The organism is Jiella pacifica (assembly GCF_010500815.1).
In the GTDB taxonomy this organism is placed as follows: Bacteria; Pseudomonadota; Alphaproteobacteria; order Rhizobiales; family Rhizobiaceae; genus Jiella; species Jiella pacifica.
The window spans coordinates 55,706-110,949 of sequence record NZ_JAAAMG010000014.1 but is presented as its reverse complement, the minus strand read 5'-3'; the positions used below and the strand labels follow the sequence as shown (position 1 = coordinate 110,949).

The 55,244-nt window shown below is 66.8% G+C and carries 56 protein-coding genes (2 of these 56 running past the window's edge); 27 read left to right on the top strand and 29 right to left on the bottom strand.

The features are described 5' to 3' along the window. Both GTK09_RS17025 and GTK09_RS17020 read left to right on the top strand, forming a co-directional pair. Positions 1-403, top strand: partial view of an ATP-binding protein gene (locus tag GTK09_RS17025; RefSeq protein WP_312869910.1) — the end only. 1,082 nt of this gene lie to the left of the window's left edge; the window shows 403 of its 1,485 coding nt (coding positions 1,083-1,485); the start codon falls outside the window, past its left edge; it ends in the stop codon at positions 401-403. Positions 404-491: 88 nt separating this feature from the next. Continuing rightward, positions 492-1,310: a sulfite exporter TauE/SafE family protein gene (locus tag GTK09_RS17020; protein ID WP_376768010.1), complete on the top strand. Its 819-nt coding sequence runs from the start codon at positions 492-494 to the stop codon at positions 1,308-1,310. Between the two features lie 18 nt (positions 1,311-1,328). Here GTK09_RS17020 and GTK09_RS17015 read toward each other — a convergent pair whose 3' ends face one another. The 3 genes from GTK09_RS17015 to GTK09_RS17005 form a co-directional block, all read right to left on the bottom strand. Continuing rightward, entirely contained in the window at positions 1,329-2,039 is a 711-nt protein-coding gene (locus GTK09_RS17015; protein WP_163464656.1) for a retropepsin-like aspartic protease family protein, read from the bottom strand. Then, positions 2,029-2,274 (bottom strand): DUF1289 domain-containing protein, encoded by a 246-nt coding sequence (locus GTK09_RS17010; RefSeq protein WP_163464655.1) that lies wholly within the window; start codon positions 2,272-2,274, stop codon positions 2,029-2,031. The genes GTK09_RS17015 and GTK09_RS17010 overlap by 11 nt, the downstream gene beginning before the upstream one ends. A 96-nt stretch (positions 2,275-2,370) precedes the next feature. Next, positions 2,371-3,885 (bottom strand): sensor histidine kinase, encoded by a 1,515-nt coding sequence (locus tag GTK09_RS17005; protein WP_163464654.1) that lies wholly within the window; start codon positions 3,883-3,885, stop codon positions 2,371-2,373. 180 nt (positions 3,886-4,065) lie between these two features. Here GTK09_RS17005 and GTK09_RS17000 point away from each other — a divergent pair, with 180 nt between their 5' ends. From GTK09_RS17000 to GTK09_RS16990, 3 genes are all read left to right on the top strand, one after another. After that, positions 4,066-4,677, top strand: a complete 612-nt coding sequence (locus tag GTK09_RS17000; protein ID WP_163464700.1) for a glutathione S-transferase — start codon at positions 4,066-4,068, stop codon at positions 4,675-4,677. A gap of 9 nt (positions 4,678-4,686) precedes the next feature. Beyond that, positions 4,687-5,328 (top strand): uracil-DNA glycosylase family protein, encoded by a 642-nt coding sequence (locus tag GTK09_RS16995; RefSeq protein WP_163464653.1) that lies wholly within the window; start codon positions 4,687-4,689, stop codon positions 5,326-5,328. A 112-nt stretch (positions 5,329-5,440) separates the two neighbouring features. Next, positions 5,441-5,683: an Lrp/AsnC family transcriptional regulator gene (locus GTK09_RS16990; protein WP_163464652.1), complete on the top strand. Its 243-nt coding sequence runs from the start codon at positions 5,441-5,443 to the stop codon at positions 5,681-5,683. Here GTK09_RS16990 and GTK09_RS16985 read toward each other — a convergent pair. The 3 genes from GTK09_RS16985 to GTK09_RS16975 form a co-directional block, all read right to left on the bottom strand. Then, a complete protein-coding gene (locus tag GTK09_RS16985; RefSeq protein WP_163464651.1) occupies positions 5,582-6,844 on the bottom strand; it encodes a GGDEF domain-containing protein in 1,263 nt (420 codons plus the stop codon). The genes GTK09_RS16990 and GTK09_RS16985 overlap by 102 nt on opposite strands. Before the next feature lie 273 nt (positions 6,845-7,117). After that, positions 7,118-7,918 carry an outer membrane protein gene (locus GTK09_RS16980; protein WP_163464650.1) on the bottom strand — a complete coding sequence of 267 codons (801 nt, stop codon included), beginning with the start codon at positions 7,916-7,918 and terminating at the stop codon, positions 7,118-7,120. 134 nt (positions 7,919-8,052) lie between these two features. Then, on the bottom strand, positions 8,053-9,693 hold the full coding sequence (locus tag GTK09_RS16975; protein ID WP_246217961.1) for an AMP-binding protein: 1,641 nt from the start codon (positions 9,691-9,693) through the stop codon (positions 8,053-8,055). Between the two features lie 196 nt (positions 9,694-9,889). Between GTK09_RS16975 and GTK09_RS16970 the strand changes: the two genes are divergently transcribed. Both GTK09_RS16970 and GTK09_RS16965 read left to right on the top strand, forming a co-directional pair. Next, positions 9,890-11,302 (top strand): YARHG domain-containing protein, encoded by a 1,413-nt coding sequence (locus GTK09_RS16970; protein WP_163464648.1) that lies wholly within the window; start codon positions 9,890-9,892, stop codon positions 11,300-11,302. Further along, positions 11,292-12,146, top strand: a complete 855-nt coding sequence (locus tag GTK09_RS16965; protein WP_163464647.1) for a M15 family metallopeptidase — start codon at positions 11,292-11,294, stop codon at positions 12,144-12,146. Before GTK09_RS16970 ends, GTK09_RS16965 begins: the two co-directional genes overlap by 11 nt. Positions 12,147-12,295: 149 nt before the next feature. Here GTK09_RS16965 and GTK09_RS16960 read toward each other — a convergent pair whose 3' ends face one another. The 9 genes from GTK09_RS16960 to rpsU form a co-directional block, all read right to left on the bottom strand. Next, positions 12,296-12,928, bottom strand: coding sequence for a nucleoside/nucleotide kinase family protein (locus tag GTK09_RS16960; RefSeq protein WP_203561081.1), 633 nt, complete (start codon positions 12,926-12,928; stop codon positions 12,296-12,298). 348 nt (positions 12,929-13,276) lie between these two features. Then, positions 13,277-13,405 (bottom strand): hypothetical protein, encoded by a 129-nt coding sequence (locus GTK09_RS27845; protein ID WP_281353437.1) that lies wholly within the window; start codon positions 13,403-13,405, stop codon positions 13,277-13,279. Positions 13,406-14,093: 688 nt separating this feature from the next. Further along, positions 14,094-15,572 carry an alkaline phosphatase D family protein gene (locus tag GTK09_RS16955; protein ID WP_163464646.1) on the bottom strand — a complete coding sequence of 493 codons (1,479 nt, stop codon included), beginning with the start codon at positions 15,570-15,572 and terminating at the stop codon, positions 14,094-14,096. A gap of 143 nt (positions 15,573-15,715) precedes the next feature. Then, entirely contained in the window at positions 15,716-16,648 is a 933-nt protein-coding gene (locus GTK09_RS16950) for a cell wall hydrolase (protein ID WP_163464645.1), read from the bottom strand. Between the two features lie 143 nt (positions 16,649-16,791). Further along, a complete protein-coding gene (locus tag GTK09_RS16945; RefSeq protein WP_163464644.1) occupies positions 16,792-17,706 on the bottom strand; it encodes an SDR family oxidoreductase in 915 nt (304 codons plus the stop codon). Positions 17,707-17,711: 5 nt separating this feature from the next. Then, a complete protein-coding gene (locus GTK09_RS16940) occupies positions 17,712-18,092 on the bottom strand; it encodes a hypothetical protein (protein ID WP_203561080.1) in 381 nt (126 codons plus the stop codon). Beyond that, the gene (gene queG / locus GTK09_RS16935) at positions 18,067-19,224 is read right to left on the bottom strand and encodes a tRNA epoxyqueuosine(34) reductase QueG (protein WP_163464643.1); all 1,158 of its coding nucleotides are present in this window, start codon (positions 19,222-19,224) and stop codon (positions 18,067-18,069) included. Before queG ends, GTK09_RS16940 begins: the two co-directional genes overlap by 26 nt. A 104-nt stretch (positions 19,225-19,328) precedes the next feature. After that, positions 19,329-20,135, bottom strand: coding sequence for a tetratricopeptide repeat protein (locus GTK09_RS16930; RefSeq protein WP_163464697.1), 807 nt, complete (start codon positions 20,133-20,135; stop codon positions 19,329-19,331). A 319-nt stretch (positions 20,136-20,454) separates the two neighbouring features. Then, entirely contained in the window at positions 20,455-20,682 is a 228-nt protein-coding gene (gene rpsU, locus GTK09_RS16925) for a 30S ribosomal protein S21 (protein WP_163464642.1), read from the bottom strand. A 251-nt stretch (positions 20,683-20,933) separates the two neighbouring features. On the opposite strand from rpsU, the gene GTK09_RS16920 reads away from it, so the two are divergent. Next, positions 20,934-21,782: a hypothetical protein gene (locus GTK09_RS16920; RefSeq protein WP_163464641.1), complete on the top strand. Its 849-nt coding sequence runs from the start codon at positions 20,934-20,936 to the stop codon at positions 21,780-21,782. A gap of 93 nt (positions 21,783-21,875) precedes the next feature. Beyond that, positions 21,876-22,889 carry a hypothetical protein gene (locus tag GTK09_RS16915; RefSeq protein ID WP_163464640.1) on the top strand — a complete coding sequence of 338 codons (1,014 nt, stop codon included), beginning with the start codon at positions 21,876-21,878 and terminating at the stop codon, positions 22,887-22,889. Between the two features lie 45 nt (positions 22,890-22,934). Here GTK09_RS16915 and GTK09_RS16910 read toward each other — a convergent pair whose 3' ends face one another. After that, a complete protein-coding gene (locus GTK09_RS16910) occupies positions 22,935-24,215 on the bottom strand; it encodes a hypothetical protein (RefSeq protein ID WP_163464639.1) in 1,281 nt (426 codons plus the stop codon). A 799-nt stretch (positions 24,216-25,014) separates the two neighbouring features. Here GTK09_RS16910 and GTK09_RS16905 point away from each other — a divergent pair. Continuing rightward, a complete protein-coding gene (locus tag GTK09_RS16905; RefSeq protein WP_163464638.1) occupies positions 25,015-25,326 on the top strand; it encodes a hypothetical protein in 312 nt (103 codons plus the stop codon). A 472-nt stretch (positions 25,327-25,798) separates the two neighbouring features. Here the strand turns inward: GTK09_RS16905 and GTK09_RS16900 are convergent, their stop codons facing one another. The 4 genes from GTK09_RS16900 to GTK09_RS16885 are packed head-to-tail and all read right to left on the bottom strand — an operon-like array spanning position 25,799 to position 27,945. Beyond that, the gene (locus tag GTK09_RS16900) at positions 25,799-26,248 is read right to left on the bottom strand and encodes a biopolymer transporter ExbD (RefSeq protein WP_163464637.1); all 450 of its coding nucleotides are present in this window, start codon (positions 26,246-26,248) and stop codon (positions 25,799-25,801) included. Beyond that, positions 26,245-26,697, bottom strand: a complete 453-nt coding sequence (locus GTK09_RS16895; RefSeq protein WP_246217960.1) for an ExbD/TolR family protein — start codon at positions 26,695-26,697, stop codon at positions 26,245-26,247. The genes GTK09_RS16900 and GTK09_RS16895 overlap by 4 nt, the downstream gene beginning before the upstream one ends. 3 nt (positions 26,698-26,700) lie before the next feature. Then, entirely contained in the window at positions 26,701-27,396 is a 696-nt protein-coding gene (locus GTK09_RS16890; protein ID WP_163464635.1) for a MotA/TolQ/ExbB proton channel family protein, read from the bottom strand. Between the two features lie 18 nt (positions 27,397-27,414). Next, positions 27,415-27,945 (bottom strand): hypothetical protein, encoded by a 531-nt coding sequence (locus tag GTK09_RS16885; RefSeq protein ID WP_163464634.1) that lies wholly within the window; start codon positions 27,943-27,945, stop codon positions 27,415-27,417. Between GTK09_RS16885 and GTK09_RS16880 the strand changes: the two genes are divergently transcribed. Together GTK09_RS16880 and GTK09_RS16875 are read left to right on the top strand one after the other, a co-directional pair. Beyond that, positions 27,938-28,585, top strand: a complete 648-nt coding sequence (locus GTK09_RS16880) for a DUF1036 domain-containing protein (RefSeq protein WP_246217959.1) — start codon at positions 27,938-27,940, stop codon at positions 28,583-28,585. The genes GTK09_RS16885 and GTK09_RS16880 overlap by 8 nt on opposite strands. A gap of 243 nt (positions 28,586-28,828) precedes the next feature. Further along, on the top strand, positions 28,829-31,288 hold the full coding sequence (locus GTK09_RS16875) for a peptidoglycan DD-metalloendopeptidase family protein (RefSeq protein ID WP_163464633.1): 2,460 nt from the start codon (positions 28,829-28,831) through the stop codon (positions 31,286-31,288). Positions 31,289-31,300: 12 nt separating this feature from the next. Here the strand turns inward: GTK09_RS16875 and moaB are convergent, their stop codons facing one another. The 4 genes from moaB to GTK09_RS16855 form a co-directional block, all read right to left on the bottom strand. Beyond that, the gene (moaB, locus tag GTK09_RS16870) at positions 31,301-31,849 is read right to left on the bottom strand and encodes a molybdenum cofactor biosynthesis protein B (protein WP_163464632.1); all 549 of its coding nucleotides are present in this window, start codon (positions 31,847-31,849) and stop codon (positions 31,301-31,303) included. After that, on the bottom strand, positions 31,846-32,796 hold the full coding sequence (locus GTK09_RS16865) for a 4-(cytidine 5'-diphospho)-2-C-methyl-D-erythritol kinase (RefSeq protein WP_163464631.1): 951 nt from the start codon (positions 32,794-32,796) through the stop codon (positions 31,846-31,848). The genes moaB and GTK09_RS16865 overlap by 4 nt, the downstream gene beginning before the upstream one ends. A 34-nt stretch (positions 32,797-32,830) precedes the next feature. Further along, entirely contained in the window at positions 32,831-34,732 is a 1,902-nt protein-coding gene (locus tag GTK09_RS16860) for a tetratricopeptide repeat protein (protein WP_312869909.1), read from the bottom strand. 211 nt (positions 34,733-34,943) lie between these two features. Then, a complete protein-coding gene (locus GTK09_RS16855; RefSeq protein ID WP_163464630.1) occupies positions 34,944-35,960 on the bottom strand; it encodes a polyprenyl synthetase family protein in 1,017 nt (338 codons plus the stop codon). 337 nt (positions 35,961-36,297) lie between these two features. Between GTK09_RS16855 and GTK09_RS16850 the strand changes: the two genes are divergently transcribed. The 8 genes from GTK09_RS16850 (at position 36,298) to GTK09_RS16815 (ending at position 44,182) form a co-directional block, all read left to right on the top strand. Beyond that, on the top strand, positions 36,298-36,525 hold the full coding sequence (locus tag GTK09_RS16850; protein WP_163464629.1) for a putative signal transducing protein: 228 nt from the start codon (positions 36,298-36,300) through the stop codon (positions 36,523-36,525). Positions 36,526-36,582: 57 nt separating this feature from the next. After that, positions 36,583-37,413 carry a tRNA1(Val) (adenine(37)-N6)-methyltransferase gene (locus GTK09_RS16845; protein ID WP_163464628.1) on the top strand — a complete coding sequence of 277 codons (831 nt, stop codon included), beginning with the start codon at positions 36,583-36,585 and terminating at the stop codon, positions 37,411-37,413. Between the two features lie 114 nt (positions 37,414-37,527). After that, entirely contained in the window at positions 37,528-38,397 is an 870-nt protein-coding gene (locus GTK09_RS16840; RefSeq protein ID WP_163464627.1) for a S49 family peptidase, read from the top strand. A 116-nt stretch (positions 38,398-38,513) separates the two neighbouring features. Next, positions 38,514-38,708: a hypothetical protein gene (locus GTK09_RS16835; protein ID WP_246217958.1), complete on the top strand. Its 195-nt coding sequence runs from the start codon at positions 38,514-38,516 to the stop codon at positions 38,706-38,708. Between the two features lie 136 nt (positions 38,709-38,844). Next, positions 38,845-40,014, top strand: coding sequence for a zinc-dependent alcohol dehydrogenase (locus GTK09_RS16830; protein WP_163464626.1), 1,170 nt, complete (start codon positions 38,845-38,847; stop codon positions 40,012-40,014). A 196-nt stretch (positions 40,015-40,210) separates the two neighbouring features. Continuing rightward, positions 40,211-40,888, top strand: coding sequence for a DUF998 domain-containing protein (locus tag GTK09_RS16825; protein WP_163464625.1), 678 nt, complete (start codon positions 40,211-40,213; stop codon positions 40,886-40,888). A gap of 255 nt (positions 40,889-41,143) precedes the next feature. After that, complete coding sequence (locus tag GTK09_RS16820; protein WP_203561079.1) at positions 41,144-43,084, top strand: putative bifunctional diguanylate cyclase/phosphodiesterase; 1,941 nt, start codon at positions 41,144-41,146, stop codon at positions 43,082-43,084. Positions 43,085-43,246: 162 nt separating this feature from the next. Beyond that, on the top strand, positions 43,247-44,182 hold the full coding sequence (locus GTK09_RS16815; protein WP_163464624.1) for a glycine--tRNA ligase subunit alpha: 936 nt from the start codon (positions 43,247-43,249) through the stop codon (positions 44,180-44,182). Between the two features lie 65 nt (positions 44,183-44,247). On the opposite strand, the gene GTK09_RS16810 is transcribed toward GTK09_RS16815, so the two are convergent. Genes GTK09_RS16810 through GTK09_RS16800 form a run of 3 tightly spaced genes read right to left on the bottom strand, consistent with a single transcriptional unit; the run spans position 44,248 to position 45,137 of the window. Further along, positions 44,248-44,676: a type II toxin-antitoxin system VapC family toxin gene (locus GTK09_RS16810; RefSeq protein ID WP_163464623.1), complete on the bottom strand. Its 429-nt coding sequence runs from the start codon at positions 44,674-44,676 to the stop codon at positions 44,248-44,250. After that, positions 44,673-44,924: a type II toxin-antitoxin system prevent-host-death family antitoxin gene (locus tag GTK09_RS16805; protein WP_163464622.1), complete on the bottom strand. Its 252-nt coding sequence runs from the start codon at positions 44,922-44,924 to the stop codon at positions 44,673-44,675. The genes GTK09_RS16810 and GTK09_RS16805 overlap by 4 nt, the downstream gene beginning before the upstream one ends. 57 nt (positions 44,925-44,981) lie before the next feature. Further along, positions 44,982-45,137 (bottom strand): hypothetical protein, encoded by a 156-nt coding sequence (locus tag GTK09_RS16800; protein WP_163464621.1) that lies wholly within the window; start codon positions 45,135-45,137, stop codon positions 44,982-44,984. 337 nt (positions 45,138-45,474) lie between these two features. Here GTK09_RS16800 and GTK09_RS16795 point away from each other — a divergent pair, with 337 nt between their 5' ends. From GTK09_RS16795 to GTK09_RS16765, 7 genes are all read left to right on the top strand, one after another. Next, on the top strand, positions 45,475-48,924 hold the full coding sequence (locus tag GTK09_RS16795) for a helicase-related protein (RefSeq protein WP_163464620.1): 3,450 nt from the start codon (positions 45,475-45,477) through the stop codon (positions 48,922-48,924). Then, positions 48,914-49,360, top strand: coding sequence for an RNA-binding S4 domain-containing protein (locus tag GTK09_RS16790; protein ID WP_163464618.1), 447 nt, complete (start codon positions 48,914-48,916; stop codon positions 49,358-49,360). The genes GTK09_RS16795 and GTK09_RS16790 overlap by 11 nt, the downstream gene beginning before the upstream one ends. A 204-nt stretch (positions 49,361-49,564) precedes the next feature. Then, positions 49,565-49,903 carry a ferredoxin FdxA gene (gene fdxA, locus GTK09_RS16785; RefSeq protein WP_163464616.1) on the top strand — a complete coding sequence of 113 codons (339 nt, stop codon included), beginning with the start codon at positions 49,565-49,567 and terminating at the stop codon, positions 49,901-49,903. A 519-nt stretch (positions 49,904-50,422) separates the two neighbouring features. Then, positions 50,423-51,034, top strand: coding sequence for a CarD family transcriptional regulator (locus GTK09_RS16780; protein ID WP_163464614.1), 612 nt, complete (start codon positions 50,423-50,425; stop codon positions 51,032-51,034). A 434-nt stretch (positions 51,035-51,468) separates the two neighbouring features. After that, positions 51,469-52,335, top strand: a complete 867-nt coding sequence (locus tag GTK09_RS16775) for an RNA polymerase factor sigma-32 (RefSeq protein ID WP_163464692.1) — start codon at positions 51,469-51,471, stop codon at positions 52,333-52,335. Between the two features lie 598 nt (positions 52,336-52,933). Next, positions 52,934-53,617: a hypothetical protein gene (locus GTK09_RS16770; RefSeq protein WP_163464612.1), complete on the top strand. Its 684-nt coding sequence runs from the start codon at positions 52,934-52,936 to the stop codon at positions 53,615-53,617. Continuing rightward, positions 53,505-54,197, top strand: coding sequence for an SPASM domain-containing protein (locus GTK09_RS16765; RefSeq protein ID WP_163464610.1), 693 nt, complete (start codon positions 53,505-53,507; stop codon positions 54,195-54,197). The genes GTK09_RS16770 and GTK09_RS16765 overlap by 113 nt, the downstream gene beginning before the upstream one ends. A gap of 128 nt (positions 54,198-54,325) precedes the next feature. On the opposite strand, the gene GTK09_RS16760 is transcribed toward GTK09_RS16765, so the two are convergent. Together GTK09_RS16760 and GTK09_RS16755 are read right to left on the bottom strand one after the other, a co-directional pair. Further along, entirely contained in the window at positions 54,326-54,775 is a 450-nt protein-coding gene (locus tag GTK09_RS16760; protein ID WP_246217957.1) for a helix-turn-helix domain-containing protein, read from the bottom strand. 118 nt (positions 54,776-54,893) lie between these two features. Further along, positions 54,894-55,244, bottom strand: the 3' portion of a protein-coding gene (locus GTK09_RS16755) for a LysR family transcriptional regulator (RefSeq protein ID WP_163464606.1). The gene runs 669 nt beyond the window's last position; only the last 351 of its 1,020 coding nucleotides appear in the window; its start codon lies beyond the right edge, outside the window; the stop codon is at positions 54,894-54,896.

Genomic DNA, 55,244 nt, shown 5'->3' with positions numbered 1-55,244 from the left:
CATGGTCGATCCGGACCAGTTCCACCGGGTCATGCTCAATCTGTGCCGCAATGCGGTCGAAGCCCTGACGAGCCTTGCCGAGGATCCCTCCGTGGTGGTTCGGCAGATCCGGATCGGCGCTGAGCTTCAGGCGGCCGGGCCGGGCGGCTGGGGCGAGTTGCAGATGTTCGTCGAGGACACCGGCCCAGGGCTTCCCGAAGTCGCCCGCGAAAATCTCTTCAAGGCCTTTCGCGGTTCCGCCCGCTCGGGCGGAACCGGTCTCGGCCTGCCGATCGCCGCGGAGATCGTCGAGGCCCACGGCGGAGAGATCAAGCTTGCGGCCCGCGATCGCCCCGGTACGCGCTTCGAGATCAGGCTCTCCGGCAAGGCGGCTCGGCGGGAGCCGGCGGCGGCGCAGACGTGATTCGGCGCCATCGGTGGAGAACGCGACGGTCGCCTTACGAAAGTTGGTGCATCGGGCCGCCTGCATCGGCTAGGCCGTTGCAATGACCATCCCCGACGGCGTCAGCCTCATTCCTATCATCGCGACCCTTCTTGTCGCCGCCGCGGCAGCCGGCTTCCTGGCCGGCCTGTTCGGCATCGGCGGCGGGGCGATCTTCGTCCCGGTGCTCTACCAGACCTTCGAGACGCTCGGCGTCAGTCATCTCGTCTCGATGCATCTCGCCGTCGGCTCGTCGATCGCCATCATCGTGCCGACGTCGATCCGGTCGCTGACGTCGCATCTGAGGCGCGGCGCCGTGGATACGACCCTGTTGAAGCAATGGCTGTTGGCGATTCCTCTCGGTGCCGTCGTCGGCGCGCTCACCGCCTCGGTGGCGAGTTCGGCGGAACTCCGGGCGATCTTCGCCACGCTCGCCTTTCTCCTGGGTTTGAAGATGCTGGTCGGCCGGCTGTCCTTCCGGCTCGGCGACGATCTGCCGGGCGGGTTCGGCCGCTTCGTCGCCGGCTTGATCATCGGCATCTTGTCGGCGCTGATGGGGATTGGCGGCGGCGTTCTCAACAACACCTTCATGACGCTCTACGGCCGGTCGATCCACCAGGCGGTGGCGACGAGCGCCGGCGTCGGCGCGTTGATCGCCGTACCGGGGCTCCTGACCTACATCGCCGGCGGCTGGGGCGAGGCGGCTTTGCCGGCCTTCAGCCTTGGCTACGTCAACGTCTTCGCCGTTGCGCTGGTCGCGCCCGCTTCCATCCTCGCTGTGCCGCTCGGCGCGGCGCTGGCGCACCGGCTGTCTCGCAGGCAGTTGGAACTCGGCTTCGGCTGCTTCCTGTTGATCGTCGCGGCGCGGTTTGCCTGGAGCCTGATCTGACGTCGGCCCCGATTCCGTTCAGTCCGTCATCACCAGCCGGTCGCCGCGAAAGTCGTAGGACGTCAATGTCCCGAGGAAGCTCATGCCGAGGAGCACCGTGTCGAGGCCCGGCCCTTCGGTGACGGCGGCCGCGACATTGGTTCGAGTGATCCCGCCGATGGTGACCGATTGGAGCCGGATCGGCGCCGCCTTGGCGATGCCGTTGGCGGTCATGACCTCATTGGAGAAGCTCAGCCGCGAGAGATCGACGCCGACCGATCGTGCCGTCTCGGCATCCATCGCAACCACCGAGGCGCCGGTGTCGACGATGAAGGTCGTCGGTTCGCCGTCGATCGCGCCATCGAGATAGAAATGTCCATCGGCGGCCCGCGTCGCCATGAAACGGCGATGCCCGCCCTCCTCGCCGAGGGACACCACGCTGCCGGGCATCAACACGGCGAAGACACGGTTCTTCAAGGCCAGGAATTCCGGCTGGAAGGCATAGACGCCGATCACCGCCCCGAAGACGGCGGTCCAGATCAGGACATTGCGCAGCATCTGCCCGAAGCGGAACCGCGCGGACATCACCACGACGGCGCCGATGGCGAGACCGAAAATGGCGAGCCGGGCCAGATGCGCGAAACTGTCCTCGCCGAGACCGAGGATCGTGCCGTCCCCGTTGGTCACGAGCAGCACCAGCGTCAGCGCCAGCGCACCGAGTACGAAATACAGAATCAGGTCACGACGCATCGGCGCTCGCTGCGGTCCTCTGCCTTCGCACGTCTCGTGCCGAACAGGGCCGGTCTCTCGAAGGTGCGGGCGGACTGGTTGCCGGCTCGCTGAGCCTTGCCATGATGGTCCGACGCGTCTCGGGCGAAAACGATGCCCAGCCGGCGATCTCCGCGATCGTGCGCCCACAGCCGCGACACAGCTCGGTCGCGGGGTCGATGCTGCAGGTCCGAATGCAGGGGCTTTCGATCGCCATCGAAATTCGGCTCGAAGTTGGGCGTGTCAATTCCCGCCCATATGGCGACGTTAAGCCCGGGACGCAACCGAGAGCGGGCGTTCCCGCCATGCCGGATCACTCGGCGGCCCATCGCGGGTCGTCGAGCGCCGGCATCACTTCGAGGACGCGCGATTGCGGGAAGACCGCAATGGTTTCGGTCCCCTCGCGCAGTTTGGAACGAAGCTGAAACCCGCCATTGTGCAGCTTGACGAGCGCCTGGACGATCGGCAGGCCGAGGCCGGTTCCCTGTTCGGCGCTCTTCATCGCCACCGAACCCTGGCCGAAGGTGGACAGGACGAGCGGAATTTCCGCCTCGGCGATGCCTGGACCGTCGTCCTTCACCGAGACGTACTGTCCGGCGCCCGCCGTCCAGCCGACGGAGACGACGATCTCGCCGCCCCGGGGGGTGAATTTCACGGCATTGGACAAGAGATTGAGGATGATCTGGCGAACTGCCCGCTCGTCGGCCCACAATGCCGGCAGGTTCTGCTCGAAGGCGCCATGGACCCGCAGTCCCTTGGCCTCCGCCTTGATCCGCACGACGCCGAGGCACTCTCTGGCGATGGCGACCAGTTCGACGGCCTCCTCGTTGAGGCTGAACTGCCCGGCCTCGATCCGCGACAGATCGAGAATCTCGTTGATCAACCCGAGCAGGTGCTGGCCGGAGGAGTGGATGTCGCGGACGTAGGAGCGATAGGTATCGGAGCCGAGCGGGCCGAGCATCTCGCCGCTCATCACCTCCGAAAAGCCGAGAATGGCGTTAAGGGGGGTTCTGAGTTCGTGGCTCATGGTGGCGAGGAATCGCGATTTGGCGAGGTTGGCCTCCTCGGCCCGCCGCCGCGCTTCGTCGGAGATCACCTGAGCAGTCTCGAGCTCGGCGATCAGCTCGTCCTTCTCGGCCTGGTGGACGAAGCCGCGCAGCGCCGAACGCCGCAGGATCTCGCTGACGAGGGAAAAGAAGGCGACGGCTGCAATCAGGATGCCGGTCATCGCGATGTGGGCGGCATTGGGCTCGCCGGCGATGCCTAGGCCGAGGAAGACGGCGGCAAGTGCGAAGGTCACCGGAACCACGGCCTTCAGGGTGAAGGAGATCATGGCCGTCGAGGCGATGACGACGAACAGCACCGTGAACTGAAAGATCCCGAATTCGCGGCCCGGGAAGCCGGCCGGATCGAGCGCGGCAAGATAGGCCCAGCACAGGCCCGTCATCGCATGGCCGGTGAGGAACAGGCCGCGCCAGCGCACCAGCGCCTCGTCCGGCACGGGCTCGCTGCCGAAGCGGCGCGCCGTCGCCACCAGAGCGAGATAGCAGCCGAGGGCGACGAGCGTCCACAGGGCCGCCGGCAGCGGCCCGAGAAACACCGACAGACCGAATCCCGTTGCCATGACCGGCAGCGGCAGGATGAAGGCCGCAGCCTTCAACGCGGCCGCATGGTGGATCAAAAGCTCGCGCGTGAAGCGTGGCCCGATCTCGCCGCGCATCGCCAGGCGCTCGCGAGCGGCCCGCAACGTCTTTGCGAGTTCGCCGTTGCGAACGGCAGGTCGGCGGGCGGAGCCATGGTCGACGGTGGGCGGTGCTGCAAAAGACATGAACTGACGGCAGAAGGCCTTTGATCGCGTTTCGGTCGGACCACCATTCTGTTTCCTCAACCTTAAAAAAATGCCTTAAGGAACCGGAAATTCGTGGCGGGCCAGTCATTGCCGTCAGAACGACGGGAACCAACCGGAGGCGGAGGCTTTCCGCCAACGGAACGACGGGAGAAAATGCCGATGCGCCTGTTCGACGGCGGCCGCGCGCCCAACCCGCGGCGGACTCGGATCTTCATGGCCGAGAAGAAGGTCGAGATCGCGCTCGTGCCGGTCGACATGACCAAGCTCGAGCACCGCTCGGACGAGATCGCCAGCCGCAATCCCTTCAAGCGCCTGCCGGTGCTCGAACTGGACGATGGCACCGTCATCACCGAATCGATCGCCATCTGCCGCTATGTCGAGGCGCTTCACCCCGAGCCGCCGCTGTTCGGAGTGACGCCCCTCGAGATCGCCACCATTGAGATGTGGAACCGCCGGCTCGAACTGGGGCTCTACGCGTCCGTGGCTGCGGCCTTCCGTCACACCCACCCGGCCATGGCCGAGTGGGAGGTACCGCAGATCCCCGCCTGGGGCGAGGCGAACCGCGACAAGGCGGCGGAGTTCCTGCAGCTGTTCGACGCTCATCTCGCGGGCAACCGCTTCGCCGCGGGCGACGGCTTTTCCGTTGCCGACATCACCGGCCTCGTCGCGATCGATTTCATGAAGCCGGCGAAGATCGCCATGCCGGACGGACTTTCGAACGTGGCGCGCTGGTACGAGGAGGTCTCCGCCCGTCCGAGTGCCAAGGCCTGAGCGTTCGTCATGCACGTCGCGAACGAGGTCGGCGACGCGGAAGATCCGCAGGCGCTCTACCGGACGATCCGGACATGCCGGATCTGCCGTGACCAGCCGATCGGTCGGCCGCTGCCGATCGAGCCCAATCCCGTCCTGGCGCTTTCGCCCGCGGCGCGGATCGTCGTCGCCGGGCAGGCGCCGGGCAATCTTGCCGACAAGACGACGAAGCCCTTCAACGACCCCTCCGGCATCCGCCTCAGGGACTGGATGGGGATCGGCCCGGAGGTCTTCTACGATCCCTCCCGCATCGCCATCGTGCCGATGGGATTCTGCTTTCCCGGCTATGACGGCAAGGGCGGCGACCTGCCGCCCCGACGGGAATGCCGCGCCACCTGGCATGCACGGGTGATGGCGGCGATGCCGCAGGTCGAACTGGTTCTGGCGATCGGCCTATATGCCCAGCGCTTTCACGTGAAGGCCGGCCCGAAGCGCTCCTTGACCGAGACGGTCCTGGACTGGCGGGCGGTCCTGGATGACGGCGGCCGCTTCGCGCCCGTCCTGCCGCTGCCGCATCCCTCCTGGCGCAACAACGCCTGGCTGCGACGTCACCCGTGGTTTGCGGACGAACTCCTGCCGGAGCTGAAACGCCGTGTCGCGGCGCTGGTCTGACGACAGGGGCGCCGCCCGGGCGCTTTCGCGGCCTTGACGCTCGGCCTATAAGCCGTGACGATCAAGGCGATTCAGACAAGGCAATCGCGCATGGCGACGGCGGGAAAAGACGATGCAGACGATCTTCGTACAGTTCAAATGCCGGCCGGGCATGGCCTATAAGGTGGCGGATTCTCTGGCGCTGGAAGTCGAGGAGATTTCGGAGGTGTATTCGACCTCCGGGCACTACGATCTCATCGCGAAGTTCTATCTGTCAGACGACCGCGACATCGGCCACTTCGTCACGGAGCGGCTGCAGGTGCTCGAGGGCGTGTCCGACACCTTTACTCTCGTCGCCTTCAAGGCTTTCGGATAGGTCTTCGGCGGGATAGGGCAGCGGCGGCGGCCAGACCCGGTTGCGGCCGGCCTGCTTGGCGGCGTAGAGCGCCGCGTCTGCGCCTGCGATGAGCGTCTTGGGCGAGCCGGCGCTCATGTCGTCGACCATCGCGCCGATGCTGACGGTGACGCCCGTCTTGCCATCCGCATGACGGATGCCGAGAGCCTCGATCTCGGAACGGATGCGTTCGGCAATTCGCAAGGCATCGTCGGCCAAGGTGGCTGGCAGGAGAACCAGAAACTCCTCGCCACCGAAGCGAACAACGAGATCGCGATCCTTCCGGGCCACGCCGACCAAAAGATCGGCGATCGCCCGCAGGCACAGGTCCCCCGCGAGATGGCCGTTCTGATCGTTGAACTGCTTGAAGTGATCGACGTCGATCATCAGCACGGCGACGGGCAGCTCCGGCGACACCGTCGCCAGCTCCGCGAACACCGCTTCCAGGCGGCGGCGGTTGAACAGCCCGGTCAGCGCATCCCGCGATGCCTCGGTCTTTGCTTCTTCGATGCGGAGCTTGTCCTGCATGCGGCGCAGGAAGCCATGGCGCGCATCCCGCTGCATCTGGCGGTTTCCCGACAGCGAGAGATAGCAGGCCGCACCGGACGCCATCACGCCGATCACCAGGACCGGCAGCGGTGCTCCGGCGACGAGCAGCGTTCCGACATACACCGTCACGGCACATGCGCTCGCGACGATGGCATGCCGGTATTCCATCCGGAACAACAGATTCATGTAGATGAGCACGAAGATCGCCAGATATTGATAGTGCTGCGCGGACTCACTGGTGCTCATCGCGTAGATCGCCATCACCTGTCCGATCATCGCCAGGGGGCCCAGCGCCGTGCAGACGTCCTGCGTGAGGAGATCGCAGTCGGTCTGAATGCGGATCGACGACAGGACGATGATCGGCGAGACGACGAGGAAGTGAAGCATCACGCTCAGCCAGAATGTCTCCGGCAACAGCTGGTAATCGACGACGAGGAAGACATTGTAGCAGACGAGCGTCGGCCCCAGCATGGCGGTCGACAAACGGCGCCTGAAGCGCATGCGGTAAGCGTTGTATGCCGCCTCGACGTCCTCCGGGAAGGCGAAGCGATAGCCGCGTTCGAATATCAGGCGATCGACTTGATCCAGTTGCATGGCGTCGCGACGTCCTCCGCAACTGATAATGCCTGATTACAACTTAAAGCCGCCTTTAGCCGATCGTTCAAAAGAGTCAGAAATGATCGTGCTCCCCCGACGAACGCTTGGGAGCCGGGGCGCCACGACTCGTTGTTACCCGAAGGCAACCGCCTGAATCAAAGAGGATTACCGCGACGGTCAGCCGCAGGCGGCCGACCGACATTGCTCTCGAGGAGCGGCCGCAGTGGAAGAAATCGGCCGGTCTCTCAGCCCGAAACGATACCGCCGGGCCTACCAGAGCGAATAGCGAATACCCGCCTGGATGGTATGGCGCTGGAAACCGTCGTCCCGGCTGGTCGCGTTGAAGGTGTTGCCAGTCGAGGTGTCGACCCCCGAGATCGACAGCATTTCGCCACCGTCGACATCGGTGAATCGATAGCCGAGGTCGAACTTCAGATTCTGCGAAACGTCATAGGAAACGCCGGCCATCAACGAATAGGCGAAGCGCCAGTCGGAGCCTTCCTCGATGCCCAAACTGTCGTAGGTCGAGCTGCAATCGATGCCGGCATAGTTGCATTTCAGATCGTAAGACACTTGTACGCCGCCCGCGCCGGCGCCGAGATAGGGCGTGAAGCCGGCATAGGTGCCGAGATCGACATAGGCGTTGGCCATCAGTTCGTAGGCCGTCGCCTCGGTGTCGACGGAAAGAGCGCCGGAGGTGAGGCCAGCCCCGTCGACGTCCCGGCTCCAGTAGCCGAAGGTCGCGTCGGCACGAAGGAACTCGTTGAACTTGTAGCCGATGCCGGCGCTGAAGGAAGCGCTCGCCGGCAGTTCCAGGCCGTCATACGTGCCGCTCGCCACGGTCGCGCCGTTGATGCTGGCATCGAAGCTGGTGTCGAGATCGCTCTTGAACTGGTAGCCGACGTCGCCGCGCAGGTACCAGCCGGTGCCGATCTCGACCGGCTGAACCTCCGGTACGCTCTCATAGGTCGGCATATCGTAGATCGGGGAAAGATCGGCGGCGATCGCCGTCCCGCTCGCCGAGCAGATCGCGACAGACGCGAGTGCGCCGAACCAATTCCACACTTTCATCGACTTCAGATCCTCTGCCCATGGCGGCTTGATTTGCGCCGCAGATTGCCGCCGCCACCTTGAGCGGGACTGTCGCAGGGAAGGGTTAATCGGTCGTTAACCGTGTTTTTTAACCATCCGGGCCGATGACGCCGTCACTTCTCGCCAGCCTCGGCCGCTTCGGCATGGGCGCGCTCGCGAAAAATCCGGCGGACGATCTTGCCGCTGGTCGTCAAGGGCATCTCGTCGACGAAGGCGATCTCGCGCGGGTATTCGTGGGCCGACAGCTTGGTGCGAACGAAGCTCTGGATATCCGCGGCAAGGGCGGCGGAGCCGGGCTGTCCGTCCTTCAAGACGACATAGGCCTTGACGATCTCGGTGCGCAGCGGGTCCGGCTTGCCGACGACGGCGGCGAGTTTCACCGCCTCGTGGGCGAGCAGGCAGTTTTCCACCTCGCCCGGGCCGATCCGGTATCCCGCCGAGGTGATGATGTCGTCGTCGCGGCCGACGAAGGCGACGTAGCCGTCCTCGTCCATCACCGCCTGATCGCCGGTGATCAGCCAGTCGCCGGAAAATTTCGCCGTGGTCGCTTCGGGGTCCTGCCAGTAATTCAGAAACATCACCGGGTCGGGCGCCTTGACCGCGATCGTTCCGGGCGTGCCCCTCGGCACTTCCCGCCCGTCCGCGCCGAGAAGCGCGACGACGTGGCCGGGCACGGATTTGCCGATCGCCCCGGCGCGCGAGACGCCGTGAGCTGCCGAGGAGCCGAGCACCATGTTGCATTCGGTTTGGCCGTAGAACTCGTTGACCGTGATGGCGAGGGACCGGCGCGCCCATTCGTAGGTCGCCGCCGGCAGGCTTTCGCCGGCCGACGCGATGGTGCGAAGGGTGAGATCCTTCACCGCCGGCTCGTCGCCCGCAGCGGCCAGCATGCGCAGCGCCGTCGCCGGCAGGAAGGCGTTCCGGACCCCTTGCCGCGCCATCAGCCGGTAGGCCTCATCCGCCCGAAACCGCTCGGACGAAAACACCACCGGCACGCCGAGCTGCAGCGACGGCAGGAGGACGTTGAGGAGACCGCCGGCCCAAGCCCAGTCGGATGGCGTCCAGATCCGGTCTCCGGCTTGCGGATAATCCTCGTGATGGAAGCGGATGCCCGGCAGATGGCCGAGGACGACCCGGTGCCCGTGCAGCGCGCCCTTGGGCGGTCCGGTCGTGCCGGAGGTGAAGATGATCAGCGCCGGATCGTCCGGCCCCGTCGCGGCGTCCTCGATGGTTCCGTTCGTCTCGGCGATCAGGCGATCGAAGTCGAGTTGGTCGCCGCCTTGGTCGCGTTCGCCTTCGACCACGACGACGCTTTCAAGGGCCGGCAGTTCATCCTGGACGGCGCCGAAGGTCTCGAGCCCGTCGCGGTGCAGCACGGCCATCTTCGCGCCCGCCGCCTTCAGCCGGAAGCCCAGCGCCTCCGGGCCGAAACGCATCGCCAGCGGCACGGCGATGGCGCCGAGCCGGTAGACGGCGAGATGGGCGATCGCCGTCTGAAAACTCTGGGGCAGGACGATCGCCACGCGATCGCCGAGACCAACGCCCTTCGCCGCCATCGCAGCGGCGAGCCTGCGGGAGGAAAGCGCCAGTTCGCCGTAGCCGAGCGTCACCGCCGGGGCTTCGCCGCGATCTTCGATCAGGCAGACGCGCCGGGGCGCCGCCCGCGCCCAATCGTCGGCGCAGGCGGCCGCGATATTGTAGCGGGCGGGCAGGTTCCAGGTGAATGCGGCGGTGAGGGTCTGATAATTTTGCATCGCAACATGCCAAGAAGCATCCGCCGCGTGTCGCGGCAAGTCCCGCCCGCAGAGCCGGAGGCAAAAGAGCATGCACGCACCGCAAGGCGACGCAACGTCAATTCCGTCGACACGGCCGCGACTTCGTGCTTAAACGTCCCGGGGCCGACGAGGCGGAGCGCCGCTTGAACTTTGCGCTTCGATGCGCGGTAGTGTCATGAGACGACGGGTTTTCGCTTTGACCGAACTCATCGCCAGGATCGCTCTCTTCGCCTTCCTCTGCGGCTCGATTGTGCTGCCACGGCCGGTCTCGGCCGCCGCGCAATACGAGCTTTGGGAACTGCAGATCCTGACCAATCTGCAGGGGCTGCAGATCAACCGGCAATGCGTGCCGAACGGCGGGGCGCAGCACATCCACATCCTCGGCGTCAGCACCGACGACACGCTGCTCGGCCCGGTCGAGAAGACGGCGATCCTCTCGGACCTTTCCGAACTGATCTCGACGCGCACCAACGCCCGCACCACCAAGGCCGACAATTTCCAGTCGATCGCCACGAGCTACAGCGGCTTTTCCGAGGGCGCGTCCCGCGAGATCGACCAACTGGTGGCGAGTGCCTCCAGCGCCGACATCACCGTCCTCGTCCGGCCGTTCCGCGACAATGGCGCCAGCGTCGACGCCGAAATCCGGCTCTGGGCGCGCGGCGCAGGAGGGGCCGATCCGGGGCTCAACTGCGTCCAGTCGTTTTCCGTCGAGATCCCGACCGAGAAGGAGGATCCGGCCTGCGCCGCGGCCTTCGCCAAGGCGAAACGCGACAACGACCCGGCGCGGCTCGAAGCGTTTCGGGACTTCTTTCCGCAATGTCCGCAGGCCGGCGAGGCCGACGGCCTCGTCACGGCGCTGCGGGCGAGCGAGGCACAGAAGGCCGATCGCGAGCGCTGCGAACGGAACTTCGCCCGGGCCCGCGCCGAGGGGTCGGTCGCGGCCTATTCGGCCTATCTCGACGAGAACATCGACTGCCCGGGCCGCGACGTCGTCATGGCCCTGCGCGATCAGGCCGCGAAGGGCGCGGCCTGCGAAACCGCCTATCGCGACGCGCGGCGACTCGACACGCTCGATGCCTATGAGCGGTTCATGCTGGATAACCGCGCCTGTCCCCAGGCAGATACCGCTTCGGCGTTCCTCACCATGAAGCGGCAGGAGGCGGATCGGGTGAAGGCCGCGGAGGAAGAGCGCGCCAGGGCCGAGGCGGAGCAGCAGAAGGCCGCTTCGCGGCAAAACACGCAGCCGGAGGGGCAGGACGATACCCGCCAGGCCGTGGTGGTGCCGAACTACGGCGCGCCACCGAGCACCAATCAGCCGCCCGCTTACAATCCACCGGCCTACAATCCGCCGGCCAATACCGGTCCGACCTATCGCGGCTATCCGATTCCCGCAGATCTCGCCGCATCCACCTGCGGGCAGCTCTGGTACGCGCGCAACCTTCTGTTCGATCTCGCCGGCTACTGCTTCAAGACGGCGAAGGCACAGCGATATTTCTCGAATGCCGGCTGCACCGGTGCCAGCCCGCGCGGCTCCGACGCTTCGGAGGTGAGCCGGCTCCAGGCCCTGGAGCGGCAGAATGGCTGCTGAGGGGCGACGTTCGCGTGACTGGATTCGGCGGGCGAAGTTTGCCGCCGACCTCTTCCTGGTCGCAGCGATTGTGGCGGCTCTTGCGCCTCCTGCCGCAAGCGCGGCCTCTACGGTGCCCTTGTTCGACCGGCTCGCGGCGCTGCAGAGCGCCTATCCGGGAGCCGTGGCGGCGATCGAACCCGACGCCCTCGTGCTGGCCGATGGCAGCCGCATTGCCGTCGACGACGGGCGGCAGAAGGATCACGAGGAGAAGCTCGCCGCCGCCGACGTCGAAGACATGCTGTCCCAGATCTATCCGATCGGCGCCTGCGACGACGGCCAGCCGCCGGAGCGCAACTTCGATCCCGGCCGCATCCGCAACGACGCCGTCTTCCGCGCGATCTACGGCGCGACACGGCAGGCGGCGGAGGCCAATCTCGCCCGCGTGGACTGGTTCGGAGCCAAGCTCCCCTTCGCCACGGCCGGCGGCGCAGACGCGGCCCTGAAGTCCGTGGAGAGGGAGCTTTCCGCCGAGCCCGACCTGAAAGCTTATCTCGTGCCGTCCGCCGGCACCTTCAACTGGCGCGTCGTCGCCGGCACCAAGCGGCTTTCCGCCCACAGTTTCGGGGCGGCGATCGACCTCAACACGAAATATGCCGACTATTGGCTGTGGAGCGGCGGCAAGCCCGGCAACGTGCCCCGCTATCGCAACAAGTTTCCCAAGCGCATCGTCGACGTCTTCGAGCGCCACGGCTTCATCTGGGGAGGCAAGTGGTATCACTACGACACGATGCATTTCGAGTATCGGCCGGAACTGATCGCCATCGGCCGGTTGGCCGAAGCGCGCGGTTGCCCGCGGAACTGACGGCGGTCCTTTCTCCGTGCTGTCTGGGGCCGAAACGTCGGGAGCGGGCGGGCTCGCGTTTCGAGTTCCTCGGTCCCGCTCCCAGTATCCCCGCCGCCGCCGGCACGTCTCTGTCGACGTGGCTCGCGACGGCGCTTCGCCGGGAGGGCTTATTCGACGATGGCGAAGTCCGCCGGTACGCTGTTGGCGATCACCGTGCGCATGTTGAGAAAGTCGTTGCCTTCCAGCTTGGCGTGAATGGCAGCCTCGTCGAGCCCATAGCCGACCCAGCGCGCCGCCAGCCGTTCGCGCAAGGTCGCCTCCGGGACGTCGATGAAGGCGGTGACGTCGAAGAATGCCCGCATCGGCGACCATGCCGCGTCGTCGAGCAGCAGGTAGTTGCCTTCGACGAGGATGGTGCGGACGTCCGGCCCGATGATGCGCGCGCCGGCGCGGGCGATCTCGATCGCCCGGTCGAAGACAGGAATGGCGATCTCGCACTCCGGGTTTTCGACGAGGCGCTTCAGCGTCGTGGTGAGGCCGCCGGTGTCGAAGGTGTGGGGCGCACCCTTGCGCGGCCGGTCGCCCCGCGCTTCCAGCACCATGTCGTCGAAGTGGAAACCGTCCATCGGCAACACCGCCGCCCGGCCGGGCGCCGCCCGGTCGAGTTCGCCCAGCAGCCAATCGGAAAGGGTGCTCTTGCCGGCGCCGGGGGGACCCGCGAGGGCGATCAGACGCCTGCCGCCAGGCGGAAGCTCCGGCAATCGCGCGACGAAGTCCTCGCGAGACAGGCGGATCGTCATGGGGTTCGCTCCGGGATTCGACGAGACATGCGAAGATCGTTTGATAGCGCAGCATCGTCGAAGGCGAAACGGTATCTTCTCTGCGCACCGATGCGGGAAGGCCGTGTGGCGGAATGTACCCTGGAGGGGAAAGGCGGGCGGCCTTCGACGCACTTCCCGCGATATGCGGCGGCGCCCTCCGCCGACCGCTTCTTCGACCGTCTTCACCCAATCTTCGCTGATGCCACCGGGATCGACTGGCGGGTCGCGAAGCCGCGGAAGCGCACTTGCAGCCGAAGCCTGATCGGGCCGGCTACAGGCCGAGGGTCGGCCGAAAAGCGCTGACGAGGATGGTGGGCCCGGAAAGTCTCAAGCGGCGCGCTTGAGAATGGTGATCGGGCGGAAACCGCCGGGCAAAGCCCGGACTGCCCGGATTCCGAAGAGTTTGGTCAAGTCCAGCTTGATCTTGCGATCTGCCGATGCCGAATGCTGCTGCATGAGACGCCTCGATTCCGATACTACGATCCATGCCCCAACGCTTGATGCCGAACCGGCGCCTCCGTACGAGGCGCCGCCGCCTGGCTGGTCATTTCCCTCCCCCGAATCGATGGGCGAGTGATGCCTCCACTTTACGGGTGGACCTTGTCTCAACCCGGCGATCACAGGACGCGCGAAGTTTCGACATTCCGTTTCGGAACCTCCGTCGGGAGAATGTCGAGATCGTGGGTCGTGGTATGTATCGTTCGTCGATCCGTGCGATTTAAGCCCTGACTCCTAATGCCGCGGAGTCGTGACCCGATGGCGATGCCATTCTTCAGCCGGGTAATCAGTATCAAGCACAGGCAATTTGACGCTCGACGAAAAGAGAGTCAATGTGGATTCTGCAGTTTAAATTGCGCATATATTCATCAAATTGCCGCTCATTCATGCTGGGATAAACAATTTTCCGGCGAGCAGACCATAAAATACAATCCAGTCGCGGCTTTCCTGGTATCGCTCTAAAAGCAATTTATCTGACGTTGGGTAAAGAGAGGTTGTCGAGAAGGACGCGCCGGCCAGTTCATGGGTGCCTCGCCGTTTCGCTCCGTCGGCCATACCGTTTGGGGCTGCCGCGTGCGACAGGCTCGAAGGATCGCCGCGTGACGTTCTTGCGGGGCAAGTGGGGCGGCTTCCTGGTCTTTCGGCCTCAGATGGAGACTGGCTCCGTCCGTCCGGTGTGTTCCAGTTCCCAGGCAGCCTTCCAGGCGATGCCGTGACGATGGAGGACGAGGAAGTTGCGCTCGCCGGCATAGGTCGTCGCGTAGCCGGGCAGGGGGCGGATCCGGATCTTGCGTCCCTTGAGCGGGCTCTCGCCGAATTTGGCCAGGAGGCCGAGCATTCTCGGATAGCCGGGCGAGGGCGCCGGATGGGAAATGCCCGAGGCGACGAGCTGGTGCATGACGCCGCCGCCCTTCAGCCGCATCTCGCCCCGGGTGGCCAGGTGAATCTCGCCGGACAGGACGGTGAGTTCGCCCCGCCCGCTCTCTCCCCAGTTCGCCAACAGCGACAGGAGCCGCTTCCACTCGGTCCGGTGGGTGCGGCTTTGCCACTGGTCGCGCAGGTCGTCCTCGTATTCGTTGCTGCCGGGGATCACGTCGGCGGCGAATTCCACCCAGCTCAGTCGTGGTCCGAGCGCCGGCACACTCGACATCAAAAGGATGCGGTCGCCCTTCGGAGTTTGCGCGAAGGCGGTTTCCAACATGCGCCAGCCGGCCGGCCCCATCACCTGCTCGAGGCGGCGCTCGCTGCGCAGGTCCGGCGAAATGATCGAAAGGCCGGGATAGCGGATCGCGGTGCCGAGACTGGTCCCGGTTGGGTCGAAGCCGGTCGCCGGCGTTTCGCCCGGCCGCACCGCCAACTGGAAGATCAGGAACATCTCCCGCGCGGCGGCGAAGATCTCGGCCCCGACAGGGCTGTCGAGCATTTCCGCGGGATGACTTCCCCAGCCGTCGATGATGTCGTGATCGTCCCACATCATGATCGAGGGGACGCGTGCGGCGAGGCTGGCGAAGGCCGGGCGCGCGTAGGTGATGAGGTACCGCTCGAAATAGAAGCGGCGCAACGCTTCGGTGATCTCGGGCGTCAGCGGGACGGCGCCGCGCTCGGTTTTCTTCATGCTCGCCCAGCGTTCGACCTCCGGATGGCAGAGAAGGACGTCGTCGGCATAGAGCTGATCGCCACCCTGGAGGAGCAGGGCGAAGGGATTTTGCAGGTTCTCGTCGGCCAGCCGTTGCCACACCGCGTCCCGCTCCTCGATGGGACGGTCGAGATCGCCCTCCTCCTGGCCATTGCAGGAGACATAGGCGACGCGCATGTCGGGCGTCGCCGGCGAGACGACGGGATGGCCGGCGTCAGCGATCTCGTAAGTGCCGCCAGTCCCACTCGGCAGGGAGAAATCATAGGCGTGGACGGTGCGACCGAATTCCTCGGCGAGCGTCACCGGCGCTATCTCCCCCTCGTCTGTGACGAGCTTCGGAGGGCGCTCTCCGGCAGGGAGCACGAGGAGCGCCCGCAGCCTGTCCCGGTCGGCGTCGCCGCCTTGCGCAAAGAGGACCGGGCCGACCCGATCGGGGGCCGCGCGGTTTCCGGTCGGCGCCGGCGGCGCTTCGCCATTCATGCCTGCCATCGATCAACTCTTCGTCCCGCCAGCCCGCATCCGGTTGCTCGACCGGTCCACGGCTCCGTCGCAGATATAGCGGGCGAGCGCGCGTTGCCAGCGGTGGCGGGGCGATGCAGGCATCATCCGTCGCGAAGGGAGACGTCAGCGCCTCACCACCGCCGCAGCCAGGCTTCCGTTTCCTTCGCGGTGGTGGCGCTCACCTCCGCTCCATGATCGTCGGCAAGTCCGAGCTTGGTTTCGACGCCGGGCAGATCCTCGGAGGCTGAACCCTCACGAGCGGGCGCTTCGGCCGCTGCCGCCTCGACCACGCGGCCCTGGCGCTCCTCGCCCTTGGCCGGCGACCTCTGGCGGTCCCGGAACATGTCGAGGAACGGGCTCTTCGTTGCGGTCGCGGCCGCTTCTGCCGGCCGCCCGTGCGGAACCGGCGCGCCGCTCGCCGGTCGCGGCTCGGCATAGCCGATGGCCGTCGACGAACCGACGGACGTTTGCGGGCGAGTGGATGCGGTGCGCATCAGATCGATGGCGCCGCCGGCATTCTGAGCCTGCCGAACCTCCGCCTGGCTGACGATCCGCGCTTCGGGATCGAGGCGACGGGAGACTTTTTCGTAGAAGGCATTGCCGCCGGCGATCAGCCGATAGCTCATGTTGCGATAGGGAAAGTTCATTCCCGCAGTGTGGAAGAATTTCGCCTTGTCGACGCCCTTGTGCCGCTCGCCGTCGAGGACGCGATAGGCGACCTGCATGGCGAGCTCCTTGCCGGCCCGCATCTCGCGCGTCATCACGCCGGGGGCGAACTGGTTCGGCTGGCCGACGACCTGGCAGACGTCGTCGGGATAGTCCGAGGAGCTTACCCTGTTCATCACGACGGTGCCGACGGCCAGCATACCGTCCTCGCTGGACCGGTTCGATTCGAAATACATCGCTCGGGCCAGGCATTCCTGCGCTGGGCCGAAATCCTTCTTGGCGGCAAGGGCGTCGAAGGCCTCGTCGGCGCCTGGCGCCCCGATGCAGCCGGCGAGCGGCAGGACGAGGAGGGCAGCAACGGTGCGGCGAAATGCGGTAACGGCGTGTTTCAAGTTCATGACGAACTCGTGATTGCCGATTGGGGCAATAAATCGACACATTCGGGCCGCGCCGGATGTCGGGTGCCGACTGTTGCCGCCGGGCCGCAGGTCGGCCGGGAGGCAACGAGCCGAAGGTGCCGCGGCGAGACGGGCCGTTCGCCTCATTTTTCCTCGTAATCGCCCTTCACACTCTCCAGTCCCTCGCGATAGGTCGGATAGCGAAAGTCATATCCCGCCTGCCTGATCTTCTTGTTCGAGACACGCTTGTTCTCGCCGTAGAAGCTGCGCGCCATGGGCGAGAGTTCGGCGGTGGCGAAGTCGCTTTCATCCGGCGGCGCGGCGCCCACCATCTCGGCGGCATGAAGCACCACGTCCTGGGGCGGCGCGGGCTCGTCGTCGGTGACGTTGAAGATCCCACCGAGGCGCTTTTCGGCCAAGAGCTTCGTCGCTCCGGCGATGTCTTCGACATGGATACGGTTGAACACCTGCCCCGGCTTGACCAGGCGCTTGGCCGTGCCGTTCTTCAGGCTGACGAAGCTGTTGCGGCCTAGCCCGTAGATCCCCGACAGGCGGATGATCGCGACGGGGATCCGGCGTGTCTCGCCGAGCTTCATCCACGCCTTCTCCGCCTCGACGCGCGCCTTCGAGCGCTCCGAGCGCGGCTTTACCTCGCTCTCCTCGTCGACCCATTCGCCCTCGTGATCGCCATAGACCCCGACGGTCGACAGATAGCCGATCCATTGCAGGTTCCGGCTGCCATGGGCGATCTCGTCGAAATACCAGCGCAGCACCGGGTCGCCGGAGCGGGCATTGGCGCCTCCGACGCTGGCGCCTTTCGGCGCCTTGTGGCCCGGCGGGGCCGAGACGAGGAGATGGGTGGCGCGGAAGAGCGCCCCCGCAACGCCGTCGGCCGGCCGCTCGCCATTGAAGACCAGCGGCTTCAGACCATGGGCGGCGATGGAGGAAGCCTTGTCGCGCGAGCGGACCGTGACGGCCTCGACCGTCACCCGTTGCTTGTCGAGGCTGTCGACGAAATGGGCGGCCGAGTAGCCGTAGCCGAAGACGAAAAGATGCATGGGCTCTATCCGAGCCTTCGGCTGGTTGGAACGAAACTCTCCACCTCGAGCCGGCCGATCCTCAGGCGGCCGATCTCCGCCTCCTCGATCCTTGCCCGGCCGACGGACAGACGCCCGATGGCGAACGCCCCGACGGCGACGGCGCCAAGCGCGCAGGCACCGAGGGCCAGGGCGCCGACGGCTCCGGCGCCGAGCGCGCCTGCGCCGAGCGCCGCCGATCCCGCAGCGACGTCGGGGCGCGGCAGGAAGCCGCCTTCGCGCAACTGCATGAGGGCCCGGCGCACCCGTGCCTCGGGCCCTGCCTCGTGATCGGGCAGCGCGCTTCCCGGCGCGCTCATCGAGCCTGCCGGAACGGGCGGCTCAGTCTTGGCTTTCTGGAAGAGCATGCCATTCACTCCGCACCGTCTCGTCTGTCTCTCTATCAAGCGCGACAACACGAAGTCGCAAGGCCTCGCGACGATCGAGTTGAAAAAGCGCCCAGACGGCCATCGCCCTGACGAGGGGCGCGGCATCGTGCAGCAGCGCCGCGACCTGCGGCGCGAACTCCGGTTCATGCGAATTGCCGGCGGCGATCAGGCAGTTGGAGACGAACTTGTCGCGGCCGATGCGCTTGATCGGCGAGCCGGAGAAGAGCGCGCGGAATGCCGCGTCGTCGAGAGCGAGAAGGGCGTCGAGCCTCGGCGCCTTCAGATCGTCGCGGGCGATCAGCTTGGCCTCGCTGGCATCCTGAGCGAACTTGTTCCACGGGCAGACGGCGAGGCAGTCGTCGCAGCCATAGATGCGGTTGCCCATCGCCGTGCGGAATTCTCGGGGGATGACGGCCTTGGTCTCGATGGTGAGGTAGGAGATGCAGCGCCGGGCATCGAGCTGGTACGGCGCGGGAAAGGCGTGTGTCGGGCAGGCGTCGAGGCAGGCGCGGCAGGAGCCGCAACGGTCGAGGCCGGGCGCGTCCGCTTCGAGGTCGAGCGTCGTGAAGATCGAGCCGAGAAACAGCCAGGAGCCGAAATCGCGCGACAACAGGTTGGTGTGCTTGCCCTGCCAGCCGAGGCCGGCAAGCTCGCCGAGCGGCTTTTCCATCACCGGCGCGGTGTCGACGAAGACCTTGGCGTCATGCTCGCCCAGACCGGCTCCACGGGCTCTGGCGATCAGCCGGCCGGCGAGTTCCTTCAGCCTGCCCTTGATGACGTCGTGATAGTCCCGGTGGCGGGCATAGACCGAGATCGCGCCTCTCTCCGGGCGGTCGAGGATTTCCAGCGGGTCCTCGTCCGGCCCGTAGTTCATCGCCACGACGACGATCGAGCGGACGTTGGGCCAGAGATCCCTGGGCGAGCGTCGGCGATCGATGGTTTCGGGCAGCCAGCCCATGGTGCCGTGGCGGCCCTCGGCGACGAAGTCCGCCAGCCGCTCCCCGGCAAGGAGATTGCCGGACGCGTCCGCGACGCCGGTTCCGCCGAAGCCGAGCCGGCGAGCGTCGGCTTGGAGGAAGTCTTTCAGCGAGGCGAGGGCGGCGCGCGACATGGGGCGGATATGACCGGCGGTTCGCCGGCTCGCAAGGGCGTGGGATGAGAGGTCGGCTTCGGAAACGGGCGAGCCTGGCTTCCCGATGCGATGCGCTTTCCTCGTCACACCCTGGTGCGCGACATGCCGTCCTTGGCCGGACGGTAGTCCGGGTTCAACTGCGCGGCGCGGGCATAGGAGCGGAACGCCTTGCTGCGGTCGCCCTTGCGCTCGTAGGCGAGGGCCTGGTTGGTCCAGTATTCCGCCTTGGTGTCGTCGAGCCGCAGCGCGGTGTTGAAGTCCTCGAAGGCGTTGTCGTCGTCGCCCGTCGCCAGATAGGAGACGCCTCTGGCCGAATAGGGCTCGGCGGCACTCGGCTGCAGCGAGATCGCTCGGGAGAAGTCCTCGATCGCCAGCTTGTGCTGGCCGTCGATCTGATAGAGCAGGCCGCGATTGTGGTAGGCTCGCGGATCCGAAGTGCCGAGGTCGATCGCCTTCTGGAAATAGCCGAGCGCCTCGCGGTTGCGCCCCGCCACCCGGTAGACGTTACCGAGGCCGATATAGGCCGAGCCGTAGCGCGGATTGATCGCGATCGCCTTGTTGTAGTCGGCGGCGGCCTTGGCCGGATCGTTGATCTGGCGATAGATCAGCGCCCGGTTGGCATAGGCCTGGTAGAAATTCGGATCAAGCTGGATGGCGCGGTTGAAGTCGGCAATGGCGTTTTCGTACTCGCCGGCCCGGCCATAGGCCGTGCCGCGAACGTTGTAGCCTTCGGGATCCGACGGGTTGGCGTTCACCGTCGCGGTCAGGGAACCGATGTTCTGCTCGGTGCCCTGGTTCTTGTCGAGGGAGATCGCCTGGATCGCGGCGACGTCCGCCCCGGTCTGGCAACCTGCGATCACCGTCATGCCGCAGAGGAGGGCGGCGAACATGCCTTTGCGGCCATCCGCCAGGGCGTGAGGGGCGTAGCCTCGCCGAAAGGCGGCGGGCGATGGGCGATCGGTGATCCGCATGTCGATGGTGGTTCGTCCAGCTGTTTCGAGTGAGCTTTTCATACTATCTCGCACAAGCGGCCGTATTTTGAAATCGTTCGTGCTGCCAACGCAGAAAAATCGCCGCGGGTGTTGCCCTCGGCGATGTATCCGGTCCGTCAACGGCCAGCAAAACGACCTTTAGAAAGGTCTCGGCGGGCCCATGCAAGGATGGCCGCGCCGCCAGGCCGCGCGACGATTTGTCCGCGAGGCTCAAGCCTCAAGGTGCGGCGCGACCGCCGCCGGCAACCCCTTCGCGCTGCGCGCGCTTGCGGGCGAGTTTGCGAGCCCGACGCACGGCCTCGGCCTTTTCACGCGCCCGCTTCTCCGAAGGCTTTTCGTAGAAGTTGCGCATTTTCATTTCGCGGAAGATGCCTTCGCGTTGCATCTTCTTCTTCAGCGCGCGGAGCGCCTGATCCACATTGTTGTCGCGGACGAGTATCTGCACCGAGTGTTCCGTTTATAGCGCTAGATAATTGGGTTCAGAATGCGGTCTGTTCTGGCGAGGCACCGCGCACCGCAAGATGCGCTCCGTTATCAGATCGTCCGGGTCTTGTCGAGATGCAAAGAAACCGTCAGAAAGACGAACCATCAGCCGGCAAGGCACGAGATGCTGGCGTTTTCCGCAGTGAATGGCTAGGCAACGACGCAGTGACCGGCTGCCGCCGGTCGACCCTTCAGTTGAGGCGAAGACGAAGTTTGCAGCGTCAGAAGCAAGCGCCGACATTTGCATCGACCGACGCCGTCTTTCAGGCGGCCGCGGCCGGTGTTCTCGTTGCCGCGATGGTGCAACTCAGCGCCGCGCTGGCCGGCTTCGGCTTGATCGAGGACTTGTACCAGGCCGGACGGGGAGCGCCCTTCGTCTCGATCGCCGGGGTCTTCTGGGTCGCGGCGAGCGCGCTCGCCTTCGCGATCGGCGGTTTTGCCAGCGCGCGTCTCGCCGATGCCCACCGGTTCCGCGACGCGCTGTTCTGCGGCCTCCTGACCTTTTCGAGTGCGCTGCTCGCCGCGGTGGTCATCCTGACCCTGCGGCCGCCTGCGCTCGTCGACCGCAGTCTCGGTCCGGTCGGTAATGCCGTCGCGGCGATGGCGGTGGCTACCCGTGTGCCGTCGCCGGACGCCTCCGTGGAGCTCTCGGCACTGCGAGGCGAGGTTCAGATGTTTCTCGATCCCGCAAGCGCCGAGGACCGTGTTCCCGATCGCGCGGGGACGAGCCGGAGCGACACCGGGACCGCGCTGACGACTGTCTTCGCCGGTATCGACGAAACGGCGGACGAAGCGGCCGTTGCAGCCGCCGTCGATGCGATCGAGGCTGCGGCCGGCGTGACGAAGCCGGTGGCCGAGCGACGGCTGATCGCTTGGCAGCAGGCGCATGATCGGGCGTTGCGAAGCGCGCGCCGTTCCGCCGCCGCGGCGGCGGGCGCCGTCAGCACGGCCTGCTTCTCCGCTTTCGTTGCGCTCTTGGCCGCCTTGCTCGCCTGTCTGTTCGGCGGTGTTCTGGGTCGGCACCGCAGCCGGGTGGTGGAGCTCGGCGCGCGATGGCACTAAGCGGAGCGGGCGACCGTGGCGCGGACCGCGTTCGTTCTGCGATCATGGCCTGCGGCTGCCTCCCATTCGCGGAGGCCGCAGGGGCCGAAAGAAATGGGGTGGCGCTCGGGGCGCTCGACCCCCTCGAACCAGTGTAGGGAGGCGGAAATCGCTGATTTGTCGGGTGCGGGGCGCGATCGGGCGCGCCACGCGGAAACACGCATCAACGATCTTGGGCGCGAGCGCGCGAGTGCGCCGGCCGCAAACCTCTGGCGCGTCTCCTGGGGCGCCATTCTCGCCGGAGCGATCCTCGCCTTGATGATCCAGTTCATGCTCGGCCTTTTCGGGCTCGGCGTCGGCCTCTCGTCGCCGACCGGCACGGCCTCCGGGATAGTCTCGGTTGGCGGCCTCTGGGCCGTCTTCGTGGTGCTCGTCGGCGTCTTCGCCGGGGCCTTCGCGGCCGGTCGCTTCGCCGGCGTCCCGTCGCGGATCGACGGGGCGCTGCACGGGGTCGTCACCTGGGCGGTCACCGCCCTTCTCGCCCTCTATCTCCTCAGCAGCGGCGCGGCGAGCCTCGTCGGTGGCGCCTTCGGCGTCCTCGGCCAGTCGGTCGGCGAGATGGCGACGGCGGCCGAAGCGCTCGCCCCGGGCTCGTCGTCGCTCGCCGATTCCCTGAAGGGCAGCTCGGAACAACTCTTCGCGCCGGCTCCTCGACCGAGTGGCGGCGCGGCCGAGGCCGAGGCCGGGGCCGCGACGCCCGACCAAAGTGCGCCGGCGTCCGGATCTGCCGCACCGGCCGCCCCAGCCGATCGCGACGTCGTTTATGCCGAGGTCGTCGCGGCACTCTCCGACGGGGACCAGCAGGCGCGCGGCGCCGCTGTCGATGCCATCGCTGGAGTGGCCGGCGTCGCCAGGGCCGAAGCCGAGCGGCGCTTCGACGGCTTCGCGGAGCGTTTCGCCCAGGCCCGCACGGAGATGGAAGCAGCGCGCCGCGCCGCCGCGAGTGCGCTGGCGCGGGCCTCGCTCGCCGCCTTCGTGGCGATGCTGCTCGGCATGGCCGTCGGCGCTGCCGGCGGCGTTCTCGGCCGGCCGGACCGGGTCGCCGAGCCGCGGGCGCCCCGCCACTGATCGGCGAGGCGGTGACGGGCGTGCCGGTGTCGTTGCCCGTCGACGCTATCTCGGCCTGACGAGGAAGTGGTCGACGGCAAACTCGCCCTTCAGGCCCTTTGCCGCCAGCGTTTCGGCCAGCTCCTCGAAGAACGGGCCGGCCGGCTCGCCGCCTGCGCCGTCGGCATGGATCAGCGCTTCGGGCAGGGTCAGGGCGATCAGGATCTGCGCCGTGCGGGTCTCGGGACCCGAGGCGGTGACGGGCACTTCGAACCTTGCCGTGGCGCCCTTCCGGGTGAGGTAGCTCGAGAGCGACTGCACGAGGCCTTCGTCGTCGACGAGGAGAAGGTCGAGCGTGTCCCCCGCCGGCACGCCGGCGATGCCGCCGGCGAGCGTCCTGCCGCTGACGATCCGGCGCTGGTCGAGCTCCAGCGTCAGGCCATAGGCTGGATAGCCCGGCATGTCCGGCAGCGAGGCGAGGGCGCGGCATTGCGCCTCGGCGACTTCGCCGCCGTCGATATAGACGCGGCGGAAGGCCTCTTTCGGCGATTGCTCGATGAGGGTGTCGGCAAAGTCCTCGAGCCGGCCCTGATCGTCCGAGAGCGCGGTGATGCGGAACTCGCCGGCGGCCTTGCCGGCCTCCGTCAAGGCGGCGAAGCAATTGCCCCCGGGATAGGCGGCGACGAGCTCGGCGAGCGTCGCCTGCGGCCCGTCGTCGTCGCTTTGCGCCTGCTCATGCGTGCCTCCCGGCGTTCCGGCGATCGTCTGCGGGCGGCGGGGCGACAGCGCGGCCAGCTCGGCCTCTTCGCGACGGGCCGCTGGGGCGGGCGCGATCCGGCCGGGTCGTGCGGAGGCGACCTGGCTGGGCTCGACCGGTGCGAACCTGCCGGAAACGGAGGCGGAGACCGCGGCGGCGGCCTTGGCCGGTTCCGTTTGGGGCGGCTGGATGACCGGCGCGGTCGACGCCGCCAGGTCGGCGGCAGGTGTCGAAGCGGCCAGTATCGAACCTGCAGGGGCCCGCGGAGCGACGGCGAGACGCCCCGGCGTCGAAGCGGCGGCCGCATCGGCACCGACCCGCGGGACGACAGCCAGCAGCCCCGAAGTCGGAGTGGCGGCAGCGCCGGCCGTCACTTCCGGAGCGATGTCGGGCGCATCCGAAGCGGTGGCGACTTCGGCCGTCACCCGCGGGACGATCGCTCCACCCGAGACGTTACCGGTCAAGGGCGCGGGAGGCACCGCTTCGGCCGCCGCCCCTTTCGCCTCCGCGAGACGGCCGGGGACGGCGGCTGACGCGGCCACCCGCACGGCCGGGTCGGCTCGCCCGTCGAGAATCGTCGGCGCCGGCAAGTCGGGCGGCTCCTTCGGGGCCGCTCTCGGGGCCATCGTTCCCACCGCCGTCTCACCGACCAGCAGGGTTTCGTCCTGACGCCCGGATGATGCCGGCCTCGGACGGGCCGCGGCGACGGGCGAGGGGCGCCGTCTCGCCGGCGGAACGACGGGAGACGCCGCTGCAAGGGCCATCGTCTCGGCGTCCGCCGCTGCGAGGGTGGCCGCCGAAACGGCCAGGCCCGGTTGCGGCCTTCGTGACGCGAGCGGCTCGAAAGACCCACTGGCCTCGACCTCTTGAGGTCGAGGCTGCTCTACCGGGTGGGGCAAAAAGATCGTCGCACTCTCGTCGGCGCGTTTCGCCGTCAGCACCGGACCGGCGCCGGTGGACTGCGCCAAGGCGATCGGTGCGGGCGACGAGGCCTCCGGTGGCGCTGCTCCAACTCGAGCCGCCATGCGCGGCGAGAGGGGAGTCGCCGGCGTCTCCGCGCCGGTTTCCGTCCTCAGGACCCGGGGCAGGACCGGGGACGCCATATCGCCAGCTTCGGCCGCCTGTAGAGCTGGTCCGGGGCCCGTCGGTGAAAGCTCTCGCGCGACCTCCATGACGGTCTCCGCTCGTTCCGGCGACTTCGGCGGGACCAGGATGTTTCCGCTGCCGCCGGCGGCCTCGATTGCGCTTGGCCGCGTCCTCGCGGCAATCATCGGCCTCGGAGGAGATTCAGCCGGCCGAACGGCCGCGGTCGGTTCGGGCGATTGCGGTTCGAGCTTGGCGGATTCGGCGGGGGCAGGACGCACGGTTTCGGCGGCAGAATTTTCGTTCGTGGATGAAGGCGACAACTGTTCCGGCGAGGCTCTCGTGGCCGCCGTGCCTGGCGCCGTCCCGGCAAGTTCTTCCGGGCTGGCGGGCGTTGCCACCTCGGCGAGGCGGGTCGTCGCAGCGACTGCTTCGCTCGGCGACGTCGCGAGTGGCCGAGGCGCGGCAGATTCGACCGGCAAGGGCGCCGCCGGGCGAGCGACGATCCCCCGCAATTCGGCCGCAGCGACCGCCTTCGGCGCGGCGGGGGCGGCTGTCTCGGGCTCCGGGACGGGAGGCGACGGTCTGGCAGTGTTCGTCGTGGCCGTGTCAGGCTGAACGGCGGCGAGTTCGGTCGACTGCGGACGGCTTTCATGGGCGGGGATCGGCTCGTTCGGCACGGGCGCGATCGATGCCGACGGACCGAGCGTGACGGGTTGCTGTCCGGCATCGTCCGGCCGAAGTTGCTTTTGCGGCGCGGCCGCCGACAACGTCTCTGCCGAGGCGTGGCCCAGCGGGTCGATCGACGTCGGTGGCACACGGTCTGCCCGGCTCGCCGGCGCCGTGGCGGACAGGGCCTGCGCCTCGGATCGCACCGGATCCACCCTGCCGGCGGGGGCGGGATGGGCTCTCGTTGCGCGGGCCGGCGTGAGGCTGGTGGTTCTGGTCTCGATCTCTTCGATGGTGATCGCGGTTTCTTTCGCCGGTTGCCGCCCCGTCTCGGGCATGAGCGCGAGGGCCAGCGCTCCGAGCCCGGCATGGATGGCGAGCGACAGGCCGCCGGCCGCCGCCCAGAGCCGAGTCTGCGCCCTCATGGCGAGGCCTGCCCGCCGCCGGCATTGAGGACGACGAGGCTCGTCGCGGCGCCGGCGGCCGAAGCCTCGCCGAGGATCTGGACGAGAACGCTTCCCGCGAGGTCGCGCGCCGCCAGCACGTAGAGGATCGGTGTGTCGCCGCCGTCCGGCGCGGTGAGCCCGGCGATCGCCTCGGCGAGTTCGGCGCGGGCGATCGTCCGCCCGTCGAGGCTGAGCGCCCCGTCCTCGGTGATCGCCAGCAGCGGTCGCGGCAGGCGCTCGCCGGCCTCGGCGCCGACCCTTGCCGGGTCGATCTCGCTCTCGCCCGGCGCGGTGAGCGTGCCGGCGAGGAGGAAGAACAGGAGGAGGAGGAAGACGATGTTGATCGTCGGCATGGCCGGATCGGCTCGGGGGCGGCGGCGGGCGGGCCGCAGAACCCGGCTCGCAGCGGAGCGTCGGAGGCTCATGGCGAAGCCTCCCCACCGCCGGTCTCGGCGCTTGCGGCTGGCGCCGCGATCAGACGGACGTTTTCGACGCCGGCGCGCTGGAGCGCATCGAGAGCCCTGGCGACATCCTCGGTGCGGGCGCTCCGTGCGGTCAGGAGAAGGACCGACCGGGTGCCGGCTTCGCGCATCCGGATGGCCGCCGGTCGAAGCGCGTCGAGCGCAAGGACGCGCGATCCGAGCCGCGCCCTTCCGCGCAGGACGACGAGGGTCTCGTCGGCCGGTGCCACGGAACGGGGCGTCGTCTCGGTGCCGTTGCCGCCGACGGTCGCACGCCCCTGTCCGCTGACGGGGATCAGGCCGAAGGGGGCGATGCGCGAGGACAGGGCGAAGAAGATCACAAGGAGAAAGATCACGTCGACGAGCGGCGTCAGGACGAAGCCTCGTCGTGCTCTTGCCCGCGGCCGGCGCATGGATCAGCGCGGCCGGGCGAGCGCCCGGTCGAGGTCGCCGCTCGCGGTTTCCTCGTCGGACGGGATCGTCGCAAGGCGTCGGCGCGAATAGGCCGCGCTGCGCGGCGCGTCACCGTGGATCGCCCGGAGGATCAGTCCCTCGATCGCCCGCGTCTCGGTTTCGAGCGCGGCGTCGAAATAGGCGGCGGCGAAGAAGAACGGGATGGCGACGACGAGCCCTGCGGCAGTCGTGATCAGGGCCGCAAAGATGCCGGCGGACAGGAGCGCCGGATCGATCGCCCCTTGCGTCCCGGACATGGTGAAGAACACCTCGATCATGCCGAAGACCGTGCCGAGCAGGCCGAGCATCGGCGCGGCCTGGACGATTGCGTCGAGAAACGGCAGATGCCGCGAAAGCCGCGAAAGGCCCTCGATCGCCGCCTCCTCGGCCAGCGCGCCGGCGCGCTCGCGGCTTTCCGGCCCGGGCGGGGCTTCGGATAGGGCGCCTTTGGCTGCAGCGAGGACGTTGGCGCGCAGCAACGGCGCCCGGCCGGCGTTGCCGGCGAAAGACCGGCTCTCGCTGGGCCTGCCGATCCCGGCCCGCCGGAACTCGATCGCCTTGACGATCGACACGGCAAGGCCGGCGATCGACAGGAGCACGAGAACGACGAGGATCGGGCCGGCGCTGGAGCGGAGCTGCGAGGCGATGATCTCCCACATGGCGCTGCCGCCGCTCCCTTACGTGTCGAAGGTGATGGCGGTGCGCGACGTCGGGCGGAGCGCCTCCATGCAGATGCCGGCGCTGCCCTGGCTCGTCTCGCATTCGGCGATGTCGTTGACGAGGATGCGCGAGATCCCGGCGCAGGGCTGATCGGCAAGATCGAACTGCACCACCTTGGTCTTGCCGGCGGGAAGCTGCCCGAACTGCAGGACGAGGAACTGCGAGACCTGGCCGTTCTGGTCGAAGACGACGACGTCGTAGGAGACCTTTGCGAGCGGCTGGCCCGTGTCGTTCACCGCGACGTAGGACAGGCGGCAGAGGCCGGCGTCGTCGACCGCGTTGTTGAGTTCGAGGCCGAGACCGCTCTGCGCTGCCGGCGGCGCGCCGGCCTCGGTGCCGCCGGTCTGAGCCTCACCTGTCTCTGCGCCCTGCGTCGCGGCGCCGCTCTCCTGGGCGAGAGCGCTTCCTGCGCCGAGCGCCAGACCGGCGACGAGAAGCGCGGCCGGTGCGACGGCCGCTGTCGTCCGAACGAACTGCCGGATGACCATCGCGAAATTCCTCCGCCCGGCCGGTTGCCGGTTCGATACGCTGCCTGAATTGACCCTGATCTTCATCCTGCCGCTCACGCCCTCTCTCTGGAACCCGTCATCAACCTTTGATAGAAACCTCTATCACGCTGGCCTTGAAGGATACAGATTTCCCATGGCGCTGTCGCGTAGGGATCGGACGGCAACTGCGCATGTCCTGGAATGTCCAGGCCGCCGCCGACGCAGCGGAAGCTCGCCGGCCCTCGCCGGCGCGGCAGTCCTTGCCGCGGGCCTGTTGCCGGCAGGAGCGGCCGAGGCCCAGTTCGTCGTCTGCAACCAGTCCCTCGACGTCGTCAACGTCGCCATCGGACGCGACGCCGGCGACGGCTTTTCGACCCGAGGCTGGTGGATCGTCGGCGCAAACCGGTGTGCCACCACCATCCGCGACGAACTGTCCGCCCGCTACGTCTATGTCCATGCCGAAGACGTCTTCGGGCGCCCGGTGCTCTATGGTTCGACCGACATGTGCGTCGGCGCGAAGAGCTTCGAGATCGCCGGCACCGAAGCCTGCTTCCAGCGGGGCTACCGCCCGGCAAAGTTCCTGGAGGTCGACACCGAGGCGGTGCCGCGCTGGACGCTGTTCCTGTCGCCGCGCTCGTGATCGGCGTGCCGCACACCCGCCCTCGGCTCCGATCGCAGACCACTCGTCTTATTCAATCATCGGTAGAAATCGATCTCGTGCTGCGCTAGCATCGGCAGCCATTCCGGAGGTCTTGAAGGACGCCGAACTTGCTCCCGAACCCGCCGATCTCGATCGATCCGACGCCGGCGGCCGGCCTCGCGCCGGGAGCCTCTGCCCCGCCGGGCGCGGCCACGAGCCCCTGCGCTTTCGATTGAGGCGGCGATGGCGGTTCGCGAGGAAGCCGAGACCCACCGCATCGATCCGGCGTTTCGCCGCGACCGTGTCGACCAAGGGCGCCAGCGCGCGGCGCGGCGTGTTCGAAAGCGGCTGGGCGCCGGAGTGGTCTGCGCCGTGCTGTGCCTCGGTGCGGCCCTCTACGCCCTTGTGCCGGCAAACGACACGATTCCGATCGACGCGGAACTCAATCTCGCCGTCGAGGACGACGGTGCGGCGCAGATCGCAATCGAGGCCAACCTCGACGAGGCGGGCATCGCCGGGCCGACGATGCTCGACCTGCCCGGCGATCCGCTGATCGTGACGCTCGGCGGCGCGGCCGGGCCCGCGTCCCGGCTGAGGGTCGTCGATCGGCCCGAGAGCCTTTCGGAAACGGTTTCATCGCCGAAACTGATGCTCCTGTCGGACCGGCTGGTCAGCGTCGGCGAGCGGCTGATGGTCCAGATCCCCTCCAGCCAGGCCGACTTCGCCTTCTTTCAAGCCCAGCGCGACGCCCCGCCGGCGGGGCTGGACGAAGGTGATGCCTTGGCGGTCGGGGAGGAGGACGAGGAGGCGGCGGGGAATGATCCGCTGAATGCAGGCGCCGGCATCGAGGATGCCGAGGGCGCCGGTTGGGGCGAGACCGTCGACCAAGGCACAGCGCCCCTGCCGGTCTTCGAGAAGACCCGGATCGAGGACACGACGAGCCTCGCCTGGCTGCGCCCGGAGAGCGAGCGTTTCGCGGAGACCGAGACGTTCGGCGAGCGGATACTCGCGCCGCTGCCGCTCATCCGGTTCCTGAGCGAGCGTGGCTTCGAACCTGAGGACGCCTCGGCTGCCGCTGCGGCTGCCCGCGATCTCCTGAAGATCGAGGAACTCGCGCCCGACATGGTGATCGGCCTCCGCGGGCTGCGGCCAAGCAGCTACGCCAGGCTCCTCGTCGCGCAACTGTCGCTCTATGCCGGCCAGACCTATCTCGGCACGCTGGCCCGCGAAACCGGCGGCAGCTTTTCCCTCGGCGCCGATCCCTTCGCTGCGGTCGATCTGGCGCGAAGGGCCGGAGAGGAGCCGCCCGGCGAGCGCCAGTACCGGCTGCTCGATGCGATCTATTCCACCGGCATCCGCAACGGCGTGCCGATGGAGGTGGTCGGCGAAGCCATCATGCTTCTGTCGCGGGATCACGACCTCGACGCCATCGCGACACCGAACGATCGCTTCGACCTGCTCTACGATGCCAAGCCTGCCGGCGACGGCTTGGCCGGGGCGGCGGGCGTGCGCTACGCCGCCGTCAGCCGGGGCGAAGGGCCGCTCGCCTGCTTCGTGTTCCGGCCCTCCACCGAGGCCCCCGCCTGTCACGACGGCCGGAGCAGGCCCGGCCCGAGCGGCACGTCATCCGGGGCCGCCGCGACGAACGGCATGGTCGTGCCGGTCGAGGGCGTCCTGACTTCCACCTTCGGACCGCGCCGGCACCCGATCCTCAAGACCGTGCGCATCCACAAGGGAGTCGACTGGGCGGCGCCGCGGGGAACGGCGGTCCATGCCGCCTTTGCCGGCACTCTCCTTCATGCCGGGGACGGGAAGGGCTACGGCAATCTCGTGCGAATCGATCACGGCGGCGGGCGCGAGACCCGCTATGCCCATCTCAGCCGCTTCGCGCCCGGGCTGAAACCAGGGCAGAAGCTCGCGGCGGGTGATCTGATCGGCTATGTCGGCACCACCGGCCTGTCGACGGGGCCGCACCTGCATTTCGAGCTCTATGCCGACGGCGAGGCGATCAATCCTCTGGGCACCAACGAGCACGCGGTTTCCGCCGACGTCACGGCTGTTGCCGGCAATGCCGCGCCGGCGGTCTCGGCGGCCGGTGCCGTCGATCAGCTCGTCGCATGGATCGTCAAGGTGGAGAGCGGCGGCAATGCCCGCGCCAAGAACCCCCTGTCGAGCGCCACCGGCCTCGGCCAGTTCATCGCCTCGACCTGGCTGCGGATGATCCGCACCTACCGGCCGGACCTTGCCGGCAGCCTCTCGCCACGGGAAATTCTCGACCTTCGATACGATCCGACGCTGTCGCGCGAGATGATCCGCAATCTTGCCCGGGAGGGCGAGGCTTATCTCGTCAGGCGCGGCCATCGGATCACCGCGGGGCGGCTCTATCTCGCCCATTTCCTCGGCATGGACGGGGCCAACCAGGTGCTCTCGGCCGATCCGGAAGCGGCGGTCGTCGCCGTCGTCGGCGCCGGCGTGATCAAGGCGAACCCGTTCCTCGCCGGCCAGAAGGTGCGCGACGTCATCGTCTGGGCCGAGCGGAAGATGCATTCGGTGCGGGGCGGCACCCGGCGGGCACCCGCGGCGGTGGTCGACTCGTCACCCCCCGTCCCGCAGCCGCCGGCGCCGATCGGGCCGGACCCGGCCTTCGTCGCCTATCGCAAGGCGATCCTCGCCGTCCTCGCCGAGGCCGGCATCGCCTCTTGACGGAAACCTGCCTCAGGCGCTGAGGCCGCCGCGGCGCAGATGTTCGTCGAGGCGCGGCATGATCTCGACGAAGTTGCAGGGACGGTGCCGGTAGTCGAGCTGGTCCTTCAGGATGTGGTCCCAGCCGTCGCGGCAGGCGCCGGGCGAGCCGGGCAAAACGAAGACGAAGGTGGCGCCGAGGACCCCGCCGGTGGCGCGCGACTGGATGGTCGAAACGCCGATCTTCTCGAAGGAGATCCGGTGGAAGATCGCCGAAAAGCCGTCCATCCGCTTCTCGAACAGGGGTTCGAGCGCCTCGGGCGTAACATCGCGGCCGGTGAAGCCGGTGCCGCCGGTGGTGATGACGACGTCGACCTCGGGGTCCTCGCACCAGGCCTTGACCGCCGTGCGGATGGCTTCGACGTCGTCCGTCACGATCCTGCGGTCGGCGAGGCGATGGCCGGCGCCGGTCAGCCGGTCGGCGAGGGTGTCGCCGGAGCGGTCGTCGGCGAGGCTGCGGGTGTCGGAGACGGTGAGGACGGCAATCGACAGGGGCACGAAGGTGCGTTCGGTGTCGCTCATGGCAAATTCCTTCCGTCGTCCGGCGCGTCGGTGCCGGGGCGACGCGACAGCCACCAGCCGGGCTCTTCCCCGGCGATGGTCCGCGCCGCTTCGTCGCGGGCAGCCGCGTCTGCAAAGAGCCCGAAGACCGTCGCCCCGGATCCGGACATGCGGGCGAAGAGAGCACCGGCGGCCAGCAACCGCGCCCGCGCCATCTCGATTCCGGGCGCCAGCGACCCGGCGGCGAGCGCCAGGTCGTTGCGCGTTTCGCCGAGATAGGCGACGAGTTCGGCAAGGGATGAAAAGCCGTATCCCGGCAGCGCCGGCATCGGCGGATTGTCGCGCCGGGCGAGCATGCGGAAGACGACGGCCGTTTCGACGGCAATGCCCGGATTGACCAGCAGGATCGGAAGTTCCGGCATCGCCTCGACCGGCCGGATTGCCTCGCCGATGCCCGACACGAAGGCCGCCCGTCCTTCGAGGCACATGGGAACGTCGGCGCCGAGGCGAATGGCCGCGGCGGCAAGCGCCGTCCGCGCCGCCCCGGGCGCATCGGCCGCAACGAGGGCGAGGAGGGCCGCGGCATCGGCCGAGCCGCCGCCGATGCCGGCGGCGACGGGAAGATGCTTCGTCAGCGCAATGTCGAGGGGAGGCAGCGACAACCCGAACTTTGCGAGTTCTGCGCGGGCGAGGGCGGCCGCCTGCAGGAGTATGTTGCCATCGCCGGTCGGAACGCTCGAGGCGAAGCGGCCGGAAACGCCGAGGCGATCGATTCCCGCTTCCAGATCACGGAGGCTGGTGTCGTCGCCGCGCGGGCGGACGACGACCTCGTCGCTTGCCACCGCGTCGAAGACGACGAGACTTTCCAGGAGATGATAGCCGTCGTCCCGCCGCCCGACGACATGGAGCGCGAGATTGACCTTGGCGGGTGCGAGCCGGCATTCGGCCGAAACGGTCAAGGCATCCATGTGTCCCACCATCCGGCTTCGTGCGGCAGACCCGTCAGTTCGTGGTCGTCGGGGCTGCGCCCGGTGCCGCCTCCGACGGCTGCTGGCTTGCCGGTGCGGCGGCGGGCTTGGCGGGAAGGTCGGTTGCCGGGGACTTGGCTTCGGCCTCGGCCCGCGGGGCGGTCTCGGCGTCGCCGGCTTCGGCCTTTTCGCTGGAAGCTGTGCCCGTCAGGCCGTTCTTCAGCTTCGCCTCGATCGCCCGGCGCTGATCGGGCTCGGGCTCCGGCTTACCGACGAGGGCGCGCTCCCACTGGAACTTCGCCTCGCGCTTGCGGCCAACCTGCCAATAGGCGTCGCCGAGATGATCGTTGACCGTCGGCTCCATCGGCGTGATCAGGACGGCCCGCTCGAGCTGCTCGACGGCATCGTCGTAGCGGCCGAGGCGGTAGTAGGCCCAGCCGAGGCTGTCGATGATGTAGCCGTCATTGGGCCTGAGGTCGACGGCCCGCTTGATCATGTCGAGGCCCTCGTCGAGATGGCGGTTCATGTCGACCCAGGAATAGCCGAGATAGTTCAGGACCTGTGGCTGGTCGGGCGAAAGCTCCAGCGCCTTCTTGAAGTCGGGCTCGGCCTTGTCCCACATCTTCTGGCGCTCGTAGGCGATGCCGCGCTGATAGTAGAGGTTCCAGTTCTCCTCGTCGCCCGCCTTGGCGAGTTCCACCGCCTTGTTCAGCGCCTCGGCCGCTTCGGCATATTCCTTGTTGGCGGACAGGACGTCGGCGAGCGCGGTATGGGCGCGCACGTCGTCCGGATAGTCGCGCACCGCCCGTTCCAGATGCCGTTTCGCCTCGTCCTTCTTCTCGGCATACCAGAGGTCGAGGCCGATCTGCAGGTCGGCGGTCCGGCGGAAGGCGGAATTCTCGGGGATCTCCTTGTAGTAGGAGATGGCCAGTTCCAGCTGGTTCGCCTGCTCGGCGATGCCGGCGAGCGCGGTCAGGAGCGCCGGGCTGCGCGGCGCCAGCGCCCTCGCCAGCTGGAAGTAGAGCAGCGCGACGTCGCGGCCGTCGCCCCGGTTGATTGCCTGACCGAGCACGTAGAGGCTCTCGGCCGCACCCTCCTGAACGGAGGCGGCGGCCGGCTCGATCGTCTCGCCGCGATCGATTCGATCGCGCAGGAAGGTCAGCGGCGTGTAGTTCGGCGCGACGGCAAGCCCGGCATCGACCGCCTTCAGCGCAGCCTGCTTGTTGCCTTCGCGCACCTCGAGCCGGGCGAGGGCGTCGGCGGCGCCGAGATAGGCGTCTGGAGAGGTGCGGGCGAGGGTCTGGTCCCCGACGACCTTCGACAACACCGTGCGCGCCACCTGCGGCCGGTTGGCGAGCGAGGCGATCAGGCCCTTCTGATAGGCGTTGAAGATCGCGTACCAGGGTGCGCCGGTGCTCTGATCGATCCGCGACAGCGCCTCGTCGACCCGGCCGGCGCCGACCTCGGCCCAGGCCATCAGATGGGCGAGGAGAAGCGCGTCGAGATCGGTCGGATTGACGACGTCGAATTCGGAAATCGCGGCCTCGAAGTCGCCTTTCGTCAGGGCGTCGACGCCGAGGGTGATTCGCGCCACCTTCGAGACGTTCGCGTCGTCGCGAAGCTTCGCCGCGAGGTCGACGCCGTCCTTGAACCGTCCGTCCGCCAGATAGGCGAACATCGCGTCCTGCTGCAGGGCCTCCGCAGTCGGGTCGATCGACAGCGCCTGGGTGTAGAAGTCGCTCGCGGCGTCGAGATCGCCCGAGGCCTGGGCGGTCTTGGCCGCCAGATAGGCGCCAGAGAGCGAGCCGGCGATCTCCACCGGCGCCTTCGCCAGGGCGGACAGCCCGTCCTGCCCGGCCGCACGGCCCGCCCCGCTCCCTGCAAGAACGATCACGGCCGACGCCATCAAGGTGGTGAAGAGGCGCGAAAGCGTCACGATGGATCCTTTCCTCCGGCGGGGCCGGTGCGGTTTCCTTGCAAGGTGCCGCGGCCGGGGCAGCCCGGACGGTTCGCGAAGTGACGCGAACTCGCGACAATTTGCAAGTCTCTTCGGCGTGTTGCACAAAGACCTTGACCGCAATGCGACGAGGCCCGCGGCAATGCCGGCGATCACGTCGAAGTGGCCCGGATCGCGTCGGTCGAGCCGATCAATTCAGCCGATCGACGCAGAAGTCGACGACGCCGAGCATCGCCTCTCGGGCCGGCGAGGGCGGCAGGGTCGCGGCGGCGCGATAGGCCTCCTGACCGAAGTCCCGCGCCCGCTCGATCGTCGCTTCGAGGGCGCCGTGGCTCTGCAGCAGTTCCTTGGCGCGGGCAAGCGCCGCGTCGTCGTTCTGGCCGCCCTCCATCGCGCTCTGCCAGAAGGCCTTCTCCTCGGCGTCGCCCTTCGCATAGGCCAGAATGACCGGCAGGGTGATCTTGCCTTCGCGGAAGTCGTCGCCGGTGTTCTTGCCGAGATCGGCCAGGGAGCTGCGATAGTCGAGGACGTCGTCGACGAGCTGGAACGCCAGGCCGAGGGAGCGGCCATAGTCGCGCATCGCCGCGCGCTCGCTCTCGCCCTTGCCGGCGATCACCGGTCCGACCTCCGTGGCGGCGGAGAACAACGCGGCGGTCTTGGCGTCGATGACGGCGAGATAGTCCGCCTCGCTTGTGGTCATCTGCTTGGCGGCCGCGAGCTGCCAGACTTCGCCCTCGGCGATCACCGCCGACGCTGCAGACAGGATCGCCAACGCGTCGAGCGAACCGACCTCGACCATCATCTTGAAGGCCTGGCCCAGCAGGAAGTCGCCGACGAGGACGCTCGCCTGATTGCCCCAGATGGTGCGCGCCGTGCTCTTGCCGCGCCGCATGTCGCTCTCGTCGACGACGTCGTCGTGGAGCAGCGTCGCGGTGTGCATGAACTCGACGCTGGCGGCGAGCTTGACGTGATCGGCGCCGTCATAGCCATGGGCCAGGGCCGAGGCGATGGTCAGCATCGGCCGCAGCCGCTTGCCGCCCGAGGAGATGAGATGTTCGGCGATCTGCGGGATGAGTTCCACGTTCGAGCCAGCCATGGCGAGGATCAGATCGTTGACCCGCGCCATGTCCTCTTTGGTCAGCGCGAGGATCGGATCGATCGACCCGCGGGTCTGCCGCTGTGCGGCGCGGATGGCCAGGCTCACCATGCTTCTCCGTTATTCGAGCTCTCCGCAGAGCGATTTCTGCGCTGCAATAGGCCGAGGGCGCGGCCCCCCGCAAGGGCGGTGGTCGCGCGTTCGTCGCAGCCACCTGCAAGCGGGCGGAGCGCAGCATCCCTGGTCGCCAAGATGGCGTCTTCGCGCCGCGCGTCCATTCGAAGCTCAGATCACGCATGAAATTCGCCGTGACGGGGGGGCGGGCGTCGCCTTCTCAGGCTCGCTGCGGGCGGCACGGCACTTTCGGCCTCGACAAGGCGTTGTGCCATCGGAAAGATGGAGGCCGGCCCGCGGGGCGGCGAAACGCCGTCGGTTGAAAGGATGCATCATGAAGGAACTCATGCGATCGAACGACGCGGTGCTGATCTCGTTCGTCGACGCCTTGCTGAAGGATGCCGAGATCGTGCATTTCGTCGCGGACGCCCATATGAGCATTCTCGACGGCTCGATCGGCGTCCTGCCCCGGCGCGTCCTCGTCGATCCGGAGTGCCTCGACCAGGCACGCCGGCTCCTGCGCGATGCCGATCTCGGCCACGAGATCTCCATGGCCGAATGACGCGTGGGGCCGAATGATGCGTGGGGCCGAATGATGCGCGAGCCGGCCGATGCGGGCTTGACGGAGATCCGACCGGCGATGGTGGCCGATCCCTTCGGCGATGTGACGATCGACGGCCGCCCGGTGCGGCTCGACGCCTTTCATAGCGGTGGCTTCACGGTGTTTCAGCCGAAGGGCTGGGGCTACCGCTCGGGCCTCGACGCCATGCTGCTTTCCGCCTGCGTCGCCTCCGGATTCGCCGGCAGGATCGCCGATCTCGGTGCCGGATCGGGTGTCGTCGGCTTCAGCGCGGCGCTTCGCGCGCCGGCGGCGACGGTGACGCTCGCAGAGGCCCAACCGATCATGGCGGCGCTCTGCCGCCACTCGCTGGCCCTGCCGCAGAACGCTGCCTTTGCGAGCCGCATCGCTGTTACCGAGATCGACATCGGCGCCGGCCGCGTCCCGCGCGGGGCTGCCGGCCTCGGTGATTCGGCCTTCGATCTCGTTCTGACCAATCCCCCATTCCATCCGGCGAACCACCGCCGGCCACCGGATCCGGTGCGCGACAAGGCACTGTTCGCCCAAGACGGGATGTCGCTCGGCCGCTGGTTCGCCGTCGCCGCCGCGCTGCTGGCGCCGAAAGGGCGACTGGTGGCGGTGTTGAGGGCGGATCGTCTCGGCGAGGTCCTGCAAACACTCGAGGCCCGTCTCGGCGGCGTGACCGTCCTGCCGGTCCATACCCGGGCAGGAGCGCCGGCAGAGCGCATCGTCGTCACGGCGAGACGAGGCACGCGCGCGCCGCTGCGGCTGCTCGAAGGGATCGCCCTCGAAGATGCGGGCGGCCACCCGGCGGAGCTGTCCGAAGGCATCGCCCGAGGCACCGCGACGCTTCCCCTCGCCGAGATGTGAACCCGTCGCGGTCGGGCGCAGGCGAACGTCGCCGAACCGCACCGTTTGCGAAGCCGCGGGGAGTGCTTAAATGCGAGGGGATCTTTTAGAAGAACCGCACCCAAAGGCATCCTCTTGGCCAACCCGCTCAAGAAATTCCTCCCGAAGCGCTTTCGTCGGGAGGGCGTCACCATTCCGGTGGTCAAGCTCTCGGGCATGATCGCGGCCTCCAGCTCGCCCTTCCGGCAGGGACTGTCGATCGCGACGGCCGCGCCGCTGCTCGAAAAGGCCTTCGGTGACAAGGCGGCGCCGGCCGTCGCCATCGTCGTCAACTCGCCCGGCGGCTCGCCGGTGCAGTCGCGGCTGATCTTCAAGCGGATCCGCGATCTGGCCGACGAAAAGCAGAAGACCGTCCTCGTCTTCGTCGAGGACGTCGCGGCCTCCGGCGGCTACATGATCGCCTGCGCCGGCGACGAGATCATCGCGGATCCGTCCTCCATCGTCGGCTCGATCGGCGTCGTCTCCGGCTCCTTCGGTTTCGTCGAGGCAATCGCCAAACTCGGCATCGAGCGCCGCGTCCACACCGCCGGTCAGAACAAGGCGACGCTCGACCCGTTCCAGCCGGAAAAGCCGGAGGACGTCGCCCATCTGAAATCGCTGCAACTGGAGATCCACGACACGTTCATCGATCTCGTCAAGTCGCGGCGGGGCGCAAGGCTCGTCGAGGACGACCAGATGTTCTCCGGCCTGTTCTGGTCCGGCAAGCGGGGGCTCGACCTCGGCCTCGTCGACGCCCTCGGCGACATCCGCGAGACGCTGCGGCTGCGCTACGGCGAGACCGTCAAGCTGGAGTTGATCAGCCAGGGCCGCTCGCTTTTCGGCCGCAAGCCGAAGGGCATCAGCACCGGATCGGAAAGCGGCCTCGCCGCGATCGGCGAGGGCGTGGCCGACCGGATCTTCGCCCAGATCGAGGAGCGGGCGGTCTGGGCGAGATTCGGGCTCTGAGGATCGCTGCCTCTGCGCGCGAATGTTCTCCCGACAACGGGCGAGTACGCCGCAGATGGTGAATTGCCGGCATGGCGGCGAAGGCGCATAATGGCGACAGAAGGTGTGTTTTGGAGATGATCGAAGCGATGCCCCAGCTCATACTCCTGGGCCTCGTCGGAGCCGCGGCCTGGCTCGGCTTCAAGCAGATGGCGAAGGATGCCGAGAAGGTCTCCGAGCGAAACCGGCAGGCCGAAGCGGAGGTGCGCACCGGTGCGCAGGGAACGCTCGTGCGCGGCCCGGATGGCGTCTATCGCGTCCGCAAGGACTGACGCGGCACCTCTTGCCGTCGATCTTCTTCGTCGTCGCAACCCGTAGCTGACTGCCAAAGCAGCCAGCCACGGGAATGGAACATGCGGCCCTTCGCCCCGATTCCCCTGTCGATATTCCTATCTGACGGAGGCGACGATGAAGGCCATCACCTGGCACGGCAAGCACGACATGCGATGCGAAAGCGTCCCCGATCCGACGATCGAGGACGGTCGCGACGTGATCATCAAGATGACCGCCTGCGCGATCTGCGGGTCGGATCTCCACTTTTACGACGGCTTCATGCCCGGCATGGAATCGGGCGACATCGTCGGTCATGAGTTCATGGGCGAGGTCATGGAGGTCGGCCGCGACACCAAGAAGCTGAAGGTCGGCGACCGGATCGTCGTGCCATTCACCATCGTGTGCGGCGAATGCGATCAGTGCAAGCGCGGCAACTTCTCCGTCTGCGAGCGCTCCAACCGCAATGCCGACCTCGCCGCCAAGATGTTCGGCCACACCACCGCTGGTCTTTATGGCTACTCGCATTTGACCGGCGGCTATTCCGGCGGCCAGGCCGAATTCGTCCGCGTGCCCTATGCGGATGTCGGGCCGGTGAAGGTTCCCAACGGCATGACCGACGAGGAGGTGCTGTTCCTCGGCGACATCCTGCCGACCGGCTGGCAGGGCGCCAAGAACTGCGACATCAAGCCGACGGACACCGTGGCGATCTGGGGCGCCGGCCCGGTCGGCCTGTTCGCACTGCAGAGCGCCATCATCCAGGGGGCGAAGCAGGTGGTCGTCATCGACGAGGTGCCCGAACGTTTGGCCATTGCCCAGCGGATGGGCGCCATCACCATCGACTTCCAGAACGAGAGCACCGTCGAGCGGCTGAACGAGCTGACCGACAACAAGGGCCCGGACGCCTGCATCGACTGCGTCGGCATGGAGGCCCATTCTGGCTACGGGGTCGAGCACCTCTACGACCGCGCCAAGCAGGCGGTGATGGCCGAGACCGATCGGCCGCATGTCTTGCGCGAGATGATCTATGTCTGCCGTCCGGGCGGCACGATCTCGGTGCCCGGCGTCTATGGCGGCCTCGTCGACAAGATCCCCTTCGGCGCGGCGATGAACAAGTCGCTGAGCTTCAAGATGGGCCAGACCCACGTCAACAAATGGGCCGACGACCTTCTGGTGCGCATCCAGGAAGGCCAGTTCGATACCACCTCCTTCATCTCCCATCGCGGCACGCTGGAAGACGGCCCGGACCTCTACAAGACGTTCCGCGACAAGAAGGATGGCTGCACCAAGGTCGTGCTGACGCCGTAACGGGTGCAGCGCTCCAAAGAGGCTTCGTTGGATGGCCGCGGCATGGGTGCCGCGGCCATTGTGCGTCAGGAACGCGCCGACCCGCTGCGGTTGCGGCGTCATTTCAGTGACGAGCGCCTGGGTCATAGTCGGTGGGACCGGGACGAGGTCCGGCATGCCGCCCTGTTGAACAAACGCCGAGAGGAGAGCGAGACCAATGCTGGACATCGAGGCCGGCCACGGCAAGGAAAGCCATGACGACGCCAGCCATCCGCGCCTCTTCTACTTCTGCGGCGTCGTCGGCATCCTCGGCTGCATCGCCGCGGTGACCGCAAACGTCGTGGGCGTGATCGTCCGGCCGAACGAGGGCATGATCGCTGATACGATCAGCGCGCTCGCCGCCGGCCGTTACGCCGTCATCATGGACATCGGCCTCTATGCCTTCGCCGCCGGAGTTCTCGCCGCCGCCGCCGGCCTGCGCCGGCTGCACTGGGGCAATTGGAGCTGGACGGCCGGCTCCTGGCTCCTGACCCTCATGGCGATCCTCATCGTCGTCATCGGCGCCCATGGCGAATATGGCGACGGCGAGCCGGGCGGCCTCGTCATCCATCTGCCGGTGGTCGGCGTGATGGCGCTGGTTTTCACCGCCTCGGCGCTCCTGACGGCCGCCGGCTTCTACCGCTTCCGCCGCCGCTGGTTCTGGTTCAACATCGCCTGCGCGATCCTCTGGGTGGCGGGCGCTGCGGCCTTCTGGTTCTCGCCAACCTCGATCGACGGGCTGATCGAGCGCTGCGTCGGCATGATCATGATCGTCTGGCTGCTGGCCGTGTCGAAATTGCTGATCGACCGCGCGAAGGGGAGGGCGACGCGGCTGCCGGTTCTCGGCGACTGGTAGGAGGCGCGACAACGTTTGACCGACGGCGGGCCGCCAGGTCGTTCCGGGGGGCGTTCGGGATGTTCGCTTCGACAGCCTGCGATTCCACCTGCGTGTCGACATCCGCGGCGGCGCAGCTGCAGTCTCTAGCTGTAGTGACATCGATGACGAGCGACCACCTGTTTAGACGCCCGATGCCGGATCGGTCGAGAATCCGTCGAGCTAACTTAGGCTTAATGCTGCTTTCGTAAGGATATATCCTGCGCGGAGGCTAACGTGGTCGTTTTCAAGAAATCCATCGACTGGCTGACATTCCGGACCATCGAGCCCGGACTTGCTCAAGCACAGTTCCGCGAGTTGCAGCGGCAGATCCCGCTCCTCTACGCTTTGCTGAGCATGAATGCCCTTGCGGTCGCTTACACCCATTACGGTACCGCGCCCCAGTGGATGGCAGTCTGGATCCCGGCCGTGCTGGTGACGGTCAGCGTCGTCCGCCTGGTGAAATGGGTGCGTTCCCCCGCGGCGACGGTCGGCGAAGAGGAAGCTGTCCGGCTTCTGAAGCGCACCACGATACTGGGATCGGTGATCGCGCTCGCCTACATCTCCTGGTCGCTGCATTTGAGCCAATATGGTGACGAGCATCAGCAAACTCACGTCGCCATCTTCATCGCGATCACGGTGATCGGCTGCATTTTCTGTCTGATGCATCTGCCCCAGGCGGCGTTGGCGGTCACGGCGATCGTCACTCTTCCGTACCTCGCCTTCTACGTATCGCCCGACGACGCGGTCTACACCGCCATCGGCTTCAACATCCTCCTCGTCACGCTCGTGATGATCCGCGTCCTCCTCAATAGTTTCGACGGCTTCGCGATGCTGATCCGGACGCAGGTACACACGGAGAAACTGAACCGGGAGATCACCAAGCTCGCCCATACCGACATGTTGACCGGGCTGCCGAACCGGCGCCTCTTCTTCTCAGAGGCCGACCGCAGCATCGAACGCTGCCGCACGGACGGGCGGGAGCTTGCCCTTGGCGTCATCGATCTCGATCGCTTCAAGGCCGCGAACGACACCTTCGGTCATGTGGTTGGCGACGAACTTCTCGAAGCGGTCGGAGAGCGCCTGCGTGACATCTTCGCGGATCATGGCCTCGTGGCACGTCTGGGCGGCGACGAGTTCGCCTTCGTGATCGAGGGGGACGAAGCAAAGGCCATGGCGCTTGCCGGACATGTTTGCCAGGTCCTTTCGGAGCCATTCCAGCTGGAAGACATCACCGTCTCGATCGGCGCCTCTTGCGGGGTGGCGACGACGCGCGACATTTCCGGGACCTCGCGCGAACTCTACGACGGCGCCGACTACGCCCTCTACAAGACCAAGAGCGAGCGCCGCGGCTTTGCGACGCTCTACTCGCCCGAACACGAGAAGCGCATCCGCTCCGAACGGGCGGTGGAAGCCGCCCTTCAGGTGGCGGACCTCGACGGCGAGATGGAGGTCCATCTCCAGCCGATCGCCAGCATCGACGGGCAAACCATCGTGTTCGTCGAGGCTCTGGCGCGCTGGACGAGCCCCGAACTCGGTCGGGTCGCGCCCGACGTCTTCATCCTGCTCGCGGAGCGGGCGGGCATCATGCACCGCCTGACCTTGACGCTTCTCGGCAAGGCCCTCGCCTGTCTCGAGCGCCTTCCGACGGGGGTGATGCTCTCCTTCAATCTGTCGGCGCACGACATCACGTGCCACGAGACGGTCGTCGCCATCATGGCGCTGGTGCGGCGCTCGGGCGTTCACCCGTCGCGGCTCGTCATGGAGTTGACGGAAACGGCGGTGGTCAGGGACTTCGAGGCTGCCGAGGCATCGATGCGGCTGCTTCGCTCGCTCGGGATCAAGATCGCCCTCGACGACTTCGGCACCGGCCAGTCGAGTCTCAGCTATCTACGCAGGCTGCCGATCGACAAGGTCAAGATCGACAGCAGCTTCGTCGCCGGCGCCGACGATGCCGAGGGCCGCGAGCTTCTTTCCGCCGTCATTGCCTTCTGCAAGTCGATGCGGATGCAATGCATTGCGGAAGGCGTGGAGGACGCAACGCAGCTCCACTTCCTCCAGTCGATCGACTGCGACTTCTATCAGGGCTACCTGCTCGCCAGGCCGATGCCGATCGACGAACTCGTCGCCTGGGTCGAGGACAAGGCACAGCCGGACGAACGGCTGGCACGAGCCTGACTGCACGTTGCGGTCCGGCAGTTTCGTCGGCGACGGACGAACGGTCGCGTCCGCCCGCCATCGGCCCAGCCTTGACCGGCCTCCCGCCCCCGTGGCAACTCGCGTCCGACCCTTTTCGCCCGCCGCGTCTCGTTTCGCGGGATCATGCCGGACCGTCCCATCATGTCAGACCTTGCCCCCCACATGGACCCGCGCCGCTCCTTCCAGGCGCTGATCCTGACGTTGCATCGCTACTGGGCCGATTACGGCTGCGTCGTGCTGCAGCCTTACGACATGGAGGTCGGCGCCGGCACCTTCCATCCGGCGACGACGCTGCGGGCGCTGGGGCCCCGGCCGTGGAACGCCGCATACGTCCAGCCGTCGCGGCGGCCGAAGGACGGTCGCTACGGCGAAAACCCCAACCGGCTGCAGCACTACTACCAGTACCAGGTGATCCTGAAGCCGAACCCGGCCAACCTGCAGGAGCTCTATCTCGGCTCGCTGAAGGCGATCGGCATCGACACCGGCCTGCACGACATCCGCTTCGTCGAGGACGACTGGGAGAGCCCGACGCTCGGCGCCTGGGGCCTCGGCTGGGAATGCTGGTGCGACGGCATGGAGGTCTCGCAGTTCACCTACTTCCAGCAGGTCTGCGGCATCGAATGCGCCCCCGTCGCCGGCGAGCTGACCTACGGGCTCGAGCGGCTGGCGATGTACGTCCAGAACGTCGACAACGTCTACGACCTCAATTTCAACGGCCGCGAGGGGGCCGAGAAGGTCACATACGGCGACGTCTTCCTGCAGGCCGAGCAGGAATATTCCCGCTACAATTTCGAGATCGCCGATACGAAGATCCTGCACCAGCACTTCATCGACGCGGAAAACGAGTGCAAGGCGGTCCTCGCCTTCGGCGCTCCGGGGCAGGCCGGCGGCCTGCACAAATGCGTCCTGCCGGCCTACGACCAGTGCATCAAGGCGTCCCACGTCTTCAACCTGCTCGACGCCCGCGGCGTCATCTCGGTGACCGAGCGCCAGAGCTACATCCTGCGCGTCCGCAACCTCGCCAAAGCCTGCGGCGAGGCGTTTTTGCTGACCGATGCCGGTGGAGCGAATTGGTAGGGCTGAGATGAAGTGGAAGCAGATCGACAAGCGCAGCCGGGCGGTGTTCCGGCAGTGCCGAACGCCTAGCCCGGACCCTGCCCAAATGGATCGATGACCGTGATCTCGGGAAAGCGGAAATCCCGCGTGTTCCTGGTGAGCACCGCGAGGCCGTGGACTGCAGCCGTCGCGGCTAAGAGGCTGTCATAGCTCTCGGTGCCTGCCTCGGCCTGCATGGCGCCGCAAAGCATCGCCTCCGTCGCACCGAACGGCAGGATGCGGCCATCATAGGCTGGCAGGACGTTGCCGGTGAGCCAGCGCTCAAGCGTGGCGGCGTCGTCGGGGGCGCGGCGCGCGAGGCGCAGGATGCCCCGACGGATCTCCATGATGGTGATCACCGACAGGAAGAAGGCGCGCTGCGGCACCTCCTCGAACCACCGCTGCACGAGCGGATCGGCCCGGCGGCCCTTGCGGGCTTCCGACAGGACGTTCGTGTCGACGAGGTATGCCGTCAAAATGCGACGTCCCGGCCCGCCAGGGCAGAGCGCTCGAAAGCAATGTCGATACCGGCGGCGTCCTCGTTGGCGAGGAGATCGAGCATGGTGGGGCCGGCCTTCTCGCCGCTCATCCGCCGGAATTCCTCGTGGGTCATCAGGACGAAGGCAGGCTTGCCCCGATCGGTGATGACGACCGGTGCCACGGCGGCGGCGCGCTTCGCCGCGCCGATGTCCTGATTGAGTTCGCGTGACGAGATCGTGGCCATGACCGCCTCCTTGTAGTAACGCAAAAATATGTTGCTACATTGAAGCGGTCAAGAGGTTCATGCCCGCGCGCTGGTGCCCTCGGAGCCCGGGTCCTCGGCAACCTTGCGGGCAAAGTCCCGCTGATCGCCGCCCGAGCTTGCGATGCCGAGAAGGGCACCAAGGGCCGTCTCGAACAGGCCCTTCCAGTCAATGTCGGCGGACAGGCGCTCCATGCTCAGATCGTAGGATGTCGCTCAGATCGTAGGACGTCTCGATCGCATTGGCGAACCAGCCGAAGACGTTGCCCTCATCCTGGCCCGGATAGAAGGTGCAGAGGGCGGTCGTCGACCACGCTTCAGGAGGGGCTCGGATGAAGAAGGGCGCGCGGCCGCAGCGGCGAGGGGGCCCTGGCAGGGCGTTGACGCGTCTCACCCGCAATTGCGGTAAGCCGTATTCTCGGTTCGCTTCGAGGTCGAGGCTTTTGCAATGGCTCCCAACGCACTAGGTTAGCGAAACAGCAGCGAGATCCGTGTGCTCACTGCCCCGCCGCGATCCGCAATCGACGGGCTCATGAACCGACCGATCATCCCCCAATCCATCCCAAAGGCTCGCCCCGCCGACGCCAATGTCACGGCCGTCCTCGGGCCGACCAACACCGGCAAGACCCATCTCGCCATCGAGCGGATGATCGCCCACGGCTCCGGCACCATCGGCCTGCCGCTCAGGCTGCTCGCTCGCGAGGTCTATCAGAAGGTCTGCGACCGGGTCGGCGCCGGCCATGTCGCGCTGATCACCGGCGAGGAGAAGATCCGGCCGCCCAACGCCCGCTATTTCGTCTGCACCGTCGAGGCGATGCCGCGCAATCCCGGCACCGCCTTCGTCGCGGTCGACGAGGTGCAGCTCGCCGGCGATCTGGAGCGCGGCCACACCTTCACCGACCGGATCCTCACCGCCCGGGGCTTCCAGGAAACGCTGCTGCTCGGCGCCGGCACCATGCAGGGCGTCCTGAACCGGCTGATCCCCGGCCTTTCCACCCAGACCCGGCCGCGCATGTCGAACCTTCTCTATGCCGGTTCGAAGAAGATCACCCGGCTGCCGCGGCGCTCGGCCATCGTCGCCTTCTCGGCCGAAGAGGTTTACGCCATCGCCGAGTTGATCCGCCGGCAAAGGGGTGGTGCGGCGGTGGTTCTCGGGGCGCTCAGCCCACGCACCCGCAACGCCCAGGTCGAGCTCTACCAGGCCGGCGAGGTCGACTATCTCGTCGCCACCGACGCCATCGGCATGGGGCTCAATCTCGACGTCGACCACGTCGCCTTCGCCCAGGACTGGAAGTTCGACGGCTTCCAGTATCGCCAGTTGACGGCCGCCGAATACGGCCAGATCGCCGGTCGGGCGGGCCGCCATGTGCGCGACGGCACATTCGGTGTGACAGGCCAGGTCAATCCGCTGCCCGACGAACTCGTCGAGGCTCTGGAGGCGCACAGCTTCGCGCCCGTGAAGGTGCTGCAGTGGCGCAGCGGCAATCTCGACTTCGCCTCCATCGATGCGCTGAAGGACAGCCTGGAGCAGCCGCCGCCGAACGAAGCCTTGGCGAAAGCGCTGCCGGCGGTCGACCAGCGGGCACTGGAGTTCCTCTCGCGCCTGCCCGACATTGCCAAGCGGGCGAGGGGGGCGAAGCGCGTCGAGCTCTTGTGGGAGACCTGCAAGCTTCCCGACTATCGGCGCATCGCGCCGGCCCAGCATGCCGAGATCATCGCCTCGATCTATACCGACGTCGCCGACAACGGTCATGTCTCCGAAGACTACATGGCGGCCCAGGTCCGCCGGGCCGACCGCACCGAGGGCGATCTCGACACCCTGTCCCAGCGGATCGCCGAAATCCGCACCTGGACCTACATTTCGCACCGGCCGGAATGGCTTGCCGATCCGACACACTGGCAGGAAAAGACTCGCGACATCGAGAACCGACTGTCCGACGCTTTGCACGACAGGTTGACGAAACGGTTCGTAGACCGCAGGACAAGCGTCTTGATGAAGCGGCTGAGAGAGAACGCGTTCATGGAAGCAGAAATCGCCAACGACGGTACGGTGACGGTCGAGGGCCACGCCGTGGGCGAACTGCAGGGTTTTCGTTTCTCGCCCGACACGAAGGCCGAGGGCGCGGACGGTCGGGCCGTGCGAACGGCTGCGCAGAAGGCGCTGGCCGGTGAGTTCGACAAGCGGGCGGAGCGTTTCGCCAATGCGCCGAACGGCGATCTGGCGCTCGGCTCCGACGGGCTGGTCCGCTGGCTCGGCGCGCCGGTCGCGACGCTGACGGGCGGCGAGGACCCGCTGAAGCCGCGAATCGTCCTGCTTGCCGACGAGCAGCTGACCGGCCCGCCGCGGGACATGGTGGCGAACCGGCTCGAGCGATTCGTCACCTATCAGGTCTCCACGGTCCTGAAGCCGCTCGCCGATCTGAAGCAGGCCGAAGGCCTCGAGGGCGTCGCCCGCGGCCTCGCTTATCGCATCGTCGAGGAATACGGCATCCTGCAGCGTCGCGACGTTTCCGAGGAGGTGCGGGGGCTCGATCAGGGCGCGCGGGCGGCTCTCAGGCGCTGCGGCGTGCGGTTCGGCGCCTACCACATCTTCGTGCCGGCGTTGATCAAGCCGGCCCCGGCCAGCCTCCTGACATTGCTCTGGGCGATCCAGAACGATGGCCGCGATCGCCCGGGCTTCGGCGACGTGACCCATCTGCTTTCGACCGGGCGGACCTCGGCTGTCGCCGATACGGCCTACGATCCGATCTTCTACAAGCTCGCCGGTTACCGGCTGCTCGGGCGACGGGCCGTGCGCGTCGACATTCTGGAGCGTCTCGCCGACCTCATCCGCCCGGCGCTCGGCTGGAAGCCCGGCACCGGGAAGCGTCCGGACGGTGGTTACAACGGCGCACAGTTCCTGGTGACGCCGGCGATGATGTCGATCCTCGGTGCGACCGCCGACGACATGGACGAGATTCTCAAGGGTCTCGGCTACCGGCCGCAGCCGATGCAGGCGGATGCCGTTGAGGCAGAACTGACGCGGCTTGACGAGGAAGCCGCCGCCAAGGAGGCAGCCGACAAGGCCGAATCTGTGCGCAAGGCGGCCGAAGCCGCCGCCAGCGCCGCAGCGCCGCAGCCGTCCGAGGCAACCGACGGAGAAGCGTCCGCGGATGAAGCGGGCGAGGCTGCGGCTTCTGGCGTCGTGGACGCGGAAGCAGGCGAGCCGGACACCGTCGCTGCCGATGAGGACGGATCCGTTTCTGCCGCGGAAAGCGCCGATCCGGCTGATGGCGACGAGACGGTGTCCTCAGGCAATGTCTCGCAATCGGGCGCGTCCGAGCCGGAACCGGCTACCGAGACGCCGCCAGCGGCAGCCGTGGCCGATGACGCCGGGCTCGCAGGTGAAGCCGTCGTCGAGACGGCCGTCGCGCCAGTCGCCGCGGATGCCGTTTCGGCCGGAGGCGAGACGCAGGCAGCCGGGGACGACGTTGCCGCCGAAGCTTCGCGCCAGACCGCGCCGGAAGGGGCTTTGGCGACCGATCAGTCAGCTGCGCCGGAACCGGGCGCGGCGGGGGAGGCGCCGGCGCCGTCCGAAGAGCCCGCCGAGCCGCGCATCGTCCAGGTCTGGCGGCCGCATCGCGGCGATCGCAACGCCGGTCAGAATCGCCAGGGCCGTCGGGGACGCGGCGCCGGGCAAGGACGCCCGGGGCAGGGCCAGCCGGGCGAAGTGGCGGCGGATGCCGGCCCGTCCCAGGGCCGCCAACGTTTTGCCCGTCGCCACGAGAACCAGGAAGGCGAAGGCCGGCCGCAACGCTTCGGCAAGGGCGGCGGCAAAGGCAAGGATCAGAAGGGCCAGGATTTCGGCGATCGGCCCAACCGTGGCCCCCAGCGCGACAAGGGCGGTGGCGGCGAAGGCCGGCGGGACAAGGCACCACAGCGCATCGACCCGGATTCACCCTTCGCCAAGCTCGCGGCCCTGAAGGAAAAGCTTGGCCGCTGACGAGAACGACGGCGGCGAGGCTGGCAATAGCGCCCAGCGACTCGACAAATGGCTGTTCTTCGCCCGCGTGGTGAAGTCCCGCACTCTCGCCCAGAAACTGGTTCTCTCCGGCGGAGTGCGGCTCAACCGCGACAAAATCACCAATCCGGCGCGACAGCTTCGGATCGGCGATACGCTGACGATTTCCCACGCCCGGTCTGTGCGTGTGCTGAAGGTCCGTCTGGCGGGTGTACGTCGCGGCCCGGCCAGCGAGGCGGCGACGCTCTACGAGGACCTGTCGCCGGATCCGGTCTCGACCGCGCCCGAGGGGGACGGGGACGAGGTTGCGAAACCCTCGCCGGCTGTGTCCGCGAGAGCGCCGGAGGCGGATGCGCCGCGCCCTTCCAAGAAGGATCGGCGGGCACTTGCCCGGCTGAAGGGCGGCGATCTGCAATAGTGCCGGTCCTCCGCTGAAAGTCGTAGCGACGGCGATCTTTCGCGCGGGAAATATCTTTGCTGAATGGGCTGCAAGGACGACAAGCTTTGCGCTTGCAAGGCAATTTGCGAGTGGCTAGGTCCTGTGGCGAAGGATAGGTCCCGTGTGCCGTCATGGCGGCCCGGGCGAGACGGCGGTCGAACAGCCCGCCCGAGAGGATGACAGATGACTTATGTCGTGACCGACAATTGCATTCGCTGCAAATACATGGACTGCGTCGAAGTGTGTCCGGTCGACTGTTTCTACGAAGGCGAGAACATGCTCGTCATCCATCCCGACGAGTGCATCGACTGCGGCGTCTGCGAGCCCGAGTGCCCGGCCGAAGCGATCAAGCCCGATACCGAGCCCGATCTCGACAAGTGGCTGACGGTCAACGCCGAATATGCGGAGAAATGGCCGAACATCACGATCAAGCGTGAAGCGCCTTCCGATGCTGAGAAGTTCGACGGCGAGGACGGCAAGTTCGAGAAATACTTCTCGGCCGAACCTGGCCAGGGCGACTGAGCCGGCTGCGGCCGGCCGTCACGCCGCCTTGCCGCAGCGCGCGGCCGATGCCGCTTGCGTCGGGCCCTAGGACCGCCAGTTCGTGGCGAGGAGCCATCGAACCATGTGTGCCGGCGCTCGGCGTGCTGGTGCGTAGCCGCGCGATTCCTCCGCGAAGGTGGGGGATTCCGCCGCTGCGTTGCACAATCGCGGCATCCCCCCGAATTCCTTGAATTTTCTGGCGGGATATTGTAAGCTGTCATACACAGTCGGGTGCAAAGGCACTTTAGCATCCAATCCTGCCTTCGTGGCGGGATGGTTTTCCGAAAGGATGTTTCCCCCAGCGCGGCCACGTCGACGGTTCTTCCAAAGAACCGATTTCGACCATGCGGCCTGCGCCTCGGTCGGCGACATCCTGCCTCGCGCGGCTGCGATCTGTCGATCCTTCTGGAGGGATCGTCGCCAACCGGTGGCTCTCAAGCTGCCGCCCGTGTCTAGCGGCTGTTTCGGCCCGGCACAATAGGGAGTTAGAAAAAGCGTATGAGCAGTCAGAAGAAGGCAACGGCAAGCCAGGGTTTCAGAACCGGTGAGAGCATCGTCTACCCTGCGCACGGTGTCGGTCAGATCGTCGCGATCGAGGAACAGGTGGTTGCGGGCATGACGCTCGAGCTGTTCGTCATCGACTTCGAGAAGGACAAGATGCGGCTCAAGGTTCCGGTTGCAAAGGCCAAATCCGTCGGCATGCGCAAGCTGTCGGAGACCGATTTCGTCGAGCGCGCGCTGAAGGTGGTCCAGGGCCGGGCGCGCGTGAAGAAGACGATGTGGAGCAGGCGCGCGCAGGAATACGACGCCAAGATCAACTCCGGCGATCTCATCCAGATCGCCGAAGTCGTCCGCGATCTCTATCGCGCCGACAGCCAGCCCGAACAGTCCTATTCCGAGCGCCAGCTCTATGAGGCGGCCCTGGGCCGCATGGCGCGCGAACTCGCCGCCGTCAACGAAGTTTCCGAGACCGAGGCGGTGCAACTGATCGAGCTCAACCTCAACAAGGGGCCGAAGCGTGGGCCGAAGGGCGCCGCCGAAGCCGAGGGCGAGGGCGAAGGCGAGGCCGATACGGAGGAGACTCCCGAGGAGCAGGAAGAGGCCGCCTGATCCCGCCGGGCGAATGAGGCGACCTGTCTGCCGCTTCATGATCGCAAGCGGATCAAGCGGATCAAGCGTCGTTCGGGCTAACTTTGCTGACGGAAGTGATGCTTGGATGCGCAAGCCGGTATGAGGCGGCGTTGCCGCCGAGCTGCCACGGTGTTTTCTCCCGGTGAGCTTGGCCGAAAAGGACATCGAGAATCGGACCGGCCGTCTTGGAAAAGGCGGCCGGTCTTTTTTTTGTCGGCCAGCGGTGTTACAAAATGAGAAGAAGGCGTTACCGCGATGAAACGCTTGCCTTTTTCCCCCTTCTTTCTATTTCGCTCCAAAAAGTTTGCCGTTTTGGGAACGTTTGGAACGCTCGCGCATTTACCAAGGACCCGGAGCGTGTGCCCCCCACACGCCAGAGCTATCAAAAGCCGTCTGACCGACCGGAGGGTCCCATGAAGTCACAGTCCGCTCGCCGTACCATGATCCGCGCTGCCATGGCCGCGCCCTACCTCCAGCGGGAGGAGGAGTACGATCTGGCCGTCCGCTGGAAGGAGCAGGGCGATCAGGAGGCGCTTCACAAGATCACCGCCGCACACATGCGTCTGGTCATCTCCATGGCCTCCAAGTTCCGGCATTTCGGTCTTGCGATGAGCGATCTGATTCAGGAGGGTCACGTCGGTCTTCTGGAGGCGGCGGCCCGCTTCGAGCCGGAGCGCGAGGTGCGCTTCTCGACCTACGCCACCTGGTGGATTCGTGCCTCGATCCAGGATTACATCCTGCGGAACTGGTCGATCGTCCGCGGCGGCACGTCGTCGGCCCAGAAGGCCCTCTTCTTCAATCTCCGGCGTCTTCGTGCCCGCCTCAGTCAGGGTTCCGAGAGCCTTTCCGGCACCGCGATGTATCGTGAGATCGCCACCGCCCTGAAGGTGTCCGAAGGCGACGTGGCGTTGATGGATTCCCGGCTTTCTGGTCCCGATTCTTCGCTCAATGCGCCGCTGATGGAGGACGAGTCGGGTTCGGCGGACCGGCAGGACTTTCTCGTCTCCGACGCGCCATTGCCGGACGAGATGGTGTCGACTTCGATCGACGACGAGCGCCGGGTGACGTGGCTGAACAGCGCGCTGAACGTTCTGTCCGAGCGGGAATTGAAGATCATCCGGGAACGACGGCTTCAGGACGACGGGGCGACGCTGGAAGCGCTTGGCACGAAGCTTGGCATCTCCAAGGAGCGCGTGCGTCAGATCGAAACGCGTGCGCTGGAAAAGTTGCGGACGGCCCTGCTGGAAACCAATGGCGACCGCGCGGCTTATGTGAGCTGATCCTCTACAAACCGAGAGATTCGGAATGCCCGCGACGCAAGCGCGCCGCGGGCATTTCCGTTATCAGCGCAGGGGATCCGCCGCGGCGACAGGCGTTCGCCGAATTCCGGCTCAGAATTCATCCCCCCGCCTGTTTTCCTAGCAAAGCACGCCGAAGCGGAGTGCGGCCCCTCCTCTCTGGAGCGAGGTGCCGTTCGGGATTTGTTGCCGACAGCTCGTCGCGTGCGGCTTCTTCAGCGACCAAACTTCCGGAACCGGGTCGCGAGTGTAATTTAAGATTGCAAAGAGTTAATGTTACAACATCAGCTTGAGAGGATGCATCGCCACTAACCACGAGGTCAGAAATTTGCGCCGCTGGTGGAGGCATGCTCGACGGCCAGAAGAGACGGTTGTCCACTGCGGGCTCATCGCCGACGGCATGAGTGTCGCGGAAGTATTTCGCTGCCAGGTCGATCATCTCAGCGGCATCAGTATGCGCTTTGGGACCTATCGACGCCAAAACCATCATAGTCTCGATATCCGACTATACCGCATGCTGACCAATGGAGAGCGGTTCCGGCAACGGGACATCAGGTCCCGCTCGCTCGTTCATGAGTTGGTGGTCGACGCCGCCCGGTTGCCGGATGGTGGAAGGTTTCACTTCTATTTTCCACCGATCGAACACAGTCGGGAAGCGGTCTTCCTCTTCGAAGCCAGCGTGAACGGCGCGGAAAGGAATTACGGCGTGACTCTCTGGCTGGCGAGCGACGAGAGCAAGATCGATGGCCACATCGGGTTTCATTCCGACAATACGGTCAGGGCGGAGTTCGGTCTGCAGGCAACGCTCATCACCAGCCCTGCGAATGCGATCGGCAGCTACCCCGAGGGACTGCTCTACAGCCCCTTGTCGTCATGCAATCTGAATTGCGTCCATTGCATCTCGCGGCACAGCCGCACGCGTGTGCGCCGCATCGGCCCCGACTTTCAGGAGGAGATGCGAGAGCGGGCCAAAGCAGGCGACCTCAAGTGGATTTTCACCGACTATAGTGGCGACATCTTTCATGCCGAAAGGAAGTCGCCGGGTCAGCTCGACTTCCTTTTCGGTCTCGGCATCTCGCTTCATATCGATACGAACGGGGCTGCTCGATGCCGAGATGATCGAACGTATCATGTGTTCGCCGGTGAACGCCATGAGCATCTCGTTGGATGCCGCGACGGATCATACCTACCAAAAGATCCGCATCGGTGCGCCGGAGATCGGCAAGGTATTTTCCTCGATCGAGCAGTTGCTCGCCGCTCGTGAAGTCCATGGGCGGACCGAGGATTTTCGCGTCGAAATCGGATTTACTTTGATGCTGTCGAACATCCATGAGCTTCCGCTCCTGCTGAGGAAGGCGTCAGCAGTGGGCGTCGACGCCGTCAATTGTCGCCATCTGGAATTGTATCATGAGGAGATGATCGCTGAATCGCTTTTGGGGCATGAGGCCTATTTCAATGCGATCCGACAGTCGGCGATCGACTTCGCGGCGGCTGCCGGCCTCAGGCTGAACATCGGCAGCGAGCTGCGGAAGGAGGAGCAAGAAGGTGGGATGGAGCCTTGCTACATCCCCTTTGGATCGGCGGTGGTGCTCGCGAACGGCGATGTCATGGCCTGCTGCGTACCCGGCTCGAAAGTCGGCAACCTGTCCGAGAACTCGCTGGAAGATATCTGGAACGGGGATCTGTATAAGAAGCTGCGCTCCAGCGTTAACTCTCCGAAGCCCCCGAGCCTCTGCAAATCGTGCCACTTCAGCGGTTCGATGAATCGCTTCGGTAGCGTCGCCGAAGCGGCGAGGAGCCGAGGCGCAAGGCCTCTCCTCGAAGAACTGACGGGGGCGACTTGAGGTGCCGAAGTAACGCCTCGCACACGCCCGCCGGACCTTTCGCCGGCTGGCGGCATCCGACCGTGGGATAGCCGATTCCTACCGAAAACCCGGGAGCGGCACCGCGGCGCGGCGAGATCCCTCTCGGATCACGCTCCCGAGCGCTCGTTCCTGATTCGCTGCATGATCTGGTCGATCAGCCGATCGACCGCCAGGCGGCTGGAGCGCTCCTCCGGCTCCGCTATCGGGCCGCTGCCCGCGAGGGCAGGGTCCTCGCCGGCAGCCGGTCCCTCGTAGCCTTCGAAGAAATAGGTCGGAGGCACGTTCAGGCGCCTGCAGGCGAGGTAAAGGCGGCCCGCGCCCACCCGCTCGGCGCCGCACTCATACCGTTGGATCCGTTCCGCGCTGACGCCGAGCACGTGCGCCAGTTCCTGCTGGCTCACCTGTGCCGCCAGCCTCGCGTGACGCAGCCGTGCTCCGACATGGGCATCAACGGGGTCTTGCACGCTCGGAGCACTCCCAATGAGAACCGAATCCACCGCTGACGTCTTGGTTGCGGAATCCGGCGCCGTGTGGGCGGACCGACCCACCAAGTTCATAATCCATGCGACACTCGTCGAAAAAGCTGATCGGGAGAGAGTTTCACGATGCGCGGTCCGGGCCGTTGCCTCTTTACGGGACGAGACTTGCGCCTCAATTCCACTGCAACCGCATATATCATATTTTGGTTGGGACATTGTAGTGCGGCGTCAGACCCTGGAAATACGTCGCCAGGTCTTTTTGCGAAAAGCGCGCGGCAATGTCGTCCGGCCGCATGAACGTTTCGCCGAACCAGGGGAACTGCTTCTCGGAAAATGATTTGACCAGCCAATCGATGAAGACCCGGTGGCGGACGGTGTTTCTCACCTCGGGATGGAGAGCCATCCAGATATCCAACGAGAAGACCAGGTCGATATCCACCGGCACGACGTCGGCCCCGATGGCGATGGCATAGTTCGGCAACAGGCCGATCCCTGCTCCCTTGGCGATCGCCCAATAATGGGCGCTGGCGAAGTTGGTGTTGAGCTT

What these genes read in the sequence shown, in the direction of transcription:
- GTK09_RS17015 (WP_163464656.1), bottom strand. Translation starts at nt 2,039, where the DNA reads ATGCGTCGTGACCTGATTCTGTATTTCGTACTCGGTGCGCTGGCGCTG.
- GTK09_RS17010 (WP_163464655.1), bottom strand. Translation starts at nt 2,274, where the DNA reads ATGGCGATCGAAAGCCCCTGCATTCGGACCTGCAGCATCGACCCCGCG.
- GTK09_RS17005 (WP_163464654.1), bottom strand. Translation starts at nt 3,885, where the DNA reads ATGTCTTTTGCAGCACCGCCCACCGTCGACCATGGCTCCGCCCGCCGA.
- GTK09_RS17000 (WP_163464700.1), top strand. Translation starts at nt 4,066, where the DNA reads ATGCGCCTGTTCGACGGCGGCCGCGCGCCCAACCCGCGGCGGACTCGG.
- GTK09_RS16995 (WP_163464653.1), top strand. Translation starts at nt 4,687, where the DNA reads ATGCACGTCGCGAACGAGGTCGGCGACGCGGAAGATCCGCAGGCGCTC.
- GTK09_RS16990 (WP_163464652.1), top strand. Translation starts at nt 5,441, where the DNA reads ATGCAGACGATCTTCGTACAGTTCAAATGCCGGCCGGGCATGGCCTAT.
- GTK09_RS16985 (WP_163464651.1), bottom strand. Translation starts at nt 6,844, where the DNA reads ATGCAACTGGATCAAGTCGATCGCCTGATATTCGAACGCGGCTATCGC.
- GTK09_RS16980 (WP_163464650.1), bottom strand. Translation starts at nt 7,918, where the DNA reads ATGAAAGTGTGGAATTGGTTCGGCGCACTCGCGTCTGTCGCGATCTGC.
- GTK09_RS16975 (WP_246217961.1), bottom strand. Translation starts at nt 9,693, where the DNA reads ATGCAAAATTATCAGACCCTCACCGCCGCATTCACCTGGAACCTGCCC.
- GTK09_RS16970 (WP_163464648.1), top strand. Translation starts at nt 9,890, where the DNA reads ATGAGACGACGGGTTTTCGCTTTGACCGAACTCATCGCCAGGATCGCT.
- GTK09_RS16965 (WP_163464647.1), top strand. Translation starts at nt 11,292, where the DNA reads ATGGCTGCTGAGGGGCGACGTTCGCGTGACTGGATTCGGCGGGCGAAG.
- GTK09_RS16960 (WP_203561081.1), bottom strand. Translation starts at nt 12,928, where the DNA reads ATGACGATCCGCCTGTCTCGCGAGGACTTCGTCGCGCGATTGCCGGAG.
- GTK09_RS27845 (WP_281353437.1), bottom strand. Translation starts at nt 13,405, where the DNA reads ATGCAGCAGCATTCGGCATCGGCAGATCGCAAGATCAAGCTGGACTTG.
- GTK09_RS16955 (WP_163464646.1), bottom strand. Translation starts at nt 15,572, where the DNA reads ATGGCAGGCATGAATGGCGAAGCGCCGCCGGCGCCGACCGGAAACCGC.
- GTK09_RS16950 (WP_163464645.1), bottom strand. Translation starts at nt 16,648, where the DNA reads ATGAACTTGAAACACGCCGTTACCGCATTTCGCCGCACCGTTGCTGCC.
- GTK09_RS16945 (WP_163464644.1), bottom strand. Translation starts at nt 17,706, where the DNA reads ATGCATCTTTTCGTCTTCGGCTACGGCTACTCGGCCGCCCATTTCGTC.
- GTK09_RS16940 (WP_203561080.1), bottom strand. Translation starts at nt 18,092, where the DNA reads ATGCTCTTCCAGAAAGCCAAGACTGAGCCGCCCGTTCCGGCAGGCTCG.
- queG (WP_163464643.1), bottom strand. Translation starts at nt 19,224, where the DNA reads ATGTCGCGCGCCGCCCTCGCCTCGCTGAAAGACTTCCTCCAAGCCGAC.
- GTK09_RS16930 (WP_163464697.1), bottom strand. Translation starts at nt 20,135, where the DNA reads ATGTTCGCCGCCCTCCTCTGCGGCATGACGGTGATCGCAGGTTGCCAG.
- GTK09_RS16915 (WP_163464640.1), top strand. Translation starts at nt 21,876, where the DNA reads ATGGGGTGGCGCTCGGGGCGCTCGACCCCCTCGAACCAGTGTAGGGAG.
- GTK09_RS16900 (WP_163464637.1), bottom strand. Translation starts at nt 26,248, where the DNA reads ATGAGCCTCCGACGCTCCGCTGCGAGCCGGGTTCTGCGGCCCGCCCGC.
- GTK09_RS16895 (WP_246217960.1), bottom strand. Translation starts at nt 26,697, where the DNA reads ATGCGCCGGCCGCGGGCAAGAGCACGACGAGGCTTCGTCCTGACGCCG.
- GTK09_RS16890 (WP_163464635.1), bottom strand. Translation starts at nt 27,396, where the DNA reads ATGTGGGAGATCATCGCCTCGCAGCTCCGCTCCAGCGCCGGCCCGATC.
- GTK09_RS16880 (WP_246217959.1), top strand. Translation starts at nt 27,938, where the DNA reads ATGACCATCGCGAAATTCCTCCGCCCGGCCGGTTGCCGGTTCGATACG.
- GTK09_RS16885 (WP_163464634.1), bottom strand. Translation starts at nt 27,945, where the DNA reads ATGGTCATCCGGCAGTTCGTTCGGACGACAGCGGCCGTCGCACCGGCC.
- GTK09_RS16875 (WP_163464633.1), top strand. Translation starts at nt 28,829, where the DNA reads ATGGCGGTTCGCGAGGAAGCCGAGACCCACCGCATCGATCCGGCGTTT.
- moaB (WP_163464632.1), bottom strand. Translation starts at nt 31,849, where the DNA reads ATGAGCGACACCGAACGCACCTTCGTGCCCCTGTCGATTGCCGTCCTC.
- GTK09_RS16865 (WP_163464631.1), bottom strand. Translation starts at nt 32,796, where the DNA reads ATGGATGCCTTGACCGTTTCGGCCGAATGCCGGCTCGCACCCGCCAAG.
- GTK09_RS16855 (WP_163464630.1), bottom strand. Translation starts at nt 35,960, where the DNA reads ATGGTGAGCCTGGCCATCCGCGCCGCACAGCGGCAGACCCGCGGGTCG.
- GTK09_RS16850 (WP_163464629.1), top strand. Translation starts at nt 36,298, where the DNA reads ATGAAGGAACTCATGCGATCGAACGACGCGGTGCTGATCTCGTTCGTC.
- GTK09_RS16835 (WP_246217958.1), top strand. Translation starts at nt 38,514, where the DNA reads ATGATCGAAGCGATGCCCCAGCTCATACTCCTGGGCCTCGTCGGAGCC.
- GTK09_RS16830 (WP_163464626.1), top strand. Translation starts at nt 38,845, where the DNA reads ATGAAGGCCATCACCTGGCACGGCAAGCACGACATGCGATGCGAAAGC.
- GTK09_RS16825 (WP_163464625.1), top strand. Translation starts at nt 40,211, where the DNA reads ATGCTGGACATCGAGGCCGGCCACGGCAAGGAAAGCCATGACGACGCC.
- GTK09_RS16815 (WP_163464624.1), top strand. Translation starts at nt 43,247, where the DNA reads ATGTCAGACCTTGCCCCCCACATGGACCCGCGCCGCTCCTTCCAGGCG.
- GTK09_RS16805 (WP_163464622.1), bottom strand. Translation starts at nt 44,924, where the DNA reads ATGGCCACGATCTCGTCACGCGAACTCAATCAGGACATCGGCGCGGCG.
- GTK09_RS16800 (WP_163464621.1), bottom strand. Translation starts at nt 45,137, where the DNA reads ATGGAGCGCCTGTCCGCCGACATTGACTGGAAGGGCCTGTTCGAGACG.
- GTK09_RS16795 (WP_163464620.1), top strand. Translation starts at nt 45,475, where the DNA reads ATGAACCGACCGATCATCCCCCAATCCATCCCAAAGGCTCGCCCCGCC.
- fdxA (WP_163464616.1), top strand. Translation starts at nt 49,565, where the DNA reads ATGACTTATGTCGTGACCGACAATTGCATTCGCTGCAAATACATGGAC.
- GTK09_RS16780 (WP_163464614.1), top strand. Translation starts at nt 50,423, where the DNA reads ATGAGCAGTCAGAAGAAGGCAACGGCAAGCCAGGGTTTCAGAACCGGT.
- GTK09_RS16775 (WP_163464692.1), top strand. Translation starts at nt 51,469, where the DNA reads ATGAAGTCACAGTCCGCTCGCCGTACCATGATCCGCGCTGCCATGGCC.
- GTK09_RS16765 (WP_163464610.1), top strand. Translation starts at nt 53,505, where the DNA reads ATGAGCATCTCGTTGGATGCCGCGACGGATCATACCTACCAAAAGATC.
- GTK09_RS16760 (WP_246217957.1), bottom strand. Translation starts at nt 54,775, where the DNA reads ATGAACTTGGTGGGTCGGTCCGCCCACACGGCGCCGGATTCCGCAACC.